This window comes from Cellulomonas avistercoris (assembly GCF_014836445.1).
Taxonomy (GTDB): Bacteria; Actinomycetota; Actinomycetes; order Actinomycetales; family Cellulomonadaceae; genus Cellulomonas; species Cellulomonas avistercoris.
In genome coordinates this window covers 11,927-69,597 of record NZ_JACSQV010000002.1, presented here as the reverse complement: position 1 = coordinate 69,597, position 57,671 = coordinate 11,927, and the positions used below count along the sequence as shown (strand labels likewise).

The following is a 57,671-nucleotide window of genomic DNA, read 5'->3' as shown; positions in this document are numbered from 1 at the left end:
AGGTGGACCTCTCGGGCGGGTGGTGGACATGCCGGCTCGCGGGGGGCTCGCCTCCTGCTGTGCCGGCTCCGGTGCAGGGCTCGAAGGGGGATCGATGATCGATCGGCGCACCACACGACGGAGTGACGGGACACGAGGGGCGCAGGCCGCGCGGCGGTGGGCGGCACGCGCCACGGGAGCAGGTCTGGCGGTCGCGCTCGCGGCCGTGGGCCTCGGCGTCCCGGCGCAGGCAGCGGCGGCGGAGACGTACGACGTCGAGATCAGCGTGACGGGCAAGGGCACGGTGACCGGCGCCGGCAGCTACGAGGCCGGGGAGACGGTCGAGCTGACGGCGGCGCCGGCGAAGGACCAGGTGTGGGGCGGCTGGACGTCGGCCGACCTCGGCTGGATCGGCGCGCGTGTCGGCTCCTTCACGATGCCGGCGCAGGACGTCGAGCTGACGACCGAGTTCCGCAAGCAGATCGCGTCGCTGAAGAACGTCTACAAGGACTACTTCGACGTGGGCAACATCTACTCGCACCCGGGCACGTACGAGGCGGGGTCGCCCAACTCGGCGACCATCGACCGGCACTACGGCGTCATGACGGCCGAGAACAACATGAAGCCGGACCAGCTGCTGCCCAACGACAACATCGACCCCGAGACCGGTGAGTTCACCTTCAAATTCGATCAGGCGGACGCCTTCGTCGACCAGACGCTCGCGCGCGGCATGAAGGTGCACGGGCACGTCCTCGTCTGGCACGGGCAGTCGCCGCCGCGCATCAACAGCGGCACGACGGGCGGCACGCGCGCGCAGGCCAAGGCCAACATGGAGCGGTACATCCAGGAGGTGCTGACGCACTTCCAGGGCCGCACCGTCTCGTGGGACGTCGTCAACGAGGCGTTCGTCGACGGGCTCGCGGAGTTCGACCCCGCGACGCAGGACTGGCGCGACTTCCTGCGCGGCGGCCCCAACGGCGGCTGGTCCAACTGGTACAGCGCGTACGCCAACGGCGCGGACACGGCCGCGGGCGAGCACGCCGCGGACTTCCTTTACGACGCGTTCGTGTACGCCCGCACGTACGGTCCGGAGACGCAGCTGGAGTACAACGACTTCAACGTCTTCCAGTCCGAGGGCAAGGCGCAGGCCATCATCGCGATGGCCACGGACCTCAACGAGCGGTACGCCGCCGAGCACCCCGAGGACCCGCGGCCGCTGGTCGAGGCGATCGGCATGCAGTCGCACAACTACATCAACCAGACGCCGGCGTTCGCCTGCTCGGACCGCACGCGGCTGCGTCAGCTGGTGAAGGACTCCGCGGCGGAGTGGCAGCCGGGGGCCTGCAGCAACGAGGCGTCGGTCGAGCGGTCGATCCAGCTGATCGTCGAGGCGGGCTTCTCGGTGAGCATCAGCGAGCTGGACCTGCAGGTCTGGGAGGCGTGGAACGGTCAGCCCGAGGGCGACGACCGCACCGCGTACCGCGACCTGAACGACCCGTCGGTGAGCGGCCGGATCTCCCGCGAGGGGTTCACCTACTGGGAGGGGAAGATCACCAACCGGGCCGAGCTGGAGAGGATCCAGGCCCAGCGGTTCGCGGAGTACTTCGCGGTCTACAAGAAGTACTCGACGGACATCAACCGGGTGACGTTCTGGGGCCTGACGGACCAGCTCAGCTGGCGGTCCACCCACAACCCGCTGATCTTCAACAGCGACTTCTCGGAGAAGCTGGGCGCGGTCGCGGTGGCCGACCCCGAGCGGTGGCTCGGCCTGCGCAAGCCGATCGTCGACACCTCGAAGCTCGAGGAGGCGCTCGCCCAGGCCAAGGCGCTCGACCTGCGCGGCCGTGACTACAGCGGCGTCAGCATCGCCAAGGTCAAGGCGGCCATCGGTCGCGTCGTCGCGGTCCTGTCCTCGGGCGGACCGCAGGCGAAGGTCAACGCGGCGACCGCCGCGCTGCTCGACGCCGTCGCCGCGCTCGAGAAGAAGCCGAGCCCGCCCAGGTCGTGACGACCGAGGCGGTGGACGGCCCGCGCGGGTCCAGGGCGGACGCTCCTGGACCCGCGCGGCCCGCGGCGTGCTGCGCTGCGTCGCAGGCCATCGCGTGCAGGCACCGGCCCCTCGGGAGAGGATGGGCACTTCCGTGACCTGAGGGGCGTGCGAGTGGGCGGCAACGCGACATCGATGTACCGCAACGCGGCTCTGCTGTCCCTGGCGGCAGTGACCCCCGACCGCGTGACGACGTCCGCGGAGCTCGACGGGCGTCTGCGGCCCGTCCTGGAGCGGCTGCGCCTGCCGACAGGGCTGCTGCAGCGCATCGCGGGCGTCCACGAGCGCCGCAACTGGGCGCAGGGGCAGAGCTTCGACGCCGCGACCGTCGAGGCGGGGGAGAAGGCGCTCGCCGAGGCGGGCGTCGACCGCGGGCGCATCGGCCTGATCATCAACACGTCGGTCACGCGCCCGCACCTCGAGCCGTCCGTCGCGGTCCGGATGCACCACGGGCTGGGGCTGCCGTCGTCGGCCGTGAACTTCGACATCGCGAACGCGTGCCTCGGCTTCGTCAACGGCATGAGCCTCGCGGCCCAGCTCATCGACGCGGGGCAGATCGAGTACGCGCTGGTCGTCGACGGCGAGGACGCCGACGAGATCCAGCACCACACCGTCGAGCGGCTGTGCCGGCCGGAGACGACCCGGGCCGACTTCATGCGCGAGTTCCCGAGCCTGACGCTCGGCTCCGGCGCGGTCGCCGCCCTGCTGGGACGCGCCGACGCGCACCCCTCGGGGCACCGGCTCGTCATGGGCGTCACGCGCGCCGCCACGCAGTTCAACGACCTGTGCGTCGGCGGCGTCAACGGCATGTACACCGACGCCAAGGCGCTGCTGCGCGGCGGCATGCAGCTCGTCATGGCCGCGTGGCAGGAGGCGCGCCAGCACGTCGACTGGTCGGACATGGACCGGTACGTCATGCACCAGGTGTCCGACGTCCACACCGCCGCCATCATCAAGGCCGCCAAGCTCGACCGTGACCGCGTGCCGCTGACCTACCCGCGGTTCGGGAACGTCGGCCCGGCGTCCATCCCCATCACGCTCGCGCACGAGGCGCCGAGCCTGTCGCCGGGGGACCGCGTCCTGCTCATGGGCGTGGGCTCCGGCATCAACACGGCCATGATGGAGCTCGCCTGGTGACAGGTGCCACGACGGGGCACGCCGACCGGCTGCCCCCGCCCACGACCGCGCCCGCCGGGCTCCCCCCGGTCGACCTGCCCGGCCTGGACGCCGGCTGGTCGCGCCTCGTCACGGTCCCCGAGACCCCGCTGCTCGGGGCGCACGGACGGGCCGACGAGCCCCACGGCGTCGAGCGCACGTGGCACGTCCTCGACACGGGACCGGCGCTCGCCGCACGCGGTGTCACCCCGGTCGGGACCCTGCTGTGCGTGCACGGCAACCCGACGTGGTCGTACCTGTGGCGGGACCTGCTCGCCGCGACCCTCGCCGCCGCGGACGACGCCCCCGGTGATGCCTGGCGCGTCGTGGCCGTCGACCAGCTCGACATGGGCTTCTCCGAGCGCACCGGTACGCACCGGACCCTGCGCCGCCGCGTGCGGGACCTCGCCGACCTCACCGACACCCTCGGCCTCGACGGCCCGGTCGTCACGGTCGGGCACGACTGGGGCGGCGTCGTCTCGCTCGGCTGGGCCGTCGACCACCCCGACGCGCTCGCTGGCGTCGTGCTGCTCAACACCGCGGTGCACCAGCCCGCCGACCGGCCGATCCCGCTGCCGCTGCGCCTCGCGCTGGGTGCGCTCGGCCCCGCGACCGTCGTGACGCCCGCGTTCCTGCGCACGACGCTCGCGCTCGCGCACCCGCCGCTGCCCGACGACGTCAAGGACGCCTACCGCGCGCCGTACGGCACCGCGGAGCGTCGCTCGGGCATCGGTGCGTTCGTCGCCGACATCCCCGCCGGGCCCGACCACCCGAGCGCAGGCGAGCTCGACCGCGTCGCCGACGGCGTCCGCGGCCTCGACGTCCCCGCGCTCGTGTTCTGGGGCCCGCGGGACCCGGTCTTCGGCGACCCGCACCTCGCCGACCTGCTGTCGCGCCTGCCGCAGGCGCAGGTGCACCGCTTCGAGGGCGCGGGGCACCTCGTCGCCGAGGACGTCGACACCGCGGGCGCCGTGCTGACGTGGCTCGCGGACCGGCAGCCGGCCGACGCGGGGAGCGTGCGGGGCACAGGCACGGGCACGGCGAACGGCACAGCGCCGGCGTCGCGGCGCCCGCCCCTGTGGCGCCGCCTCGACGACCTCGCCGACGACGGCTCGACGGCCCTCGTCGAGATGGCGCCGTCGACCGGCGACGGCGTGCGGACCGTGACGTGGCGGCTGCTCGCGCGGCGCGTGCGCGAGCTCGCGGCCGGGCTGCACGCGGCCGGCGTCCGGCGCGGTGACCGCGTCTCGCTGCTCGTCCCGCCCGGTGCCGACCTCACGGCGACGCTCTACGCGTGCCTGCGCATCGGGGTTGTCGTGGTCGTCGCCGACGCCGGGCTCGGCGCGCGCGGGCTCACGCGTGCGGTGCGGGGCGCGCAGCCCGCGGTGGTCGTGGGGGAGCGTCGCGGCCTCGTCGCGGCGCGCGCGCTCGGGTGGCCCGGGCGGCGCGTGTCGACGACGACGCTGCCGCGCGCGACCGCCGCGGCCCTCGGCGTCGAGCTGAGCCTGCCCGACCTCGTGGACCTCGGCGCCGGGGCTGCCCTGCCGCCCGAGCCGGCCCCGGACGATGTCGCGGCCATCCTGTTCACGTCCGGGTCCACCGGCCCCGCCAAGGGCGTCGCGTACACGCACGAGCAGCTCGCGGCGATGCGCGACGCGCTCGCCGACCAGTACGGGCTGGGCGTCGGGACGGGCCTGGTCGCCGGCTTCGCACCGTTCGCGCTGCTCGGGCCCGCGCTGGGCTGCCGCTCGGTGACGCCCGACATGGACGTCACCGCGCCCCGCACCCTGACGGCCCGGGCCGTGGCCGCCGCGGTCGCCGCCGCGCCGGCCGCCCTCGACGGCGCGACCGCGGTGTTCCTGTCGCCCGCGGCCGTCGCCAACGTCGTCGCGACGTCGGACGACCTGACGGACGACGACCATCGCGCGCTCGCGCGCGTGGGGCTCCTGCTCTCGGCGGGGGCACCCGTGGGCGAGGGGCTGCTCGCGGCGATCGGGGACCTGCTGCCCGCGGCCGTGCCGCACACGCCGTACGGCATGACGGAGGGGCTGCTGCTCACCGACGTGACGCTCGAGGAGATCCGTGCGGCCGGGGACGGCGGCGCGGCGGGCGGCGTGTGCGTCGGGCGGCCCGCTCCCGCGGCGACGGTCCGGATCAGCGCGCTCGACGCCGACGGCCGCGCGACCGGGCCGCTCGCGGCGACGCCCGGCGTGACGGGGGAGATCGTGGTCGCGGCGCCGCACGTCAAGGACCACTACGACCGGCTGTGGCTGACGGACCGCGAGAGCCGGCGGGGGACGCCGGACGGCGACGGCGGCGCACGGGCGGACGTCGACGGCGACGTCGCACCGGGCGCCCGGTGGCACCGGACCGGCGACGTCGGGCGGCTCGACGCCGAGGGTCGGGTGTGGGTCGAGGGTCGCCTCGCGCACGTCGTCGTCACCGCCGACGGGCCCGTCACGCCCGTCGGTCCCGAGCAGCGTGCGCAGTCCGTGCCCGGCGTCGCGCGTGCGGGCGTCGTCGGCGTCGGGCCGCGCGGCACGCAGCAGCTGGTCGTCGTGGTCGAGACGGACCCGGGTGCGCGTCGGCCGTCGCTCGCGACGCCCGAGCTGACGGCGGACGTGCGCGCGGCGGTGGGGCGGGACGCCGCGGCCGTGCTCGTCGTCCCCGACCTGCCGACGGACGTCCGTCACAACTCCAAGATCGACCGCGCGCGGCTCGCGCGCTGGGCCGAGGGCGTCCTCGCGGGCGGCCGGGTGGGACCGCCGTGAGGGTCCTCGTCACGGGTGCGTCCGGGCTCCTGGGCCGGACCACCGCCGCGCACGTCCGCGACGCGGGGCACGACGTCCGCACGTTCCAGCGCCGGCCCAGCGGGGTCGACGGCGTGCACGACGTCCTCGGCTCGCTCACCGAGCGCGACGACGTGGACCGTGCCGTGCGGGGCGTCGACGCGGTCGTGCACCTCGCGGCGAAGGTGTCGCTCACCGGCGACCCGGCCGACTTCCGGCGCGTCAACGTCGACGGCACGCGCACGCTCCTCGACGCCGCCGCCCGGCACGGCGTGACCGACGTGGTCCACGTGTCCTCGCCGTCGGTCGCGCACACCGGCACCGCGATCGTCGGCCGGGACGCCTCCCCGGCGGACCCGCAGCGCGCGCGCGGCGAGTACGCGCGCACCAAGGCCGAGGCCGAGCTCCTCGCGCTCGGCGCCGACGGGCCGCTGCGGGTCGTCGCCGTCCGCCCGCACCTCGTCTGGGGGCCGGGCGACGAGCAGCTCGTCGCGCGGATCGTCGAGCGGGCCCGCGCCGGGCGGCTGCCGCTGCTGGGCCACGGCGCGGCCCTCATCGACACGACCTACCTCGACAACGCGGCGTCGGCGCTGGTCGCGGCCCTGCACCGGCTCGCCGACGACGACGGCGCCGTGCGCGGACAGGCGTACGTCGTGACGAACGGCGAGCCGCGGACGGTCGCGGAGATGCTCGCCGGCATCTGCGCCGCCGCGGGCGTCCCCGCGCCCACGCGCCGCGTCCCGGCCCCGGTGGCGAGGACGGCGGGCGGTGCGGTCGAGGCCGCCTGGGCGCGGCTGCCGCTGCGCAGCGCCGACGGCGAGCCACCCATGACGCGGTTCCTCGCCGAGCAGCTGTCGACCGCCCACTGGTTCGACCAGCGCCGGACGCGCACCGACCTGCGGTGGCGCCCCGAGGTCTCCCTCGACGAGGGGCTGCGCCGCCTGGCGGCGTCGTACGGTGCAGACCGGGAGCAGGCCGACGCATCGGACGGGCCGCGGCGCGGCGCGCGCACCGGACGCGACGGTGACGCCCCCCGCGGGAGTGCTCGGCGGTAGGATTCGCGTCAGTCGGTGATGGAGCTAGGCCAGGACCGTGCCCCGTGAGCGTTCACGGCGGCGTCCGGCCGCGTGGCACCACCGACGTCAGCACGGACCCGTAGGTGGCGCGCACGGGGGAAGCAGCGCTGCTGCACGGCGCGCTCGCCCCGAGGAGCCCTCGTCCCGGCGGCACGGGGCGCTGCCCTGGCGTGACCGGTCCTGGTTGGCGGTGGCACGGCGTGCTGCACCGCGGTCGCGGTGCGCACAGGCGCGAAGGAGGAGATGTGGCACGAGCAGGCCAGCGCGGCTCCGGTCGGGCACGCGGCGACGCCGGCACGCAGCGTCGCCGTCCTGCGCGCCCCGCGGAGCAGGGCATCGTCCCGGTGCTCGCGGGTCTCGCGCGTGAGGTCGACGCCGCGGTGAAGCGGCCGCCGACACGTGCGACGGTGCGCACGAAGTTCCAGGTCGTGGCGCTGCTGGTGCGCGAGGAGCGCGCCCGCGTCATGGCCGACACCACGCTGTCCCAGGCGCGACGGACCGAGCAGCTCAAGCGGCTCGACGGGGTCGCGACCCAGCTGGCCAAGACCGCGGCCCGGGACACCTCGCTGCTCGAGCTGCTCGCCGACGACGCCCGGGTCTCCGACGCCGCCCGCGCCTACCGCGCGACGGTCATGCGCGCCGGCGGTCTGGAGCCGCCCGAGGAGCCCGAGCCCGCCGCCCCGCCCGCACCGGTGCCCGGTGCCGAGAAGCGCGTCGTGCCGCGGTCGGTCATCTCCCATCAGCGCGCGAACCCGTTCCTCGCGCCCGACTTCGAGGCCGCCGCCCAGCGGATCGTGGCGCGCCCCCGGCGGCTCGCCGGCTGGGAACTGCTCGAGCCGCTCTTCCGGTCCTTCGAGGACGCGACGCCCGGCGCGCCGGCGTGCATGAAGCTGCCCGAGCCGCGCCACGTGCCGACGCCCCCCGGCCGCGAGCTCATGCCGCACCAGGCGCAGGTCGTCGCGGCGGCCGTGCGCGGTCACCGCACGTTCCTGCTCGCCGACGAGCCGGGCCTCGGCAAGACCGCGCAGGCGCTGCTCGCCGCGCAGGCCGCCGACGCGTTCCCGCTGCTGGTCGTCGTCCCCAACGTCGTCAAGACCAACTGGGCGCACGAGGTCGGCCTGTGGACGCCGCTGCGCCGGGCCACCGTCGTCCACGGTGACGGCGACGACGTCGACGCGTTCGCGGACGTCGTCATCGTCAACTACGACATCCTCGACCGGCACGTCGGCTGGCTCGGCGACCACGGCTTCCGCGGGATGGTCGTCGACGAGGCGCACTTCATCAAGAACACCGGCTCGCAGCGCTCCAAGCACGTCCTGGCGCTGTCCGAGCGGATCCGTGAGCGCATGGCCCGGCCGCTGCTGATGGCGCTCACCGGCACGCCGCTCATCAACGACATCGAGGACTTCCGCGCGATCTGGCAGTTCCTCGGCTGGATCGACGAGACCAAGCCGCTGGGTGCGCTGATGACGGCGCTCGAGGACACCGGCCTGACCCCGGCGGACCGCGGCTTCTCCGCTGCCGCGCGGGCCGCCGTGATCGACATGGGCATCGTGCGCCGCCGCAAGGCCGACGTGGTCGCCGACATCCCCGCGCGCCGGGTGGCGGACCTGCCGGTCGAGCTCGACGGCGCCGTCGGCCGCTCGATCCGCGCCGCCGAGGCCGTCCTCGCGCAGCGCCTGGTCAGCCGGTACCGCGCGGCCCTGGAGGCGCGCGGGGGAGACCTAGCCGTCGACGGCATCGACCTCGACCTGGCCCGCCGGGTCGCCGCGTCCGAGCTCAAGGACGCGAGCTCCAAGACGGGTGGCGAGAACGTCTTCACGATGGTCCGCCGGATCGGTCAGGCCAAGGCCGGGCTCGCCGCGGACTTCGCGGCACAGCTCGCGCGCAACGTCGGCAAGGTCGTGTTCTTCGCCAAGCACATCGACGTCATGGACGTGGCCGAGCAGACGTTCGCCGACCGTGGCATCCGCTACGCCTCGATCCGCGGCGACCAGACGCCCCGGGCCCGGGCCAAGAACGTCGCCGCGTTCGTCGACGACCCCGAGGTGTCGATCGTCGTGTGCTCGCTGACGGCCGCGGGCGTGGGCCTCAACCTGCAGGTCGCGTCCAACCTGGTCCTCGCCGAGCTGTCCTGGACCTTCGCCGAGCAGACGCAGGCCATCGACCGCATCCACCGGATCGGTCAGGACGAGCCCGTCACCGCGTGGCGCATCGTCGCCGCCCAGACCATCGACTCGCGGATCGCCGAGCTCATCGACAGCAAGTCGGGCCTGGCCGCCCGCGCGCTGGACGGCGCCGGTGAGGACGAGGACGGGTCCTCGAGCGACGTGCAGGTCGAGGCGCTGGTCGGGATGCTGAAGGACGCGCTCGCCGCGGACGACGTGATCTGACGGGCCGAGCGCCCGTCACTCGCAGGCGACGCCGTCGCCGTCCCGGTCGAGCTTGCGTGCGTACCCGGGCTGGCCGACGAGCAGCGGCGCGGCGCCCGCAGCACGGACGGCGTCGCAGTTCTGGTAGAAGACGCTCCCGCCACCCGAGCCACCCGAGCCACCCGACGCGGCGGAGCCCCCGGACCCGCCGGACGCCGGCGCGGAGGCCGCCGACGCGGCGCGCGCAGCCTGGCGCGCGGCGTCCGCCTCACGGGCCTCCTCGGCGCGGCGGGCCTCGTCGGCCTGCCGCGCGGCCTCCTCGGCGACGCGACGCGCCTCCTCCTCCGCGGCGACCCGCTCGGCCTCGATGCGCTGCTCCTCGGTGGCACGCAGCGCGTCCGTCGTCACCTGGGCGGCGGTGACGCGCTCGTGCTGGCGTGCCGTGCGTTCGCGCAGGTCCACCAGCACGTCCTCGTCGTAGCGGGACGTCGGACCGGACGTCCGGTCGCCGTCGAGCAGGGCGAGCAGCGCGCCACCTGTCGTCGCGGCGGTCGCGAGCCGCGTGCGGTGCCGGTCGACCTCCTCGAGGCCGACGCCCGTGGCGAGTCCCGCGGAGGCGACGACGGTGTTCTCCGTGTCGTCCTCGAGGGCAGCGACCTGACCGGGCAAGGTGCAGTCGACCTCGGCGTCGTGCAGCCCGGCACCGGCCGCCCGCGCGGCCTGCTCCGCCTCGTGCACGGGCGGGTAGAACTTCTCGTTCGGCTCCACCACGACCGCGTGGCCCATGCCGCGCCGCGCGATCTCGGCGTTGACGAGCAGGTCACCGGTGAACACGCCCGCGAGCAGCCGGTCGTACCGGTCGTGCAGCTCGACGTCGGTCTCCAGGCGCACCTCGGTGCCCACGGGCAGCAGCTCGCGCAGGACGTCCGCCGCGTCCTCGCCGAGGCACTCGACGGGCTCGTCCGGGTCGACGGACTCGGGTGCGTCCACGTTGAGGAGCCGCACGCGGACCTCGGTGCCGTCCCGCTCGACGTCGACGGTGTCCCCGTCGACCACCTCGACGACCGTCGCGGTGTCGGAGGGTCCGCCGCCGCAGGCCGTGAGCGTGAGGGCCGCCAGGACGACGGCGAGCAGGGCGGTGGCGGGACGCGCGAGGGCGCGGGCAGGGTGCACGCACGGGGATCGACCCGCCACCGGGTGCGCTTGACCCGGTGCGCGTGCGTTCACCCGGGCGCCTACCGCTCGACGACCCCCTGCGAGCGTCCCTCCAGCACGGCGTGCAGCGCGCCCGTCACGACCATGGCCACGGTCGGCAGCCACGCGGCCGCGTCGGGGAACGCCAGCAGCGTCCCGACCGCGGCGAGGTACACGTTGGTCAGTCCCGAGGTGGTGCGGATGCCGCGCAGCGCGACGTCCGCGGCGCGGGCGACCCGGCCGCGTCCGTCCGTGACGAGGGTCGCGCCGTCGCGGATGGCCCCGGCGTGGCCGAGCATGCCGAAGCCGAGCACCGCGAGCATCGCGACGAGCCCGGCCGCGCGCGGCACCGAGCCGTCGAGCGCGGCCAGGGCGGCGGGCACCGCCAGCAGCACGCCCAGCGTCATCGCGACGAGGTCGCCCGGCGGCACGCGCCGCAGGTCGAAGCCGCCGGCGGCCGACCGGACCCCCGCGCGGTTCGCGAGCGCCCACAGACCCAGCGGGAGCAGCACCATCCACAGCAGCGCGTAGTCGCGGACCATCGTCGCCGCGACGAGGCCGAGGCCGGCGCCCACGACGAGCGCGACCGTCTGCTGCGCGACCCGACGGGCGTGGTGACGGACGGGGGAGGCGGTCAGGGGTGGTGCAGGCACCCGGTGAGGTTAGGCGACCGTGCGAACCCTCGCCGCCGCCCGCGCCGGGGTCCCGTCCTCACGGATGCTCGCGGTCGGCCCGCTGCCGGTCCCCGAACCACCGCGTCAGGTGCGGCGCGAGGTCGTCCTGGCCGGCGCCGACCCACGCCACGTGCCCGTCGGGGCGCAGCAGCAGGCCGGGTGCGTCGACCTCGTCGCTGCCGTCGACGACGTGGTCCACGCGGTCGGACCAGCCGGCGACGGACAGCGCGCCGGTCCGGTCGAGCAGCAGCCCGCGCCCCGCGTGCAGCAGCGGGTACAGCCGCCTGCGGCCCAGCCGGACATCGCGCTGGCGCCGACCGACCGGCTCGGGCCCGCCGAGGTCGTAGCGGATCGCGAGCCCGGCGACGCGCTCGGCGAGCACCCGCCGCACGTCCGGCAGCGCCATGAGGTCGGTGAGGACCCGGCGCACGGCCTGCGGCCCCGGCTCGGGCAGCAGCAGCTCGCTCTGCGCGCGCGTGAGCGTCAGGACGTCCTCGGCGACGGGCCGCCGCTCGGCGCCGTACGTGTCGAGCAGGCCGTCGGGCGCCCAGCCGCGGACCTGCGCCGCGAGCCGCCAGCCGAGCGCGAACGCGTCCTGGATGCCGAGGTTCAGCCCCTGCCCGCCCAGCGGCGGGTGGACGTGCGCCGCGTCGCCGGCCAGCAGCACGCGGCCCTGCCGGTAGCGGTCGGCGACCCGCGTCGCGTCCGTGAAGCGCGTGAGCGAGCGCGGGGCGTGGACGCCGAAGTCCGTACCCGCGTACGCGCGCAGCTGCGTGCGCAGCTCGTCCAGGCTCGGCGGGACCGAGCGGTCCTCGGTGACGCCCGCCGCGGGGACGACGGCGCGGTGCAGCCCGTCGCCCGCGGGCCCGATGCCGAACCCCTTGTGCCGGGCGCGCACGTCGGCGGCGATGCGCGCGAGCTCGTCCGGCGGCGTCGTGACGTGCACCTCGCCGAGGATCCACTCGGTGCGTGCCGGCTCGCCGGGGAACCCGATGCCGACCGAGCGCCGCACGAGGCTGCGCCCCCCGTCGCACCCGACGACCCACGCGGCGCGGAGGCGCTCACCGCCCGTGAGGGTGACGTCCACGCCGTCGTCGTCCTGCGCGACGTCGGCGACCTCGCACCCGCGCCGGACCCGCGCACCGAGGCCGACGGCGTGCTCGAGCAGCAGCCGGTCGGTGACGGGCTGCGGGATGCCGAGCACGTAGCCGTGGGCCGTGTCGAGGTCGGGTGGTGCGGGGGCGTCGATCGCGGCGAAGTGCCCCACGCCCCCGGGGTACTGCTGCCCATGGGCGAGGAACCGGTCCAGCAGCCCGCGCTGGTCCAGCACCTCGATGCTGCGCGGGTGCAGGCCCAGGGAGCGCACGGCAGGGTTCGCCTCGGCGTCCCGGTCCAGGACCAGCACGTCGACACCGTGCAGCCGCAGCTCGGCCGCCAGCATCGCGCCCGTCGGACCGGCACCGCTGATGATCACGTCGGACATGCCCACCCCTGTCGTCGGCGGCCGGGTGGCCGCGACCGACCATCCTGGGTGCCGACCGGGGGCTTGCGGCAAGCCCCGGGTCGGGTCGTAACCTGGACACGGCGGGCGGGGTCACCAGCCGCGCGTGCCCGTCCCGCCCTTGAAGGGTCCGACGACGCGGCTCGTGCGCCAGCCGCCGTAGAAGTCGCCGTCCTGCGGCTGGACGAGCTCGCCGTCGACGGTGCACGTCAGCCCGTCGGGGTAGAGCGCGACGTGGCCGACCAGGGCCTCGTAGCCGGGCGCCGGGTCCGGGTACCCCCACGCGGCGCGCCGCAGCACGACGCGCCCGCCGCGCTCGTCGACGCCGACCACGTCGCTGTACGTGGCGCGGCCCTTGAACTCGCAGAAGGTCGTCGGGCCGTCGGCGGGCACGAGCGCGCCGGGGGTCACGTCGGCGAGCGGCAGGTAGTACGTCGGCGGGTGCGACGTCTCCAGGACGCGCAGCGCCCGGCGCGTGTCGGCGACGACCGTCGTGCCCAGCCGGACGACGACACGCTCGGGGCTCGGCACGACCGCCGGCGGGCGCGGGTAGTCCCAGACGGACTCCTGACCGGGCGCCGGCGTCGTGGCCGGGCGCCCGCCCGGTGGTGCTGTGCGCGGCCGCCAGGCGCCGCCGGCCTCGGGTTCCATGCCCCCAGTGTCCGCCGCGGTGGGGCGCGGCGGCCACCCGCATTCGCCGCACCGGCCGGACGTCCCGCACCATGGACCCGTGGAGACGCGCGCACGGGCACGGGCAGGGCTGGCGGCTGCCGCGCTGGTGTGCGCGGTGACCGTGACGGGCTGCGTCGCCGCCGCGCCCGCGGAGCCCGAGGTCGTCGTCGTCCGCACGCCCGTCGTGGCCGACAAGTCCGCGGTCCCCGCGCCGGCACCGCTCGGAGCGGTCGACCTGGCGTCGCTGCCCGTCGTCGAGCCGCGCAACGTCGTCCCCGGCCTGCCCGGCACCGACGGTCTCGAGCAGCGTCGCAACGACGACCCCGCCCTCGGCACCTGGCAGACCGCGACCGTCGTGCGCGACACGGCCGGGTACGACGCGGTGCACGGGCGGCCCGTGGCCACGGTCCCCGCGGTGACGCTCGACGTGCCGACGGTGCTGCCCGTCATCGACCAGCGCGGCGGCTGGCTGCGCGTCCTCGTCGCGACGCGCAGCGCGCTGCCGAGCCAGGACGTGTCCCAGGTCAACGGGCGCAGCGTGTGGATCCGCGCGCAGGACACGACGCCCTCGGGCACGGACTGGCGGCTGCACCTGGACCTGGCGGCGCTGAGCCTGACCGTCGACGACGGCACGACGACCAGCACCGTGCCGGTCAAGGCCGTGGGCGCACCGGGGTCCCCGACGCCCGCGGTGCCGCAGTTCGTCGTCGGGTCGCAGTGGGAGCAGCCGGGCACGTACACGCCGCGCGTCCTGCTGCTGTCCAGCCAGAGCGAGACGATCGACGTCTACGACAAGGCGACGGGGACGTCGGCGACCGCGATCCACACCAGCCCGATCGCACGCACCGGCGCCATCTCCAACGGGTGCGTGCGCGTGAGCGAGGAGGTCCTGGACCTGCTGTGGGGCAAGGTCCCGCCGGGGACGGTGTTGACGGTCGCCTGACCGGGTGGTCCCGGTCGCGCCTCAGCCCTTGCGCGTGGCCGCCGCGATCGCGTCCGCCGCACGGATCAGCCCGATGTGGCTGAACGCCTGCGGGAAGTTGCCGATGAGCCGGCCCGCGCCCGCGTCGTACTCCTCGCTCAGCAGGCCCACGTCGTTGGCGTACCCGAGGAGCTGGTCCATGAGGGCCCGTGCCTCGGCCAGTCGCCCGCTGTGCGCGTAGTGCTCGACGAGCCAGAAGTTGCAGATGAGGAACGGGTGCTCGTCCCCGGCGATGCCGTCCATGCCGTTGTCGGTGCGGTAGCGGTGCACCAGACCGTGCGCGTCGACGAGCTCGGACTCGATGCGCGCGACCGTGCCGAGCATGCGGGGGTCGTCGTGCGCGATGAATCCGGTGTGCGGCAGCTGCAGCAGCGACGCGTCCACCCGGGTGCCGTCGTACACCTGCGTGAAGCTGTTGAGCGAGGGCTCGAACCCGCGCTGCTCGATCTCGTCGCGCAGCCGGTCGCGGATCTCGCGCCACCGCTCCACCGGTCCGTCGAGACCGTGCGGGTGCTCGACCGCGGTGATGCCCCGGTCGAAGGCGGCCCACATCATGACGCGCCCGTGCGTGAAGTGGTGCAGCTCGCCGCGCATCTCCCAGATGCCGTTGTCCTTGCGGTCGAGGTTGCGCTCGCAGAACCGCAGCAGGCTCTTCTGCAGGCCCCAGGAGTACTCGTCCTCCTCGACCCCCGCGTCCCGCAGCAGCCCGAGCGCGATCATCACCTCGCCCACCACGTCGGCCTGGTACTGGTCAGCCGCGCCGTTGCCGATGCGCACCGGGCGCGACCCCTCGTAGCCGGTGAGGTGACCGAGCACCTTCTCGGTGAGCTCCCGCTCGCCGCCGATCCCGTACATGATCTGGATCTTCTCGGCGTCACCCGCCACGGCGCGCAGCAGCCAGTCACGCCACAGCACAGCCGCGTGCGCGCTCCCGTGCGCCACCGCGACCTCGATCGTCAGGGCCGCGTCCCGCAGCCACACGTACCGGTAGTCCCAGTTGCGGCTGCCGCCCAGGCTCTCGGGCAGGGACGCGGTCGGTGCCGCGACGACCCCGCCCGTCCTGCCGTGGGTCAGGGCACGCAGCACGAGCATCGAGCGCAGGACCTGCGGGTCGTACTCGGTGTCCACGTCCCGGGCCGCCGACCAGTCCGTCCAGTACTTGATCGTCGCCGCCAGCGCGTGGTCGACCGACGCCGGCTCCGGCCGGTCCTCGTACGACGGGAACGCGGACAGGTCCCAGTCGAGGGTCTCGCGGGCCTCCATGCGGAACCGGCCCGTGAGCCGGGGCGCACGCCGTCCGGCCTCGCCGTCGGCCGGGACGTCGACCGCCTCGGGCTGCTCCGCGGCCCCGTCCGGCAGCCCCTCGGCACCCGCGTGCGCCCACGTCAGCAGAGGCCCGACCAGCATGAGCCCGTCCGGGCCCGCGAGCGACAGCAGCGCGGGCGCACCGGCGTGGTCCACGACGCGCACCCACGGCGTCGCCCGCGCGTAGTCGAACCGCAGCCGCAGGTCGTGCTCGATCTCGGCCTCTCCCTCGAGGCACTGGACGCGCCGCACGAGGTCCGCGCGGTCCGCGGCGATCGGCAGGAAGTCCGTGACCCGCACGCGCGCGGTCGGGGTCCGCCACGTGGTCTCCAGGACGAACGTGTGCGGGATGTACCGGCGCTCGACGACCTCGCCGTCCACGACGGACAGCCGCCAGCGCCCGTCGTCGGGGCCGCCGAGCAACGCAGAGAACACCGCGGGTGAGTCGTAGCGCGGGAGGCACAACCAGTCGATGCTCCCGTCCCGTGACACCAGCGGACCGGTGCACAGGTCGGAGAGCAGCGCGTAGTCCTCCAGCGGAGTGCTCATCCCTGCCTGTCTACCCCGTCCGGCGGTGCTCGGCGACGCGACGTACCGTGCGTGTGCCACGAAGGAGGTGACGCGCGTGCCGGTCGAGCCCACCGACGCCCGCCGTCGGCTGCGTGCGCTCGAGCACGGGACGACGCCCGAGGACGCCCTCGCGCTGTTCGACGCCCCGCCCGCCGTGGGCGTCATGGACGTGCGCGGCGACCCGCGGCCGTACGTCCTCGTCCTGCAGCGGCACGCCGGCTGAGGCGTCAGTCGGCGTCCGAGCCCTCCTCGGGGTCCTCGGCGGCCGAGCCGGCCGACGGGGGGTCGACGTCCGCCGCACTCGGCCCCGGGCCGGTGTCGACCGGCTGTCGCTGCTGGTCGTGGTCGTGGTCGTGGCCGTGCGGCGTCCCGGGGGACGCAGGACCGGGGTTCTCGCTCATGGCTGCTCCTCTCGCACCGGCGACCGCGACGCCGTCGCCTCCGTCGAGCATCCCCATCCGACCGCCGTCGCGCACGTCGGGGTGCGGGTCGCGGGCAGGGGTCGTGACCTGCGCACACACGCACGGCGCGTGGAGGGGCTGAGCCGGCGGTGGCCACCAGCGGGTGAGCGCCTCACCCTCTCCGCCCGAAATATCGCCCTTCTCCCGAACGGCGTCCTTCTCCGATCCGGGCGTACTGTCGGAATCGCGCCGCCTGCGGCGTTGTGCCAGTGCGACCGGGGGGACGCCATGGAGAACGGTTCGCGACGGCTGCGCCGCATCGGTGCGGTGCTCGGTTCGGTGGTGCTCCTGCTCAGTCTCACCGGTGTGACGACGGCACAGGGGAGCGGTCCCGGGGTCGCCCCGATGGCCGTCCCGACGCCCACCGGGAACGACGCGGTCATCACCGTCCGCGTCGGCGGGGACCGGGTGGGCACCACCGGCGTGACCGGGCTCGCGGGCGTCACGCTCCGGCTCTACGACGGCACCACGTCGCCCACCACGCCCGTCGCGGCGGACTGGGCCACCTGCGTCTCCGACGCGGACGGGGACTGCAGCTTCGTCGTCCCCGACACCCAGACCGGTCTGCGCTCGTGCACCTTCCTCGCCGGGGCCAACTGCGACCGCCGGTTCTGGGTGGTGCAGACCGGCGTGCCGGAGGGGTTCACCCAGAACTCTGTCCTGCGCACGGGCAGCGGCAACGGCACCGGCTCGGAGCTGACGGCGTACCAGTTCCGCACCGGGGAGTTCCTGCGCGCGGGCAACACCTACACGTCCCAGTCCGACTTCATGGTCGGGACCGGCGGCACCAACCGCAGCGCGTCGGGCGGCACGTGGCAGCAGTCGCGCGTCAACCCCGCGCCGCTGCAGCAGTGCGGGCTCAACGTCGCGCTCGTCCTGGACCTCTCGGGGTCCGTGACCCCCTCCCAGCTGGTCGACCTCAAGGCCGCGGCCGACACGTTCGTCGACTCGCTCGTCGGCACCCCGTCGCAGATGGCGCTGTTCTCGTTCTCCTCGGTGACCCCGGCCTCGGGCGCCACGCGGAACTATCCCGGCCTCACCGAGGTGTCGACGCAGGCGGGCGCGGACACGTTCAAGTCGCGCTACGAGTCGTGGACGTCCGGCGGCGGCACCAACTGGGACCGCGGGCTCGCGGCAGCGGCCGAGGCCGCCGGGACGTACGACCTCACGGTGGTCATCACCGACGGCGACCCCACGTACTACTCGCAGCCCGCGCAGGGACCGGGCAACTACACGCGCCTGCGCGAGATGGAGAACGGGATCTTCTCCGCCAACGAGCTGAAGGCCGAGGGCAGCCGCGTCCTGGCCGTGGGTGTGGGCGCCGGTGTCGCCGACGCCGCCACGGCCCGCAACCTGGCGGCGATCTCCGGCCCCACCGCGTACGACGGGACCAACCCGCTCACCGCCGACTACTACCAGGTCGCCGACTACGCGATCGTCGGGCAGGCCCTGCGCCAGCTCGCGCTCGGCGAGTGCGCGGGGTCGCTGTCCGTGGTCAAGCAGCTGGTCGGGCCGGAGGGTGACGTCGCGAGCGCGACACCGGGCGGCGCCGGGTGGACGTTCGACGCGTCGACCGCCACGGCAGGGGTCTCGTTGGAGACGACCACCGCCACGACCGACACGACGAGCGCCGTGAGCTTCCCGCTGACGTACGAGGGCGGTGTGACGTCCGGCACGGTCGAGATCCAGGAAGAGCCGCGGACGGGCACGACGCTGTTCCCGGTGGGTGGAGCCAACGCGGTCTGCACCGACCTGGACACGGGGGAGACGCTCACCGTCACGAACGCCGGTGACGTCGGGTTCACCGTCGACGTGGCGAGCACCGAGGCCGTGAGCTGCATCGTCTACAACCAGGAGGCGGCGTCCGCGTCCGTCACGGTCGACAAGGAGTGGGTCGTCAACGGCGCCGCGCCCGTCGCGCAGGGCAACCAGCCGTCCGGCCTGACCTCCCAGCTCACGCTCACGGGTCCGCAGGGTGCCGGTCCGACGCCGCAGGACTGGCACGTGACGCGTACCGGGTACGTCTCGGGCGACTCGGTCACGTTCAACGAGGAGATCACCCTCGTGGCCCCCGACGTGGACCCGGACCTGTGCGAGGTGGCCGCGGCTCAGGTCGTCGCGGTCGACGGCCAGCCGGTCACGCCGGCCGACCTGCCCGAGACGGGTTACCAGGCGACGCTGCACGATGGCGACAACACCTACACGGTCCGCAACACCATCGAGTGCGAGTCCCGCCTGACGCTCGCGAAGTCGGTGGAGGGCAGTGCCGACCCGGGCCTGTGGACGCTGTCCGCCCTCCCCGCCCCGGACGAGCCCGCGGGGCAGCTGCCCGGCCCGAGCGGCCAGGCCGGCACCGCGGTGGTGACCGACCAGGTCGTCACGCCCGACGTGGCCTACCAGCTCGCGGAGTCCGGTGGGACGCCGACGTACGTGCAGGACGACCAGCGCTCCGACCTCGAGTCCTTCCCGTCGTCGACCGGCTCGTGGAACTGCATCCGCATCGCCGCCGACGGCACCCAAGTCCCCGGCTTCGCCGACGGCCTCAACGGTGGTGTCGTGGTGCCGCTCGCCACGCGCGTGAGCTGCACCGCGACCAACCGCACGGCGCAGCTCGTGCTCGCCAAGGAGGTCGTCAACGACGACGGCGGGACGGCCGTGGCAGCCGACTTCACGCTGCGCGCCGTGCCGAGCGGCACCCCGCCCGTCGAGGGGCTCCCCGACGTCGAGGTCCCCGGGGCGTCCGTGGCGGACGCGCAGCTCAACGAGGTCCGGCCGGACTACACGTACACCCTGAGCGAGACCGGCCCCGAGGGGTACAGGCTCACCGAGATCAGCTGCACCGTCGACGGCACGAGCGAGGTCGTCACCGAGATCACGGTGGGCGCCGGGCAGTCGGTCCTGTGCGTGTTCACCAACGCGGACGACCCGGCGCAGCTCACGCTGCGCAAGGTGGTCGACGCCGGGAGCACCGGGGCGACGCAGACACCCGCGGACTGGACCCTGACGGCCACGCCGCAGCAGATCGCCGGCCAGGACCCCGTCTCGGGGAACGGCGCCGACGGCGTCACGGGCGTCGAGGTGCTGCCGGGCGGGTACGCCCTGTCCGAGTCCGCGGTGCCCGGGTTCGCAGCGGGGACGTGGACCTGCACGACCGCCGACGGTACGACGGTCCCGGTGTCCGACGACGTGGTGACGCTCGCGAACGGCGCCGACGTCACGTGCAGCATCACGAACACCGCGCAGCAGCCGACGCTCACGCTGGTCAAGCAGGTCGTCAACGACGCGGGCGGCACGGCGACGGTCGCGGACTGGACGCTCACGGCCGACGGCCCGACCGCCGGTGTGACGGGCGTGACCGGTGACGCCGCCGTCACCGACGCACCGGTCGCGGTCGGCAGCTACGCGCTCTCCGAGGCCGGGCCTGCCGGGTACGCGGCGGGGGACTGGGCGTGCGCCACCGACGAGACCGCCGTGCCCGTCACCGACGGGGCCGTGGCGGTCGGCGTGGGTCAGGACGTGACGTGCACGATCGTCAACGAGGACTCCCCGGCGCTGCTGACGCTGCGCAAGGTGGTCGACGCGGGGGCGACCGGGGCGACGCAGACCCCGGCGAACTGGACGCTGACGGCGACCCCGCAGGGGATCGAGGGTCAGGACCCGGTGTCCGGCGACGGCGCCGACGGCGTGACCGCCGTCGAGGTGTTCGCGGGCGGGTACGCGCTCTCCGAGTCGGTGGTCGCGGGGTTCGCGGCCGGTGACTGGTCGTGCGCGACGGCCGACGGGACCGCGGTGACGGTCGCTGACGACGTGGTGACCCTGGCGAACGGGGCCGACGTCACGTGCACGATCACCAACACGGCCCAGCCCTCGACGCTGACGCTGGTGAAGCAGGTCGTCAACGACAACGGCGGGACAGCGGCGGCGACCGACTGGACGCTGACCGCCACGGGCCCGACGACGGGCGTGACGGGTGTGACCGGCGACCCGGCGGTCACCGGTGCACAGGTCGCCGTGGGCAGCTACGCCCTGACGGAGGCCGGACCGGCCGGCTACACGGCCGGGGCCTGGGAGTGTGCGGCCGACGACACGGAGGTGCCCGTCGCCGACGGCGCGGTCACCGTCGCGCTCGGCCAGGACGTGACCTGCACGATCGTCAACGACGACCAGCCGGCGCTGCTCACGCTGCGCAAGGTGGTCGACGCCGGCACGACCGGGGCGACGCAGACTCCGGCGGACTGGACGCTGACGGCGACCCCGCAGGGCATCACGGGTCAGGACCCGGTGTCCGGCGACGGTGCCGACGGCGTGACCGCCGTCGAGGTGTTCGCGGGCGGGTACGCGCTCACGGAGTCGACGGTCGCCGGGTTCACGGCGGGCACGTGGACCTGCGCGACGGCCGACGGCACGCCCGTCACCGTCACGGCGGGGGTCGTGGACCTGGCCAACGGCACGGACGTGACCTGCACGATCACCAACACGGCCCAGCAGTCGACGCTGACGCTCGTCAAGCAGGTCGTGAACGACGACGGCGGGACCGCCGCCGTGACCGACTGGACGCTGACGGCCGCCGGGCCGACGGCCGGGGTGACCGGTGTGACCGGTGACGCGGCGGTCACCGACGCGCCGGTCGCGGTCGGCGACTACACCCTGACCGAGGCAGGCCCCGCCGGGTACACCGCCGGGGACTGGGCGTGCGCGACGGACGAGGCGGCACTGCCGGTCAGCGGCGGCGTGGTCACGATCGGCGTCGGTCAGGACGCCACGTGCACGATCGTCAACGACGACCAGCCCGGGACGCTCACGCTGGTCAAGGAGGTCGTCAACGACCAGGGCGGCACGGCCGAGGCCACCGACTGGACGCTGACGGCCGACGGCCCGACGCCCCTGTCCGGCGCGAGCGGCAGCACGCAGGTGACCGGCGTGGACGTGGACGCGGGCGACTACGCCCTGTCGGAGACCGGCGGCCCGGCGGGCTACGCGGCCGGCGCCTGGAGCTGCGAGGGCGGCACCCTGACCGGCAGCACGGTCACCGTGCCCAACGGCGGGGCAGTCACCTGCACCATCGTCAACGACGACCAGGCCGCGCTGCTCACGCTGCGCAAGGTGGTCGACGCGGGTGCGACCGGGGCGACGCAGACCCCGGCGGACTGGACGCTGACGGCGACCCCGCAGGGCATCGAGGGTCAGGACCCGGTGTCCGGCGACGGCGCCGACGGCGTGACCGCCGTCGAGGTGTTCGCCGGCGGCTACGGGCTCACGGAGTCGACCGTGCCGGGGTTCACGGCGGGCGCCTGGTCCTGTGCGACCGCGGACGGCACCACGGTCCCGGTCGCCGACGACGCGGTGACGCTCGCGAACGGTGCCGACGTCACCTGCAGCATCACGAACACCGCGCAGCAGCCGACGCTCACGCTGGTCAAGCAGGTCGTCAACGCCGCAGGCGGGACGGCGGTCGCGACCGACTGGACGCTGACCGCCACGGGCCCGACGGCCGGCGTCACCGGGGTGACCGGTGCGCCCGCGGTGACCGACGTGCCGGTCGCGATCGGCGGCTACACGCTCTCGGAGGCGGGGCCGGCCGGCTACCTGGCCGGGGACTGGGTGTGCGCCACCGACGAGACCACCGTGCCCGTCACCGATGACGTGGTGACCGTCGCGCTCGGTCAGGACGTGACGTGCACGATCGTCAACGAGGACTCCCCGGCGGTGCTGACGCTGCGCAAGGTGGTCGACGCGGGGACGACCGGGGCGACGCAGACGCCCGCGGACTGGACGCTGACGGCGACCCCGCAGGGGATCGAGGGTCAGGACCCGGTGTCCGGCGACGGCGAGGACGGCGTCACGGGCGTCGAGGTCTTCGCCGGCGGCTACGCGCTGTCGGAGTCGACGGTCGCGGGGTTCGCGGCGGGTGACTGGTCGTGCGCGACGGCCGACGGCACCGCCGTCACGGTCACGGACGACGTGGTGACGTTGGCCAACGGCGCCGACGTGACCTGCACGATCACCAACACGGCCCAGCAGTCCACGCTGACGCTTGTCAAGCAGGTCGTGAACGACGACGGCGGCACCGCAGCAGCGACCGACTGGACCCTGACGGCGAGCGGTCCGACCGCGGGCGTGACCGGGACGACGGGCGACCCGGCGGTGACCGGCGCGGCCGTCGCCGTCGGGGACTACACGCTGAGCGAGTCGGCCCTCGCCGGCTACGAGGGCGGGTCGTGGGCGTGCGAGGCGGCCGGGTCGAGCGTCCCGGTGACCGACGGCGTGGTGACGGTGGGCCTCGACCAGGACGTCACCTGCACGATCGTGAACGACGACCTGCCCGGCCTGCTGACGCTGATCAAGGTGGTCGTCAACGAGTACGGCGGTACGGCCGACGCCTCGCAGTGGACGCTGCGGGCCGACGGCCCGACCCCGGTCTCGGGAGCCACCCGCACCACGCAGGTCACGGACGTCCCGGTGTCCGCCGGTGCCTACGCGCTGTCGGAGCTGGGCGGGCCCGCGGGCTACGTCGGCGAGCCGTGGACGTGCGCGGGTGGTGAGCTGACGGGCAGCACCGTCACGATCGCGAACGGCGCGGTCGTGAGGTGCACGATCGTCAACGACGACACCCCGGCGCTGCTGACGCTGCGCAAGGTGGTCGACGCGGGGACGACCGGTGCGACGCAGACGCCCGCGGACTGGACGCTGACGGCGACCCCGCAGGGCATCGAGGGTCAGGACCCGGTGTCCGGCGACGGCGCCGAGGGCGTGACCCAGGAGGCGGTCTTCGCGGGCGGGTACGCGCTGTCGGAGTCGACGGTGGCCGGGTTCGCGGCGGGTGACTGGTCGTGCGCGACGGCCGACGGCACCGCCGTCACGGTCGCGGACGACGTGGTGACCCTGGCGAACGGGGCCGACGTCACGTGCACGATCACCAACACGGCCGAGCAGTCCACGCTGACGCTCGTCAAGGAGGTCGTCAACGCCGCCGGCGGGACGGCGGTCGCGACCGACTGGACGCTGACGGCGGCCGGTCCGACGGCCGGCGTCACCGGGGTGACCGGTGCGCCCGCCGTGACCGACGTGCCGGTCGCGATCGGTGGCTACACGCTCTCGGAGGCGGGGCCGGCCGGTTACCTGGCCGGGGACTGGGTGTGCGCCACCGACGAGGCCACGGTGCCCGTGGCCGATGACGTGGTGACGGTCGCGCTCGGTCAGGACGTGACGTGCACGATCGTCAACGAGGACTCCCCGGCGGTGCTCACGCTGCGCAAGGTGGTCGACGCGGGGGCGACCGGTGCGACGCAGACGCCGGCGGACTGGACGCTGACGGCGACCCCGCAGGGCATCGAGGGTCAGGACCCGGTGTCCGGCGACGGTGAGGACGGCGTGACGGGCGTCGAGGTCTTCGCCGGCGGGTACGCGCTCTCGGAGTCGACGGTCGCGGGGTTCGCGGCGGGTGACTGGTCGTGCATGACGGCTGACGGCACCGCCGTCGCGGTCACGGACGACGTGGTGACCCTGGCCAACGGGGCCGACGTGACCTGCACGATCACCAACACGGCCCAGCAGCCCACGCTCACGCTCGTCAAGCAGGTCGTCAACGACAACGGCGGGACCGCGGCGGCGACCGACTGGACCCTGACCGCCAGCGGACCGACGACGGGCGTCACCGGTGTGACCGGCGATCCGGCGGTCACCGGTGCGCCGGTCGCCGTCGGGGACTACACGCTCAGCGAGACCGGACTGGGCGGTTACGCGGGCGGGCCGTACGAGTGCGAGGCGGGCGGGGCGAGCGTCCCGGTGACCGACGGCGTGGTGACGGTGGGCCTCGACCAGGACGTCACGTGCACGGTCGTCAACGACGACCAGCCCGCGACGCTCACGCTGGTCAAGCGCGTCGTCAACGACCACGGCGGCACGGCCGAACCCGGCGAGTGGACGCTGACGGCCGACGGCCCCACGGCGCTCACCGGGCCCAGCGGCAGCACGGACGTCACGGGCGTCCAGGTCGACGCGGGCGACTACGCGCTCTCGGAGGACGACGGCCCGGGCGGCTACACCGCCGGCGGGTGGACCTGCGAGGGCGGGACGCTCACCGGCGACACGGTCGCGGTGAGCAACGGCGACGACGTCACGTGCACCGTCGTCAACACGTTCGACGCCCCCCGTCTGACCCTCGTCAAGGTCGTCGTCAACGAGGAGGGCGGCACCGCGGTCCCCGAGGACTGGACGCTGCGGGCCGACGGGCCCGAGTCGGTCAATGGCGCGACGCGGACCGAGACGGTGACCGAGGTCCCGGTCGCCCCGGGCCGGTACACGCTGTCCGAGGCCGACGGCCCCGAGGGGTACAGCTCCGAGGGCTGGGTGTGCGAGGACGCCGGCGGGCCCGTCCCGGTCGAGGGCGACGTCGTCGAGCTCGCGGTGGGCGACGTGACGACGTGCACGGTCACGAACACCGACCGCAGCGCCCCGGCCACGTTCACGGTCGTCAAGGACAGCGACCCGCCGCGGGGCGAGCAGGTGGGGCCCGGGCAGACCATCACCTACACGGTCGTGGCCACCGTCCTGACCGGCGACGCCGTCGACATCGAGCCGATCGTCGACGACCTGTCCGGCGTGCTCGGCTCCGCCGTCCTCGACGAGGGCAGCATCACGGCCAGCACGGGGACCGCCACGCCGTCGGGGACCAGCCTGACGTGGGACGTCGGCACGCTCGTGGGCGTGCAGACGCTGACGTACCGGGTGCGGGTCGCCGACGACGTCAACGGGGAGGCGCTGACGAACGTCGTCACCGCACCGGGGGCGGAGCCGTGCGTCGAACCGCCCGCGGACGTCGCGCCCGCGGTGCTGGCCGACGCCACGGCCGCCGACGTCGTCCTCGTGGCCGCGCCGATCACGACGCTCGCGGTCGCCGACGAGGAGGAGTGCCGGACCACGACCCACCCGACACCCACGCGGCCGGTACCGCCGCCGCAGCGTGACACGTCCGGCGGCGGGTGGCTCGCGGTCACCGGCGGGTCCGACCTGGGCCTCGGCGCGGCGGCGCTCGCGCTGCTCGCGGTCGGCGGAGCGCTGGTCGTCGGTGCACGCCAGCGCGCCGGTGCCGGGCGGAAGGTCCGCGTCCCCCGGGGGTGATGCCCGGGTGTCGCCAGGACGGTGACCCCTCGCTGCACGCCGCGCCCCCCCGCGTCCGACGTCCGGATGCGCGGGGGCGCAGGCCTGCACGGACTGGGACGACGCCCGAGGACGCCGAGGCGTGCGAGAGGACCTCCTACCCGCGGGACGGGCCGGCTGACGGGCCGCAAGGCGCTGGTCACCGGCGGTGACTCCGGCATCGGCGCGGCGGTCGCCATCGCGTTCGCGCGCGAGGGCGCGGACGTCGCGATCGTGTACCTGCCGGCCGAGGAGGAGGACGCGCGGGACGTCGAGCGGATCATCACCGAGAGCGGCCGCACGGCCGCGCTGCTGCCGGGCGACCTGACGGACCCCGAGTTCTGCGCCGGGGTGGTCGACCGGGCCGTGGACGCGCTGGGCGGCCTGGACATCCTGGTGAACAACGCGGGCAAGCAGATCGCGACCGAGAGCATCGAGGAGATCACCGACGAGCAGCTCGAGTCGACGTACCAGGCGAACATCCTGGCGATGTTTCGGCTGGTCAAGGCGTCGCTCAAGCACCTGCAGCCGGGCTCGGCGATCATCAACACGACGTCCGTGCAGGCGTACCAGCCGTCGCCGACGCTGCTGGACTACGCGTCGACGAAGGCCGCGATCAACAACTTCACCAAGGGCCTGGCGCAGCAGCTCGCGCCGCGGGGCATCCGCGTCAACGCGGTCGCCCCCGGGCCCATCTGGACCCCGTTGCAGCCGTCGGGCGGTCAGATGCCCGAGCAGCTGCCGGAGTTCGGCCAGTCGGTCCCGCTGGGTCGCGCCGGGCAGCCGACCGAGCTCGCGCCCGCTTACGTCTTCCTGGCGTCGCCGGAGTCGAGCTACGTCCTGGGCGAGACGCTCAACGTCAACGGCGGCTCCCCGACCCCGTGACCCCCCCGCACCGCGGGGCGTGCGGCACGCAGTGCGTGAGGGGTTGCCGGGGGGGCGCGCCGCCACCCCCCCACGTCGTGCGGGCCGCGCGGGGCGCAGCGGTTGCGGTGCGTCCGCGCCCGCCGCACGCTGGCCGGACCACGAACCGCAGGAGGCACCCCGTGAGCGAGACCGACGACGGCCGCACCGGCAGCAGCACCGACGCCGAGGACCTGTCCGACGACGGCGTCGGCGGCACGACGACCGACGAGCCGAGCTCGTTCGAGCCGGAGGAGGACCCTGACGCCGCGGAGGCGTGACGCGGTCGCGCGCGACACGCACGGCACGCCCGACACTCCCGGCACGCCGGACGACGGCGACGCGCTCGGCACCTACCGCTCGATGCGCGACTTCACGCGCACGGCCGAGCCCGCGGGTGCGGCCCCGGAGCCGTCCGACGGCCCCGAGCGTCGCTTCGTGGTCCAGCGCCACCGTGCCCGCCGGCTGCACTACGACGTGCGGTTCGAGATCGACGGCGTCCTGGTCAGCTGGGCCGTGCCGAAGGGCCCGACCCTCGACCCCGCCGCGCGCCGCATGGCGGTGCACGTCGAGGACCACCCGCTGGAGTACGAGGCGTTCGAGGGCGTGATCCCGCACGGGCAGTACGGCGGCGGGGACGTGATCGTGTGGGACCGCGGCACGTGGCGCCCGTACAAGACCGACGACCCGGCGGCCGAGGTCCGCGGCGGGCAGCTGCACGCCGAGCTCTCCGGTGAGCGGCTGCGGGGCAAGTTCCTGCTCGTGCGCCGCGACGACGGGCGCTCCGGCAAGGAGCAGTGGCTCATGTTCCACAAGCGCGACGAGCACGCCGTCGACGGCTGGGACGCCGAGGACCACCCGACGTCCGTGGTGTCCGGGCGCACCAACGACGAGGTCGCGGCGGCGCCCGACCGCCTGTGGCGCTCCGGTGTCCCGGCCGACCGCGCGGAGGTCGAGACGCACCCGGCCGTGCCGGACGTCGCGGGCCCGTCGGACGACGAGCTCGCCGCGCTGGACGACCTGGGCGCGTCGGGCACGTGGGAGGTCTTCGGTCGCCGGCTGCGCGTCACGAACCTCGACAAGGAGCTCTTCCCGGGCCGCGACGACGAGCCGCCGGTGACCAAGCGCGAGCTGCTGCGGTACGCCGCGCGCATCGCCCCCGTCGCGCTGCCGTACCTGGCGGGCCGCCCCCTCAACATGCACCGGTTCCCGCAGGGCGCGGCGACGCGCGGGTTCTGGCACAAGCAGCTCCCCGACCACGCGCCCGACTGGGTGCCCCGCTGGGACCGGCCTGACGCGGACCCCGGCGAGTCGACCACGTACCTCGTCGTCGACGAGCCGGCCGCGCTCGTGTGGGCCGCGAACTTCGGCGCCCTCGAGTGGCACGCGTGGACGTCCCGGACCAGCGCACCCGACCTGCCGACCTACGCGCTGATCGACCTCGATCCCGGTACCGCGACCGCCTGGGAGGACGTCCTGCTGCTCGCCCGGCTGCACCGCGACGCGTTCGCGCACGTCGGCGTGCAGGCGTTCCCCAAGCTCACGGGCCGGCGCGGCATCCAGGTGTGGGTGCCGGTCGCCGTCGGGCCGTCGTTCGACGAGACGCGCGCGTGGGTCGAGCGGCTCTCGCGCACCGTCGGCAAGGTCGTCCCCGACCTGGTGAGCTGGCGCTGGGAGGTGCGCGAGCGCGGCGGGCAGGCCCGCCTGGACTACACGCAGAACGCGATCAACAAGACGCTCGTGGCGCCGTACAGCCCGCGCGCCGCCGCGGGTGCGCCGGTCTCCGCGCCGATCACGTGGGACGAGCTCGACGAGCCGTGGCTGCGTCCCGACGCGTTCACGGTCCGCACGGTCCTGGAACGGGTCGCCGAGCGCGGCGACCCGTTCCACGGCGTGCTCGCGGGCGACCAGGTGCTCCCGCCCCTGCGCTGACGGCGCGGGACGGCGAGGGGGGTCAGGGCTCCGAGCGGTGGCGCCGCGACGCCGCCTCCCGCAGCGCCCGCCCCTGCTCGACGTCCTTCTCGAGCTTGTCGCGGCGCTTGTCGCTCGCGCTGGTGTCCCGCGGCGGCAGCTGGATGCTGCGCTCGGCCTCGATGCCGGCCTGCAGCTGGCGCCCGCGCTCGAGCTCGGCGTCGAGCTCGGCGCCGAACAGCAGGGCCAGGTTGGTCAGCCACAGCCACAGCAGCAGGACGATGACGCCCGCGAGCGACCCGTACGTCTCGTCGTAGCTGGCGAACCGCGAGACGTACAGCCCGAGGCCGGCCGTCGCGAGCACCCACACCACGAGCGCGAGCAGCGCGCCGAGGCTCAGCCACCGGAACCTCGGCTGCCGCACGTTGGGCGTCCAGTGGTACAGCACGGCGATCGCGACCACGACGAGGACGACCACGACGGGCCACTTGACGACCTGCCACACGTCGACCACGGTCCCGCTCAGGCCGATCGCCTCACCGACGCTCTCCGCGACGGGCCCCGAGAGGACCAGCAGCGCCACGACCACGACCGCGATCACGACGAGCGCGGCGGTCAGCAGCAGCAGCACGGGCCGCAGCTTCCAGATCGGACGGCCCTCGTCGACCTCGTAGACGCGGTTCATGCCGCGGCTGAACGCGGCCACGTACCCCGACGCGGACCACAGCGCGACGACGAGACCGACGACGAGCGCGAGGCCGGCCGCGGGGGCGTCGCTGAGGTTCTCGAGCACGGGGCGGATGCCCTCGACCTGCTCACCCGCGCCGGCGCCCTCGCCCAGCTCGACGATGCCGTCGATGACGTCGTCCGGCCGGTCGACGAGGGAGAGCAGCGAGACGATCGCGAGCAGCGCGGGCGCGAGCGCGAGCACCGCGTAGTAGGTCAGCGCGGCCGCGAGGTCGGTGCACTGGTCACCGAGGAACTCCCGCACCGTCGTGCGCAGCACGTACACCCAGGACCGGCGGTGCAGCTGGGTGGGGGAGTCCGGCTTGCGCGGGTCGTCGGGGGCGGGGGCGTCGCTCTTGTGGGCGGCGGCGCCGGGGGCGTCGTCCGCCGGAGCGGGGGTCGTGCGGGTCATGAGCCCTCCCGGTCGGATCGGTCGTCCGCTCCGTGCCAGCATGCGGCGGATCCACCTCGCCCGCACGGCGCAGCGACCGGGCCGGCCGTCGCGCGGCTCGCTTGACCCGCTGCTTTAACGTTCATATGGTGCGGGGGCCGACCGTGCAGCGACACCGTCCGGCTCGACACCGCCCGGCTCTCGACGAGGAGAAGTCATGCACGTCAGCACGTCCACGCCCACGGTGGACGGCGCACCCTCGACCGGGCGCCGGCTGCACCACGTGTGGAACCAGTGCGTCGGCGCGGGCCGTGCCAACGAGGCGCTCCGGGCCGACTGGCAGGCGCACTTCCGGGAGGCCGTCGACGTGCTCGGCGCGCGGTACGTGCGCTTCCACGGCCTCTTCCACGACGACATGTTCGTGTACCGCGGCAACGACGGCGGGGGCGGCGGCTTCGGCCCGCCCACGCCGCTCGCGGAGCCCGTCCACACGTTCAGCTACGTCGACAAGGTCTTCGACTTCATCCTGGGGACGGGCGCGAAGCCCTTCGTCGAGCTCGGCTTCATGCCGCGCGACCTGGCCACGCAGACCGAGACGCTGTTCTGGTGGAAGGCGCACTGCAGCCCGCCCAACGACATGGGGCGCTGGGCCGACCTCGTCGCGGCGAGCGTGCGGCACTGGATCGAGCGGTACGGCATCGACGAGGTGCTGCAGTGGCGGTTCGAGGTGTGGAACGAGCCGAACCTCGTGCCGCTGTTCTGGACCGGCACGCGCACGCAGTACTTCGAGCTCTACGAGGCGAGCGTCCGGGCGATCAAGGCCATCGACGAGCGCCTGCTCGTCGGCGGCCCGTCCACCAGCGTGTTCGTCCCCGACGACCGCTACGCGGGCGAGTACGAGGACAGCAGCAGGTCGATCGCCACCGGCCAGGCCGAGGACCCCGACGCGCTCGACTGGCGTCCCGTGTGGGTCGAGGAGTTCATCGCCTGGTGCCACGAGCGCGACCTGCCCGTCGACTTCTTCACCGCGCACCTGTACCCGACCGACTACGCGGCCACGCCCAGCGGCGGCGCCAAGGAGATCAGCCGGTACGTCGACGCGACGTACGACGACCTCACGCTGCTCCAGCGCATCGTCGCGGACAGTCCCTACGCGGGCGCCGAGATCCACATCACCGAGTGGTCGACGTCGCCGTCGAGCCGCGACCGCAGCCACGACACGCTGTTCGCCGCCACGTACATCACGCGCGCCTACCTGCGCTGCGCGTCGCTCGCGGACTCCATCTCGTACTGGACCTTCACCGACGTCTTCGAGGAGGGCGGCGCGGGCCTCGGGCCGTTCCACGGCGGCTTCGGGCTCGTCAACGAGCAGGGCCTGCACAAGCCGACGTTTCACGCGTTCTCGATGCTCGCGCAGCTCGGCGACGAGGTCCTGGCCGACCTGCCGCACGGCGTCCTGACGCGGGACAGCGCGACCGGGCGGGTCGCCGGCGTGCTGCACCACTACCCCGACGAGATGGGCGGACGCTCCGTCCGCGCGCAGCACACGTACGCGGCCGCACGCGGCCTGGCCGACGTGGGCACGCCCCGACGGGTCACGCACACCGTCGCGGGGCTGCCCGCCGGGGCCACGTTCGACCTCGTCCAGCTCGACTGGGAGCACGGCAACGTCGCCGAGGCGTGGCACGCCATGGGGCAGCCGATCAACCTCACGCTGCCGCAGACGGCCGCGCTGCGCGACGCGGCGGACGACCTGCTGCGTCGCACGCTGACCGCGTCGGACGACGGCGTCCTGGAGATCGACCTCGACCTGCCGCCGTGGGCGGTCGTGGGGATCGTCCAGGCGGGGCCGCGTCCGGCGGCCTGAACCGCGGCCGCGCCCGTCCTCCTCGGCGTCCTCGACGGGCGCGGCCGCTGCACCACCCGCCGGGCGACGGGCACCTCGCGGCGCCCGGCGGCGTTCAGACGTCCCCGGCCTCGTGCACGCAGATCGCGATGTGGGTGCGGTTCTCGGCCGGCATCTTCTCCAGGATGCGGCTGATGTGCGTCTTGACGGTCGCGACCGTGATGAACAGCTCCGACGCGATCTCGGCGTTGGACAGCCCGCGGCCGATGGCCCGGGCGACGTCCCGCTCGCGGTCCGTGAGCTGGTCGAGGCACTCGCGCGCGGCCGTGCGCCGCTCGTCGCGCGGGCGCTGCGTGACCGACGCGATGAGGCGGTCGGTGACCGAGGGCGACAGGGTCGTGCGCCCCGCGCCCGCGTCGAGCACGTGCCGCACGATCTCGGCGGGCGGGGTGTCCTTGAGCAGGAAGCCCGCTGCGCCCAGGCGCAGGGCACCCAGCACCATCTCGTCGGTGTCGAAGGTCGTGAGGATGACGACGCGCGCGTCGGGCTGCGTCGCGAGGAGCTGCTCGGTCGCGGCGAGCCCGTCCAGGCGCGGCATGCGGATGTCCATCAGCACGACGTCGGGGGACGTGCGTCGTACGACGTCGAGCGCGTCCACCCCGTCGGAGGCCTCCCCGACGACCTCGATGGCCGGCTCGGCCCCCAGGATGAGCCGCAGGCCGACGCGCACGAGCGTCTCGTCGTCGACCAGCACCACCCGCACCGTCGGTCGCACGGCCTGTCCCGCCGCGTGCTGCGCCGTCGTCGTCGTCATGTCTGTCCCTCCGTCGCGGCCGCCCAGGGCAGCCAGGCCTGCACGATGAACGTCCCGTCGGCCCGCCGGCGCGCGTCGAGCTCCCCACCCGTGAGCCGCAGCCGCTCCGACAGGCCCGTCAGGCCCCACCCGGACGTCGGCAGCCGGGTGGCCGGCTCCTGCTCCGGCACGGGGTTGGTCACCTCGAGGGCGATGCGCTCGCCCGGCGCGCCGTGCAGGCGCAGGTGCACGGGTGCGCCCGGCGCGTGCTTGCGGGCGTTGGTCAGCGTCTCCTGCACCACGCGGTACAGGTGCCGGCTGGTCGAGACGGGCAGGCGCGCGAGGTCGTCCTCACCGACGCGGTCGAGCACGAACGTCACGGGCGAGCCCGCCGCGCGCGTCCCCTCGATCAGCTCGCCCACCTGCGCGAACGTCGGCTGCGGGCGCGAGCTCTCGTCCGCGGCGCTGGTGTCGCGCAGCAGGCCCAGGACCTCGCGCAGCTCGCCGAGGGCCTCGTGGGCGTTCTCCCGCACGACGGCGGCGGTCTCGCGGACCTGCTCCGGGTCGAGCCCGGCGCGGTACTCCAGGGCACCGGAGTGCAGCGCGACGAGCGACAGGCGGTGGGCCAGCACGTCGTGCATCTCGCGGGCGATGCGGTTGCGCTCGGCCGCGCGGGCGCTGTCGCCGCGCGCGTCGGACTCGCGACGCGCGATGGCGGCCTGCTCGCGCAGCGACGCGACGAGCGCGCGCCGGCCACCGATGAACATGCCGGTGACGACGACGAGCGCGCTGAACACCAGCTGCGCGGCGATCGCCCACAGGCTCTGCCCCGGCAGGGCCTCGGTCGGCACCACCCACTGGCTGAACGCCCGCTCGCTGACGAGCCCCGCCCCGCACCACAGCGCGTAGACGGCGCCGATCTCCAGCCACCGGCGCCGCGTCGCGAGGGACACCACGGCCAGGACCACGAGACCCGCGGAGAACAGCGAGAACGACCCGAGCACCACCAGGACGCCCGTGATCACCAGCGGTGCGCGCCGTCGCAGGACGTACAGCGGCGCGCACACCAGCAGGCACAGGAGGTCGACGAAGACCCAGGCCGCCGCGGTCGGCGGGACGTCGAGCTCGGCCATCCCCGACATGCCGACGCCGTAGACGACGAGCCCCGACGAGCCGCCGACGACCAGCGCCAGCAGCAGCCGCCAGGTGTGCGCCCACGTGCGCCGCGCCCGGCTGGGCGAGGGCGGCGCGGTGGGGTCCGTCGAGGTCACGTGGCGATGCTAGGTCGCGGCGCGGCGGCGCCGGATCGGTCGCGCGGACGACTCGCCGGACCGTGCCGAGGGTCACCCCGTGCTGGTCAGCGGCCCCAGCCGGGGTCGAACGTGAACGCGTCACCCGCGAACGGCGCGAGCGCGGGCGGCGCCGGGAACGGCAGCGTCCACGTCGGCGCCGCCTCCTCACCGACCGCGTTGAGGTCGTCCTGCTTCACGACGACCCGCGTCGGGCTCACCTCGACGAGCCGGACCCGCACCACCGTGCCGTCGTCGTGCGTGAGCTGCCACAGCTCCGCGAGCCAGTGCAGACCGTGGGCCTCGAGCGCGTCCTCGGCGTCCGTCCAGTCCAGCGGGCCCGTGAGGTCACGCCCGAGCCGGTCGACGGCGACGAACCCCTCACCCGCCGGGCGCACCCAGCCCAGCAGCTCGCGGTCACCGCTGCGGCGGTGCTCGACCCAGGTCTCGTCCGGCATCCGGCGATCGTAGGCGCGCGGTGCGGGCCGGGGGGAGGGGAATCCCGAGCGCTCGGCCGCGCGACCGATGTGCCGCGGGTGACGACCGGTCAGGATGGTGCGGTGAGCAGCGCGCACGTCGTCGTCGACCCGTACGAGGTGCCGGGCGTCTACGCCTACCACCGGCTGGGGCGCACCCGGCCGGGGTCGCGCTGGTGGCGGCCCCTGCTCGTCGGGGTGGTGGCCGGCGCGCTCTTCGTCGTCCTGCTGGCCGTGGGCGGTGTGCTCGTCGCCGTCGCGGCGCTGGCGTCCGGTCCGGGCGGGCTCGACGCCCTGGCGGGCCTCGACGTGCTCGACCTGAGCGACCCCCTCGCCTTCACGGTCGGGATGCTCACGATCATCGCGATGCTGCCCGCGGTGGTCGTCGCGACGCGGCTCCTGGGCGCGCGGCCCACCGGCCTGCTCGCCTCCGTCGCCGGGCGCGTCCGCTGGGGCTGGGCCCTGCGCTGCCTCGCGCTGTCCGCGGTGCTCGCGCTGGTCGTCCAGGGGGCCGACCTCGCGATCGCGGCGGCGCAGGGGACACCGTGGCAGCCGCGCGTCGACGACACGACGTGGGTGCTCCTCGGGCTCGTCCTGCTGCTGGTGCCCGCGCAGTGCGTGGCCGAGGAGGTCGTGTTCCGCGGGTACCTCGTCCAGACGCTGGGCGCCTGGGCGAGGCACCCCGCCGTCGCGATCGTGCTGCCCGTGCCGCTGTTCGTCGCAGGGCACACCTACGTCGGGCTGGCGATGGTCGACACCGCCGTCTGGGCGCTCGCGATGGGCTGGCTCGTGTGGCGTACGGGTGGTCTCGAGGCGGCGGCCGCGGCGCACGTGGTGAACAACCTCGTGGTGTTCGCACTGGGGTCGGTGGGCCTCGCCGACCTCGACCTGGTCGACATCGGCCCGGACGCGCTCGCGGTGTCCACGGCGTCGACGCTGGCCTACGTCGGGCTGGTCGAGGTGCTGGTCAGGCGCTCGCGCGTGGCCTCGGTGCGCGTGGTGACGGCGCCCGCGCCGACCGCCGTGGCCACCCCGGCGGCGGCCCCGTACGGGCCGTCGGGCGGGCCAGCGTGGTCGCTCCCGGACGCCCCCGCGCGGGACGTGCGCCCCGACGTCGGGGGACCTGCGTCACCGCGGCCGTGACAGGAGTACAGGTGACCCCTCTTCCGTGCGGGGAGACTGGTCCCTATCGTGAGGTCGTGCACCCCGTCAGTGAACGTATCCGCGAGTCCCGTGAGCGCTCCGGCCTGTCCCAGGCCGACCTCGCCCGCGCGGCGATGATGCACCCCAGCTACGTGTCGCACCTCGAGCGCGGGGTCCGGGGCCCGGGCGACGGCGCCCTCGAACGGCTCGCGCGCGCCCTGGGCGTCACGACGACGTACCTCGAGGAGGGCGACCGCTCGCCCGCGTACCTCGCGTCCGAGGCGTCCGTCGTCCGCGCGCGCCAGCTCGTACGTGCGGGCCGGGCCCGCGAGGCGGTGGCCGAGCTCGCGACGGTCCAGCTGGACGCCCTCGACGTCGACCAGAGCGCGCGGGTGCTCCTCGCGCGCGCGGAGGCGCTGGACCTGGCCGGGGACCTCGAGGCCTCGGCCGAGGTGCTCGCCGACACCACGCGCCGTCTCGTCGACGGGCACCGTCCCCAGGAGGCGGCGTACGCCGCGACGCGTCTGGTCATGGCGCTGACCGAGGAGGGCGACCTGCACGGCGCCGTGCACGCGGGCGAGGCCCACCTGTCGACGCTGCGCACGACCGCCGCCGAGACGGACGAGCTGTTCCGCCTCGAGTCGACCGTCGTCTGGGCCTACGTGGCGCGCGGCGACGTCACCTACGCGCGTGTGCGCGGCACCGACCTGCTCGGCCGCGCGCTGCAGCACGGGTCCGCGCGGGCCGTCTGGTCGGTGCACTGGAACCTGGCGTTCGTCGACGACGCGCTCGGGGACGCGGACGACGCGCTCGCCCACGTCCGCGCGGCGCTGGCCATCGCGGGCGGTCGGGAGGCGGAGCGCGACGTGCCACGTCTGCGCCTGGACCTGGCCCACTTCCTGCTGGCCGTCACGCCCGCCCGGCCCCGCGAGGCGCTGGCGGAGCTCGACGCCGCGGGCACGGCCCTGGAGGTCGGGGAGTCGCAGGTCGAGCTCGCGCGTGCGGCGACGATCCGCTCGCGTGCGCTGCTGCTGCTCGGCCAGAACCGTGCGGCCCTCGTCCACGCCGCCCGGGCGACGGAGATGCTCGCGTCGGGCGACCGCCGGGACGCCGCGCCCGCGCACGAGGCCCTGGGCGACGCGCTGCTCGCCGCGGGCGAGCGCTCGGCCGCCGTCAAGGCGTACCGGCAGGTCCAGGACCGGTTGGACCTCGTCCCGGCCGGCCGGCCGGCCGCGATCGCGTGGCGCCGCCTCGGCGACCGGCTGCGGGCCGCGGGCGAGGACCGCGCGAGCGTGGCCGAGGCGTACCGGCGGGCGCTCGACGCGGCCGGCGTGGGCTCCGCGCGGCTCTGAGCCGTCGAGCTCGAGGCCCGGACCAGGGCCTCGCCGCGACACGCCCGGGCGACCGTATTCCTGGGAGCGTCTACACGGTTTATGGCTGAGTCATTGCGGTCACGACACACCCCTGTGGAACATGCGGGGTGCCGGACAGTCCGGCACGTCTCTCCTAAGGGGTTCCATCATGAAGAAGCTCACCGTCGCCGCCGTCACCGTCCTCGTCGCCCTCTCCGGCATGGTCGGCGCATCCGCCACCGTCGCCGGCTCGGTCAGCGTCAACTCCCCCTGCTGCAAGTACATCTGAGGGGGAGCGTCCTCACCGTGCGCGCGCGGCTCGCGTCGCCGGTCCGTGGCCCCGCGGGGCTCTCGGACCGGCGCCACGGCGGCCGCCGCTCAGCCGGAGCGGCCGGGCTCGCCGCGCAGGAGCAGGACCGACTCGACGGTGTCGATGCGGATGCACGGCGCGGCCCCGGACGGCCCGACGAACACCACGTTGCCGGAGAGCAGGCACGACAGCGGGCCGACGTACTCACCGCCGGAGGTCGTGCGGACGGCCACCTCGCACCCGTCGAGGTGGCTGAGGTAGGCGCGCACGCCGGCGAGCGCGGGATCCACCGGGTCCATCGGCCGAACCTATCCCGCGGGTCGCGTGCGCCGCGTCGCCCGTACCGGTGGCCCGTCGCGCCGGTTCACGTCGTCAGCACCAGGGCCCCGGTGCCTGCTGCGACGGTGAGCGGCGCGACCACGAGGCCCAGGACGACGTAGCGGCCCCACGGCACGTCGACCCCGGCCCGCACGAGCGCGCGGTGCCAGAGCAGCGTCGCGAGCGACGCCCACGGCGTGATCAATGGGCCGGCGTTCACGCCCACGAGGAGCGCGACGAGGAGGCGGGGGTCGTGCGCCGCGGCCGGTTCGAGCACCAGGTACGCGGGCAGGTTGTTCAGGGTGTTGGCCGCGATCAGGCCCGTCGCGGCGACCCCCACGGGGCCGCGTCCGGCGAGGTCCTGCTCGAGCACGGCACGCAGCCCGGCCTCCTGCACGGCCTCGGCCGCGAGGAAGAGGCCGGACGCGAGCACGAGGAGCGGCCAGGGCACCAGGGCGGGGGTCAGCGTGCCGGGCCGCCGCCGGGCGGTGACGACCAGCAGGGCGAGCGCGGCGAGGACCGCGGGCACCCACACGGGTGCCCCGCTGACGAGGGCGACCAGCAGCGCGCCGACGACCCAGGCGCTCCGGCGCAGCAGCACGGGGTCCTCGACGGGCTCGGGCGCGCCGACCTCGTAGGTGCCGCGCAGCCGCCGGCGGTGCACGAGCGCGACGACCGCCACGGGCACGGCGACGCACGCCAGCGCGGGCGCCCACGTGAGCGCGACGAACTCGCGGACCCCGCCGACGTGGTGGGCGGCGAGCAGGTTGGTGAGGTTCGAGACCGGCAGCAGCATCGACCCGGTGTTCGCGACCCACACGGTGACCAGGGCGAACGGCCGGGGGTCGAGCCGGGCGTGCACCACGACGGCGAGCACCACGGGCGTGAGCAGCACGGCCGTCGTGTCGAGCGACAGGAACACCGTGCACAGCACCGCGAGCACGACGACCCCGCCCCACAGCAGCGCGGTGCGTCCGTGCGCCCGCCGGGCGACGGCCGCACCCACCGCGCGGAAGAGCCCGGCCCCGGCTGCCAGCTCGGTGACCACCGTCATCGCGACGACGAACGTGAGCACGGGCCAGACGCGAGCCGCCAGCGCGAGGGCCGCGGGCACGGGCAGGACGCCCGCGAGCAGCGCCAGCAGACCGGCGGCCAGCAGGACGGACCCGACGGCGAGGGTGCGCGTCACCCGGCCCGTCGGCGGCGCAGGGCCTCCCGGAGGGGAGGCACGGGCGTCCCGGCGTCGCGGAGGTCGGCGCGCGCACGGCGTCGGCTGCGCAGCAGGCCGACGACGCCCACGAGCCACGGCGCCAGCAGGACCGCGAACGCGATCCGGTACGCGTCCAGCGAGTAGGTCGTGGCTCCCGGCGGCGAGACGAGCTGGAGGACGACGCCGACGGCGAGGACGCCGAGGATCGTCGACGTGAAGCCGCCGGTGTTGACGAACCCGGTGGCGGTGCCGAGGCGCTCGAGCGGGGAGAACGTGCGCGCGAGGTCGATGCCGATGAGCGACACGGGCCCGCCGGCGCCGATCACGACGCAGAACACGACGAGCTGCGCGAACGGGCGGGGCGTGTCCGGGACGAGCAGCCAGACCCACGCCACGAGCGTCGCGCCCGCCGACGCCAGCACGACCGACGAGCGTCGCAGCGGGTGGCGCGACGTCCACCTGCCGACGAGCGGGCCGCTGAGCATGGCGGACAGCGTCATCACGGACAGCAGCGCGCTCACCTCGCCGAGGGTGCGCTGCTGGGCCGTGAGGAGGAACGGCGTGCCCCAGAGCATCGCCACGACGTTGAACGAGAACGGGGACAGGAAGTGCGCCCAGAACCCCAGGCGCGTCCCGGCGGGCAGGGCGGCCGCGCGCACGGCCTGCCCGAACCGTTCGCGTGCCGCGCGCTCCGCGGGCGGTGCGGGTCGGGGGCCCAGCCCGACGGCCGCGGCGACGGTCACGGCGGCCCCGACGACCGCGAGGGCGCCGAAGGTCGCGCCCCAGCCGCGTGCGGCCAGGAGCCACAGCACGACGGTGGCCGACACGATCTGTCCGGACTGGCCCACGAGCCCGGTGACCTGCACCATGACCGGGACCTGCCGGGCGGGGAAGTGCTGCGCGATGAGCCGGCACGCGCTGATGAAGATGGCGGCGTCGCCGCCGCCGATGAGCGCACGGGCGACGAGCGCCGTCGGGACGTCGTCGGCGAGCGCGAGCAGGCCCTGGCCGAGCGCCATGACGCCGGCACCCGTCGTGATGAGCGCCCGGACCCCGAACCTGTCGAGCAGCTGCCCCGCGGGGATCTGGAGGGCTGCGTAGACGGTGAGCTGGAGCACCGAGAACATCGCCAGACCGGTCGCGCCGAGGGCGAACCGGTCGATCGCCGCGTCCCCGGCGACCCCGAGCGCCGTGCGGTGCACGACGGCGACGAGGTACGTGAGGGCCGCGACGGCCCATACCGCCATCGCGCTGCGGTGCCCTCGCATCCGCCCCTCCGTCCGTCGTCCCGCACCAGCGTAGGCGGCGTGTCGGGATGCTCCCGGATGGTCCGGGGCTCGGTCGCGGGCGGTCCGCGGTCCGGCGGAAGTTCTGTGAACTTTCACCTTCCCGGGGTGGCCTGGACAGTTGACCAACACTCGGAGATGGCGCATAGTTGAACCCGACGGTGCGTATCGCCTGCCCCCTGCGCGGTGCGCACCGTCTCAGCTTCCGAAGCGACGGGATGGGCCCCAGCGGCCCGTCCCGTCGCTCGTTCCCGGGACCGGACGAGGCCCCCGCGGACCCGTCCGCGGACCGCGGCGCGGCCCTGCGCCACTCGTCCGGACGCAACCCGCGCGAGCACGGCGTGGCCGCCCGGCGATCGGCCTGCCGCGCGGTTACCGTGCCAAGATGACCGCTCCTGTGCGCACCCCCACCACGGGGACCCCCCCGGCCGGCTCGACGCCGCCCGCCGAGGGTGACGTCGCCACGGCCGGGCGGACCGATGCGGCGGACGGCCCCCCGGTGACGCTCGTCGAGCCCCCGCCGCCAGCCGAGGTCCTCGAGGGCGCCGTCGCGACGTGGCGTGCCGCGCTCGTCGAGGCCGCGGGCGCCTCGACGCTCGCCGACGTCGACCAGCTCGGCGACGCCGCGCTCGACCTGTCGGCCGCGCACCCGTCGGGGATGGCCCAGCTCTTCGCCGGTCGCCCCACGCGCCTGTCGAACCTCGTGCGCGAGCCCGGGGCGCTGTCGAGCGCCCGTCGCCGGGCGCGTGCCGTCAGCGCGCGCGCCGCCGGGTACACCCAGCGCTACGGCATCGCGTCCACGTCCCTGGCCATCGGGGTCGCGACCTGGACCGACCGGTCGAGCGCGGACCTGGCGTCCGACGACGTCGGCGCGCTCGCCCACGTCACGCGCCACCCCCGCACGGCCGCCGGCCGCACGTCGGCCCTCGACGGGCAGGACGCCGCGGTGCGGACCGTGCGCGCGCCCGTCCTCCTGCGACCCGTGGGCCTGCGTGCCCGGGGGACCGGCGAGGGGGACTACGAGCTCGAGCTCGAGCCGTCCATCGAGGTCAACCCCGTGCTGGCGCGCGCGCTGCGCGGGCACGGCGCGCTGCTCGACCCCGCAGCGGTCGCACGCGGCACGTTCACCGGCGCGGGCTTCGACCCCCGGGGTGCGCTGCAGCGGCTCGCGTCCCTGGGCGAGGCCGTGCTCGAGGACTTCTCGCTGGTCGAGCGCGTCGTGGTCGGCACGTTCGTCCACCCCGGTCAGGTCATCGTCGACGACCTCGACCAGCTTGCCGGCACGCTCGAGCATCACGACCTCGTCCGGGCGCTCGCCGGGCTGGACGACGCCCGCGCGGCCCTGCAGGTGCCGCTGCCCACGCCGGTCGCCGGCGACCGTGACCCCGCGCTCGAGCGGGGCGTCGGTGACCTCGACCCCGCGCAGCAGCACGTCCTCGACGTCGTCGCCACGCGCGCCGACGTGTTCGTCGACGCGCCCACGGGGTCCGACGTCACCGGGACGCTGGCCGCGATCGTCGCCGACGCCGCGGCCGAGGGCCGCACCGTGCTCTACGTGCCCGGCCACCGCCGCGCCGCGGTGTCCCTCGTCGAGCGCCTGCAGCGCCTCGGGCTGGGGGAGGTCGTGCTCGACGTCGAGCCGCACGCCGGGTGGCGCGCCACCGCCGCGCGCCGCCTCCTCGGTGCGATGACCCTCGAGCCGCCCGTCGTCGACACCGACGCCGTGCAGGCCGTGCGGGTGCCGCTCGTCGAGCACCGCGAGCGCCTGCGGGGCTACGTCGACGCGCTGCACGAGCGCCGCGAGCCGTGGGGCGCGTCGGCGTACGACGCGCTGCAGGAGCTCGCGCGGCTCACCGCGACCCGCCCCACGCCGGCCACCACGGTCCGCCTGCGCCCCGACGTCGCGCACGCGCTCGACCCCGAGCGGCGCACGCGGCTCGCGCAGGACCTGGTCCACGCCGGTGAGCTCGGCGCGTTCTCGCTGCGGCCGCAGGACACGCCCTGGTACGGGGCCGACCTGCGCACCGCCGCCGACGCGCAGGTGGTGCGCCGCCGCCTCGACCGGCTCCTCGACGTCAGCCTGCCGCTGCTCGTCGAGCGCGTCGCGCAGGTCGCGGGCGAGACGGGCCTGACGCACGCGACGACCCTCGACCAGTGGGCCGAGCAGCTGCGCATGCTCGACGGCGTCCGCGCGTCCCTCGACGTCTTCCAGCCGATGGTCTTCGAGCGCACCGCCGCCGACCTGGTCGCCGCGACCGCGACCAAGCAGTGGCGCGAGGAGCGCGGGATCGCGATGGGGTACTGGGTGCGCCGGCGCCTGCGCAAGCAGGCGAAGGACATGCTGCGGCCCGGGCGTCCCGTCGCCGACCTGCACGGTGCGCTCATCGAGGTGCAGGAGCGCCGCGAGGTGTGGCAGGCGCACTGCCCCGCCGGCGGCTGGCCGCGGCTGCCCGACAGCCTCGAGGTCATCGAGGACGAGCACGCGGCGGTCCGGCAGGACGTCGAGGGCGTCGCCCAGGTCCTCGCGACGACGCCGCTGGGTGGGCGCCTGACGACCACGCCGTTCGACGAGCTGCGCGAGCGGCTCACGCGGCTGCGTTCCGGTGCGGCCGCGCTCGACACGCTGCCCGAGCGCACCCAGCTGCTGCACGGTCTGCGCGCCGCCGGTCTGGGCGAGCTCGTCGACGACCTCGCGGCGCGACGCACCGACCCCCGGCAGGCGCCCGCCGAGCTGGACCTGGCCTGGTGGAGCACCGTCTTCGAGCACGTCCTGGCCGCCGACCCCGCGCTCGTGGGGTACGACGGCTCGGCGCTCGGGGAGCTGTCCGCGCGGTACGCGGCGCTCGACCGCCGGCACGTCGTCAGCCGGACGGCACCCGTGCTCGCGGCGGCGATCGGCCGCATCGCGGCCGCCGTACGCGCGCACCGGGACCAGGCCGAAGGGCTGTTCGCCGAGCTCGTCGAGGAGCGCATGACCTCGCTGCGCGACACCGTCGCGCGCTACCCCGACCTCGCGCGCCGGCTGCGCCCCGTGCTCGTCGCCGGTCCCATGCTCGTCTCGCAGGTGCTGCCCGCGACCCGCACGGTCGATCTCGTGGTCATCGACGCGGCCGCGCACCTGCCCATCGAGGCCGCCGTGCCCGCGATCGCGCGCGGCCGTCAGGTCGTCGTCGTCGGGGACGCGCGCTGCGCGTCGGGCAGCGCGGTCCGCGAGCTCGCCGCGGTCCTGCCGTCGGTCGCGCTGCACGCCGACGCCTCGCGGCGCGACCCGTACCTCACGCGCTTCCTCGCCGAGCACGGCTACGAGGGCGTGCTGGTCCCGACGCCCCTGCCGGACTCGCGGCCCCTGGTCACCCTCGAGACGGTCGACGGCACGGGCATGCCGGACCCCGCCTCGAGCATGGTCGACTCGACGTCCGCCGAGGTCGAGCGGGTCCTCGAGCTCGTCGTCGAGCACGTGCTGCAGCACCCGGGCGAGTCGCTCGCGGTCGTCACGCTCACGCCGCGGCACGCGGACGCGGTGCGCGAGACCGTCATGGCGGAGGTGCGCGACAACCCGGCGCTGGCCGTGTTCTTCGACGCCGGCCGCGCCGACCCGTTCGTCGTGGTCGACGTCACCAACGTCGGTGGCCTGCGGCGCGACGCCGTCATCCTGTCCGTCGGCCTGGGCCGCACGCCGCACCGCCGGGTGCTGCACACGTTCGGTCCCGTCAGCCGCCCCGGCGGCGACGCGCTGCTGCTCGACGCGCTCGGCTCGACGCGGCACCGGCTGACCGTCGTCACGTGCTTCGGCGGGGACGACCTCGACCCCGACCGGCTGCGCGGCCCCGGCCCGAGGCTGCTGGCCGACGTCCTGCGCTTCGCCGCCGAGCGCGGCGCCCAGGGTGCCGGGCACGGCGCGAAGGAGCGGCCCACGGGTGGTGCCGACCCCGACCGCCTCGTCCTCGACCTGGCCGAGCGGCTCTGGCGGCACGGCCTGCTCGTCGACGTCGACCACGGCGTCCCCGGCGGCGCGCGCATCCCGCTCGTCGTGGGTCACCCCGACCTGCCGGACGAGATGCTCGTGGCGGTCCTCACCGACGACGACACCTACGTCGGCGAGCCGAGCGTGCGCGTGCGCGACCGCCTCGTCGGCGACCGGCTCGCGCGCCTCGGCTGGTCCGTCGTGCGGGTGTGGTCCGCGGCCGCGTTCCTCGACCCGCAGGCGGAGGTCGACCGCATCCGGCGCGCCGTGCACGCGGCGCTCGTGGAGCGGCTGCCAGATGCGGCGGAGCCGCTGCCGGTCGCGGTGCCCACTGCGCCGGAGGCGCTCGACGACCAGCAGAGCCGCCCCGTGCGCCCCTACGTGACGCACCCGACGACCGGGTCGCTGCCCGTCGTCCGGCCCGCGACGGGCGCGACGCCCGTGGTGCCGGCGACCGGCGCGACGCCCGTGGTGCCGGCGACCGGTGCGACGCCCGTGGTGCCGGCGACCGGTGCGACGCCCGTGGTGCGGCCGGCGACGGGTGCGACGCCGATCGTGCGGACGCCCACCGGTGTCATGCCGGTGGTGGGGTCGGGGGCCGTGCCCGCGACCGCGACGCCCGCCCCGCAGGCCCCGGTGACGGGTGTCGTGGCGCAGACCGAGGCGTTCATGGACACGCCGCCGGCGGGGGAGCAGCTCGCGCTCGCCGTGCCGACGCTGCCGCGTCCCGACGTGCGGGCGGGCCTGCCGATCAACGCGTACAGCGACGACCAGCTCGACGACCTCGTGCGCTGGCTGCGGTCGGACGGCGCCCAGCGCACGCGCGACCAGCTCGCCGACGCGCTCCGCGCCGAGCTCGGCGTGACACGGCGCAGCCACCGCGTCGACTCGGCCGTGCGTGCGGCCGTCACCCGCGCCTTCAGCTAGTCCGCCGCCGGTGCGCGACCGACCGGCGACAGGGGAGGGCGGGCGGTCGCGCACCGTCCCCCGGCGCGGTGCCGGTGCGTGCGGTGCGAGGATCGGGACATGAGCAGCGCACCTCGCCGTCCGCGCCGGGCCGTGCGACCTTCCGGGACCGTCGGCACCGACGAGTCGGTGCTGCACGCCCACCTGCCGGCGTTCCCGTCCGCCACGGGACCGGCCCGCGAGGGTGCGGCTGCGGCGCACCGGGCGCCGGCGGACGCACCCGACGCCGACGCCCCGGACGCCGACGTCCCGGACGCCGTGGCGTCCGGAGCCGTCACCGACGCGACCGGCGGTCCGGGGGCGACGGGGACCGGTGTCACCGTCGACGACCTGTGGCGCGCGACGCGGTCCGCCGACGACTCCGACCACGGCTGGGGTCGTGAGGAGTCGTCGTCGAACGACGAACGGCTGCGGCGCGAGAAGCCCCCGCACTGGTAGCCGTGGTCCGCCGGATCGGCGTGGTCCGGACGTTCGCGTCCCGACGGTCAGGCGCGGAGCCTCAGGTTTTGACGGTCTGCGGGACGGTCAGGCGCGGACCGTCAGATGCGGACGGTCAAGCGCCCGGCGGGATGCTGGGCGGACCGCCTGCAGGCCCGGCGGGTGACGGCGGCGGGGGCGGCGGCGTGCCCGGGTCGCCGGGTGCGCCGGTCGTGTCGTTCGCGATCGCCGGGCTGAGCCGCTGCGCGAGCAGGTCGCGGATCTCCTGCAGCAGCAGGAGGTCCTCGGCCGGTGCGGCCGGCTCGTCCTCCTGGCCCTTCTTGCGCCGTGCCGCGAGCGCGTTGAGCGGCAGGACGATGAGGAAGTAGATCGCCGCGGCCGTGATGAGGAACTGGATGATCGCGTTGAGGATGACCCCGACCATGATCGGCTGGGCCGTGTCCGCGATGTCGCCGTTCCACGTGTAGGGCCCGATGTTCCACAGGTTGTCGAGGTTGGGCTTGCCGAAGATCCACCCGACGACCGGGCTGATGAGCCCGTTCTGCAGGGCGTCGACGACCTGCGTGAACGCCGCACCGACGACCACACCGACGGCCAGCTCGACCGCGTTTCCGCGGGAGATGAAGTCCTTGAAACCCTGGAACACCTTCGCAACGCCCTTGACCTGGGGATTCTCGCCGACGGATCGCAACCGGTGACCCGCCCCGCGCAGTCCGTCACGCCTGTTCTCGGACATTCGACCCCTCCTGGACCTGCGGCGGTTTTCCGGCATTCCTCTCCGATCATGGCACGACGACCGCGACGAGGCGGGACGCGACCGACGCCTGCGCGATGCGCACCGCCTCCTCGGGGGTCACCGCGACGAGCACCGGTGGTCCGTCGTCCGCCGGCGCAGCGCCCAGCAGGCCGCCCGACGGGGTGCCGGCGCCGGGCGCGGGGCGGACCAGCGCCCGGCGGGCCACCGTCTCACCGGGGCCGCCCTCGAGGCGTGCCGCCACCAGGTCGAGGTGCAGGCCCGGCTCCAGCAGCTCCGCCACGGCGGGGTCGTCGAGCCGGACGGCGACCACCACGGTGCCGGTGGGGCCGGCGAGCCCGGTGCCGGCCAGCAGCGTGGGGGCGAGCGGGAGGCGAGCGGGCAGGTCGACGGCGGCGACGCTCCCGTGCGCGTCGTCGGGCGACCGGAACGCGCCGTCCGGCGCGGCGTCCGCGGGCACGTCGGCGACGACGAGGTCACCCGCCGCCAGGACGGCACCCGCACCCACGTCGTGCGCGAGCACGACCACGGGGAGCGTGGCGGCGGCCGGCGGGCGCAGCGCCTCGACCGTCGCAGCCGTGGCCACGCCCAGGCACACCGCCGCGAGCAGGAACCGGAACCGCCAGAGCGCCGACCGTGCCCGCGCGCGGGCGGCGCCGCGCACGTGCGGCAGCGGTGGGGGCAGCGGACGCTCGTCGGTCGCGCGCCGGGGCGGTGCGCTCGCGGGTGTCAGGAGGGCCATGGCGCGACGCTAGGTGCGCACGGCCCGCGGCGGGCCTGCCTCCTCCCTGCCGGGGGAGGAGGGTGCCGGGTGCGGGGCCTGTGGTCGGCTCGCGCCGGTCCGGGGCGTGCCCGACGGGCCCCGCCGCGGGTGGGGTCAGGCGGAGGCGGCGGAGCTGGACGTCGTCGCGGGGGCCGGCGAGCTCGTCGAGCCCGTGGAGGACGGTGCCGGAGTGCTGCTCGACGTGGACGTCGACGCGTCGGAGGACGACGACGAGGACGACGACGTGTCCGTCGAGGTGCCCGACGTGCCCGACCCGCTCGACCTGCCGGACGTGGTGCTGCCCGTGCGAGCGTCGTTGCGGTAGAAGCCGGAGCCCTTGAAGACGACCCCGACGCTCGAGAACACCTTGCGCAGGCGCCCCTCGCACGCGGGGCAGACGGTCAACGCGTCGTCGGTGAACGACTGCTGCACCTCGAAGGCGTGGTCGCAGGCCGTGCAGCGGTAGGCATAGGTGGGCAAGGTGACTCCCGATCGTCGTCGCCGGGCGTCCCCGGCCGTGCTCGAAGGTTTCCCCGAGGGTGCCGCTGCACCGGCGGCGGCGGGTGTCCACCCGTCCCGGCCGGTGGCGTCCTGGACGCCGCTCGGCCTGCCGTCGGGTCACCGAGCTCGTCCGTCCGGTCGCGCCCGCGTCGCGGGCGCTGCTGGCACTCTCAGGATCCGAGTGCCAACTCTAGCGCCACCGTCAAGCGTCCTCGCGGGTAGCCTTTCGACCGTGCCCCGTCGCCATCGCCTGCGAGCCGCGCTCGTCGTCCTCGCCGTCGTCGTCGTCCTCGCGCTGGTGGTCACGTCCCTCGTCAGCGCGCTCGTCGTCCGCCGCCCCCTGCCCGACGTCCAGGGCACCCAGGCGCTCGCCGGGCTCGAGGCCGAGGTGGAGGTCACGCGCGACGCCCGCGGGGTCCCGACGATCGTCGCCGAGACGCCGTACGACCTGTTCCTCGCGCAGGGCTACGTGTCCGCGCAGGAGCGGTTCTTCCAGATGGACTACCGCCGCCACGTCAGCGCGGGCCGGCTCGCGGAGCTCGTCGGGGACGACGAGAGCGCGATCGAGGCGGACCGCGTGATCCGCACGCTCGGCTGGCGCCGCGTCGCCGAGCAGGAGTGGGACCTGCTGTCGCAGGACACCCGTGACCACCTGCAGGCCTACGCCGACGGCGTCAACGCCTACCTCGAGGACCGGGACCCGGGCTCCATCGGGATGGAGTACACCGTGCTGGGCCTGCGCGTCCCGCAGCGGGCGCCCGAGGCGTGGGACCCGATCGACTCGCTCGCGTGGCTCAAGGCCATGGCCTGGGACCTGCGCGCCAACTACGACCGTGAGCTCTCGCGCGCCCAGACCTATCGGTTCGTGCAGGACGTCGCGCGCGTCGAGGAGCTCTTCCCGCCGTACCCGCAGGACCGCAACCTGCCGATCGTCACCTCCGCCGACGTCGCCGCCGGGACGTCCCCCGCGGCCTCGACGACGCAGCTGGACCTGACCGACGCGGGTCTGCAGGGCGCGCTGGAGTCGGCCGAGCGCGCGCTCGCGGCCGTCCCGCACCTCGTCGGCGACGGCGACGGCGTCGGGTCGAACTCGTGGGCCGTCGCCGGGGAGCACACCGTGTCCGGCAAGCCGCTCCTCGCCAACGACCCCCACATGGGGATCTCGGCGCCGGGGGTCTGGTCCCAGGTCGGGCTGCGCTGCGCCGAGGTGACGGACGCGTGCCCGTTCGACGCCACGGGGTTCTCGCTCGCGGGGCTGCCCGGTGTCGTCATCGGCCACAACGGGTCGCTCGCGTGGGGCCTGACGAACATGGGTGCCGACGTCACCGACTTCTTCCTCGAGCGCGTCGAGGACGGCGAGGTCATCGTCGACGGGCAGCGGGTGCCGCTCGACGTGCGGACCGAGACGATCGAGGTCGCGGGCGGTGACGACGTCGACATCGACGTGCGCAGCACGCGGCACGGACCCCTCGTCTCGGACGTCCTCGACCTGCCCGACGTGGAGCGCGCGCCCGTCCCGGACGACGCCCCGGGCCTGCGGTTCGAGGTCGCGCTGTCGTGGACGGCGCTGACGCCGGGCCGCACGGGCGACGCGATCTTCGCGCTCATGACCGCGCAGGACGCCACGGACGTCGCGGCGGCCGCGGTCCTGCTGGAGGTGCCCGCGCAGAACATCGTGTTCGCCACGACCGACGGGCACATCGGGTACCAGGCGCCCGGCAGGGTCCCGCTGCGCGGTGCCGTCGCCGGCCCCGTCCCGTCGGACGGCACATGGCCGCGTCCCGGGTGGGACTCGCGCTACGACTGGCAGGGCTGGGTCGACCCGGCGGACATGCCGCGCGTCCTGGACCCCGTCGAGGGCTTCGTCGTCGCGGCGAACCAGGCGGTGACCCCGCTCGGCGTCGGGCCGTTCCTCGCGGAGGACACCGACTACGGGTACCGCAGCCAGCGCGTCCGCGACCTGCTCGCGGCACGCATCGCGACGGGCGAGCCCCTGGACGTCGCGAGCACGGCCGAGCTGCAGACGGACGCGCACAGCCCTTACGCGCAGGTGCTCGTCCCGGCCCTCCTGCAGGTCCGCGTCGAGGACCCGTTCGACCGTGCCGGCCAGCAGCTGCTGCGCGACTGGGACCAGATGATGGACGTCGACTCGGCGGCCGCCATGTACTTCGCCGCCGTGTGGGCGGACGTGCTCGAGCTGACCTTCGCGGACGACCTGCCCGAGGGGCACGCGCCGACCGGCGACTCGCGGTGGCTCGAGGTCGTCCGCGGGATGCTGGACGACCCGACGTCCCCCTGGTGGGACGACCGGTCGACGCCCGGCGTCGTCGAGGGCCGCGACGACGTCCTCGCCCGGGCGCTGGTGTCCGCGCGGCGCCAGCTCACCGCCCAGATCAGCAGCCGCACCGAGGACTGGGAGTGGGGCCAGCTGCACACCGCGGCGCCCACGCACCCCGTGCTCGGCGGCGACGGCGTGCCGGGGATGCTGCACCGCCTGGTGAACCCGGCGCCGCAGCGCGTCGGCGGCGGCTCGTCGATCGTCTCCGCGACGAGCTGGGACGCGGCCACGGGCTCGTACGGCGTGACGTCGGCGCCGTCGATGCGCATGGTCGTCGACCTCGGTGACCTCGACTCCTCGACCTGGGTCAACCTCACCGGCACCTCCGGGCACCCGGCGAGCGCGCACTACGCCGACCAGCTCGAGGCGTGGGCGCAGGGCCGGCAGTTCCCGTGGCCGTACTCCGCGGCCGCCGTGCGTGCCGACGCGGTGGACAGCCAGATGCTGGTGCCGCCGGGGGACTGATCCCGGGCGGTCCTGCGGGTCAGGCCTGCGGGGCGTCGGGCGTCTCGACGTGGCGCCACCCGTCGGGGGTCGCGAGCGCGGTCACAGGGACGTCGTGCGCCTCGCGCGGGACCTCCGCGAGGATCTCGTCCTCGTGGACGAGGGCGATGACCGGCGCGCCGGGGCGGACGTGCGCGAGCACGCGGTCGTACCAGCCGCCGCCCTGGCCCAGCCGCCCGCCGCGCGCGTCGACGGCGAGCGCCGGGACGAGCACGACGTCGGCCTCCCCGAGGGCCGCCGAACCCAGGGGGGCGCCGCTCGGCTCGGGGGGACGGCCCGGGGCGCGCTCGCGCATGTCGTCGGCACCGGCGTACTCGGCCCAGTCGCGCTGCAGGCCCGTGCCGAGCACCGGGACCAGCAGCCGGACGCCGCGTGCGGCGAGCGCCGCGATGAGCGGCCCCGTGCCCGGCTCGCCAGGACGCGAGGCGTACACGCTCACGCAGCCGGCCGCGGCCACCTCGGGGATCGTGAGCACCACCTCGGCCAGCCGGTCCGCCGCCTCGGCGCGGCGCCGCATCGACCGGTGCGCGCGGCGCGCCCGGACCTGACGCCGTAGCCGGTCCTTCTCCTCCGCCGTGTCCCGGGGCCGCGACCGGTGGGCCGCCGCGTCCTCGTGGGCGTGCCAAGGGGGCTGGGCGACGGCGCTCATGGCACCAGTGTCGCAAAGACGGGCGCCGGCCGGGGGGACGGAGCCCGGGGCGTCGTGACGGCGGCCGGGTCGGGGGCGCGGCGCGCGCGGGTGCGCGGCGTCGCAGCGGGCACAATGCGGCCATGAGATCGGTCCAGGAGCACCTCGCCGCCGTGCTCGCCGCCGCGGGTCCGGTCCCGCCGCTCGACGTCGTCCTGCACGACGCCGCGGGCTGCATCCTGGCCGCGGACGTCGTCGCGCCGGTCGACGTGCCGGCGGTGGCGGTCGCGTCGCGCGACGGGTACGCGGTCGCGGCGCACGACACGACCGCGGGGGGCGCCCACGGCCCGAGCCTGCCGGTGGCGCACGACCTGCACGCCGGCAGCCCCGCGGGTCTGCGCCACGTGCCCGGGACGGCCGTGCGCGTCGCGTCGGGCGCGCCGCTGCCGCTGGGCGCCGACGCGGTCGTGCCCGTCGAGGAGACCGACCGGGGCCAGGCGCGCGTCGCGTTCCAGCGGGCGGCGACCCCCGGGCAGCACGTGCGGCGCGCGGGCGACGACGTGCGCGCGGGCGGCATCGTGCTGACGGCCGGCACCCGGCTCGGCGCCCGGCAGATCGCCCTCGCCGCGGCCATGGGCCGAGGCCGCCTGACCGTCCACCCGACCCCGCGCGTCGTGCTGCTGTCCGTGGGCGACGAGCTGGTCGAGCCGACCACGTCGGCCCGTCCCGGCACGGTCTTCGAGGTCGACGGGCACGCGCTCGAGGCCGCCGTGCACGACGCGGGTGCCACCCCGGTGCGCGTCGGGGTGGTCCCCGACGACCACGCGGCGCTGCGCGAGGCGCTCGAGGACCAGCTCGTGCGCGCGGACCTCGTCGTGCTCACCGGCGGGCTGTCGGAGCTCACGCACGACACCGTCAAGGACGTCCTGGCGCCCCTGGGCACCGTGCGGCTGGACCAGGTCGCCATGACCCCCGGCCTGCGGCAGGGGTTCGGGATCGTCGGCGCCCTGGGGCTCGACCTGGTGGACGAGGGCGGGCGCACCGTCCCGCTGTTCGCGCTGCAGGGGCACCCGGTCGCCGCGCAGGTGTCCTTCGAGGTCTTCGTGCGTCCGGCGCTGCGTGCCATGGCCGGGTACACCGAGCTGTTCCGGCCGTCGGTCGCGGCGGCGGCCACCCACGGCTGGGCGTCCCCCGCGGGCCTGCGGCAGTTCGTCCCCGCGACCGTGCTGGGGTCACCGGAGGAGGGGTACCGCGCGACCCCGCTCGGGGACCCGTCGGCGCCGTCGACCACGGCGCTCGCGCACGCCAACGCCCTGGCGGTGGTCGGCGAGACGGACCTCGCGGTGCGTCCGGGCGACGTCGTGCACTGCCTGGTGCTGGAGGGATGAGGATGGCCGTCGGGTGGCCCGCCCAGCTCGTCGACGGCGACGTACGGCTGCGGCCGCTGCGTCGTCGGGACGCGGACGCGTGGATGACGCTGCGCGGACGCAACCTGGGCTGGCTGGAACCGTGGGACGCGACCAGCCCCGAGCCGGTGCGGGGCCCGCGGCCGACGTTCGGGCAGTTCGTGCGGGCGCTGTCGGCGCAGGCGCGCGAGGGCACGGCGCTGCCGTTCGCGGTCCAGCGCGACCGTGAGCTCGTGGGCCAGCTCACGGTCTCCTCGATCCAGTACGGGTCGCTGCGGTCGGCGGCCATCGGGTACTGGGTGTCGCAGCACGTCGCGGGGCAGGGGATCACGCCCACGGCCGTGGCGCTGGCCACGGACCACTGCTTCGGGGTGCTGGGTCTGCACCGCGTCGAGGTGAACATCCGCCCCGAGAACACGCCGTCGCTGCGCGTCGTCGAGAAGCTGGGGTTCCGCGACGAGGGCCTGCGCGAGCGCTACCTGCACATCCAGGGGCGGTGGTGCGACCACCGGACGTTCGCGCTGACGGTCGAGGACGTGCCCGAGGGGCTGGTCGAGCGCTGGCACCGCCGACGCGGCACCGCCTGAGCCGCAGCGCCCGGACCCTCCCCTCGGGGGATGTCCACGCGACACGCCGCGCCGTTGCGGCGTCGTGGCCGTCGCGCCCCCTACCGTCGTGACGTGAATGGACTCGCAGGCCTCGTGGCGCTCGCGCTCGTGGGTCTGTGGGCGGCGTATCTGGTGCCGCACCACCTGCGGCACCGTCAACGGTTGCTGGAGGCTCGGACCGACGACCGGTTCTCCGCGGGTCTGCGCGTCGTCGCGGTGGCGAGCAGCACGCGCCGCCGGCTGGGACGCCGGGCCGCGGCGGCCGGGATGTGGGGACCGAGCACGACGGCACTGCTGACCCCGGGGACGGGGGTGCCGGCCGCGTACGCCGGCACGCTGACAGGAGGCACCACCGTGGACCGACCGCACGCCACACCCGAGCGCATCTCCGCCGAGGCCGCGCGCCGCCTGGCGCAGGCCCGCGCCGCCCGGGCGGCCTCCGCTGCCCGGCGGGGCGCCGCCGCGCGTCGTCGTGGGCTCCTCGCCGCCGTCCTGGTCGCGGCCTCGGTCGCGGGCTGGGTCGTCACGGGCGTCGTGCCGGCGGCGACGTGGCTGCTGGGCGCCGTGCCGACCGTGCTGCTCGCGACCGTCGTCGTGCTCGGACGCCGCGCGGTGATCGCCGGGCACGTGGCCGACGCCGAGTGGGTCGCGACCATCCACCGCGAGGAGCGTCTCGCGGCGAGCCCGCGGACCGGTGCCACCCCGGTGGTGCGACCGCGCACGGGGGCGACCCCGGCGGTGCGGCCCGACGCGGAGCCCGGTGTGCCGGTCCCGCTCGTCACGGGGCACGCCGTGCGGCCGTCGGACGCGCACACGGAGGTCTTCGAGCGGATCGTCGAGGACCGCGGCGAGTCCACGGGCCCGGCGCGGCACGCGACCGGGCAGGTGCCCGTCGTGCGCGCCCCGGCCGGCCCCACGGCGCAGGACGACGCGCAGGACGCGACCGCGCAGGACGAGCGTGACGCCGAGTGGTCGCCCGTGCGCGTCCCGCGTCCCACCTACGCGATGAAGGCGCCCGCGCCGCGCCGCACGCCGGCGCCGCTCGCGGAGCCGGACGCCGAGGCCTCGACGGTGCGCCGCCCCGCGGACGCGCCGAGCGACGAGGTGGCACCGGCCGCCCGCGAGTCGCAGTCGACGGCGTCCGAGCCGTCGGTCGAGACGACCGGGAGCATCGACCTCAACGCGGTGCTCGCGCGGCGGCGCGCCGCCGGGCAGTAGTGGTCCGACTCGCGCACCGCAACGCCGCCGGCGCGTGGCTCGCGGGTTTCGTGGCGGGGCGTCGGTGATGCTAGTGTGATCCCCGCTTCAAGGGGCTGTGGCGCAGTTGGTAGCGCGTCTCGTTCGCAATGAGAAGGTCAGGGGTTCGAATCCCCTCAGCTCCACCCTGTGATGTCGCAGGACATCGGCAACAGGCCGGACCCCCAGGGGTCCGGCCTGATGCGTTGTCGGGGAGTGCCCGGGCGACGGCGACCGTCACGTGAACACCGGTCGACGACCCGCCCGATGTGACCGGATTCACCAGCCCGGGTGACGTGATCGCTCCTACAGTCGACGCATGAACGGACTCGAGCTCGCCCAGCAGAAGATGCGTGACGGTGGCGTCGCCGCCACCGCCGTCGACGTGTTCACCAGGTTCTACGGGCTCCTCGAGTCCGGCAGCACCGGGCTCGTCCCGGAGGCCGACGTCGACCCGCTGACCGACGTCCCGCACCTCGAGGACCTCGAGGTCGACGACGCCGCCGCGGCCGAGGCCCTCGCGCTCACGGCGGTCATCAAGCTCAACGGCGGGCTCGGCACGTCGATGGGCATGGACCGTGCCAAGTCGCTCCTGCCCGTGCGCGGCGGCCGTACGTTCCTCGACGTCATCGCCGACCAGGTGCTCGCGGCCCGGGCCGCGACGGGTGCCCGGCTGCCGCTGGTCCTCATGAACTCGTTCCGCACGCGCGACGACTCCCTCGCCGCGCTCGCCGCCCACCCGGAGCTGGCCGTCGACGGCGTGCCGCTCGACTTCCTGCAGAACCGCGAGCCCAAGCTCCTGGTCGACGGTCTGACGCCCGTGACGTGGGACGCCGACCCGACGCTCGAGTGGTGCCCGCCGGGCCACGGCGACCTCTACACGGCCCTCTACGCGTCGGGCGTCCTCGACGCGCTGCTCGCCGCGGGCTTCCGGTACGCGTCCGTCTCCAACTCCGACAACCTCGGCGCCACGCCCGACGCGCGCGTCGCCGGCTGGTTCGCGGCCACCCGTGCGCCGTTCGCGGCCGAGGTGGCGCTGCGCACGCCCGCCGACCGCAAGGGCGGCCACCTCGTCGTGCGCCGCGAGGACCGGCGGATCGTGCTGCGCGAGACGGCGCAGACGGCCCCCGAGGACGCCGCCGCGGCCGCGGACATCGAGACGCACCGCTACTTCAACACCAACAACCTCTGGCTGGACCTCGAGGCGGTCGCCGCCGAGCTGGCCCGCACCGGCGGCGTCCTGGACCTGCCGCTGATCCGCAACGAGAAGAACGTCGACCCGACCGACAAGACGTCGCCGAAGGTCGTGCAGATCGAGTCCGCGATGGGCGCCGCGATCGAGGTCTTCGACGGCGCCGCGGTCCTCGGCGTCGGGCGCGAGCGCTTCCTGCCCGTCAAGACGACCAACGACCTGCTGGTGCTGCGCTCCGACGTGTACGAGGAGGACGACGCGCACCGCCTCGTGGCCGTGGCCGAGGCGCCGTTCGTCGACCTCGACCCCGCGCACTACGCGCTGGTCGGCGAGTTCGACGCCCGCGTGCCGCACGTCCCGTCGCTGCGGGGCGCCACCTCGCTCAAGGTCCGGGGCGACTGGACGTTCGGGCAGGGCGTGCGGGTCGCCGGCGACGCCGAGCTCGTCGGTGACGGCGGGACCGTGCCGGACGGCGCGACGCTCGACGCGCAGGTCGCGCACGTCTGACGGACATGCCGAGGGCCGGCCCCCCGCGGCGTGCGCCGCGGTGCCGGCCCTGCGAGCGTGGGGTCAGCGGCGCTTGCCGGCGTAACCCGCGTAGAGCGCCACGAACAGCGCAGCCAGGGCGACCTGGATGACGATCTCGAGCACGTCAGGGCCCTCGGTGGTGTCCCAGCCGGCGAGCGAGGCGATCCACGTACCGATGAGCGCTGCGACGATCCCGATGAGGATCGTCGCGATGATCGAGATCTTCTGGCGACCGCGCACGACCAGCCGGCCCAGTGCGCCGATGATCGCGCCGACGACGATGGCGCTGATGATTCCGCCGAAACCCATGTGCACTCCTCAGAGGTCAGGACCGATGCCCGGTCTGAGAGGAAACTAGGGCAGTCCCGGCATCCTCGCCTGTCGAGCGGGGACACGGCCTGCCCGGGGCAACGGATCCACCCATTTCGACCACCTCGCCGCGCCCCCGGCGGGTAGGTTCGGCTGCGGGGGGCCGTCCGTCGTCGTGAGGAGTCCCGTGTCCGACGTCCCAGGGGTCGTGCCCGCACCGCTCGTCGTCGAGCCGTCGTCGCAGGCGCCGTTCGTCATCACGCGCTCGACCGTCGTCGTGGTCGACGCCGACGAGGACCTGCTGCCGCTGGCCGTGCTGACGGCCGACCTGCTGGGCCGCGTGAGCGGGCGCGCCGTCGAGATCCGGCACGCCGAGCTCGGCACCGCCGGTGTCGTCCGCATGCGGCTCGTCGAGGACCTGCCGCCCGGCACGGAGCCGTACCGGGTGGTCGTGGGGGCCGGCCGGGTGCTGCTCGAGGCACGGACCACCGACGGGCTCGTGCACGCGGTCGTCACGCTGCGCCAGCTGCTGCGCGAGCGGCCCGACGGCGGCGTCGAGGTCGAGGCCGTGCGCATCGAGGACGCCCCGCGCTACCCGTGGCGGGGTCTGTCGCTCGACGTGGCGCGGCACTTCGTCGCCGTGCCGGACCTCAAGGTGGTCATCGGGCTGATGGGCCACTACAAGCTCAACGTGCTCCACCTGCACCTCACGGACGACCAGGCGTGGCGCATCGACCTGCCGTCGCGACCGGAGCTGGTGCGACGCTCGAGCGCGCACTCCGTGGGCGGCGACCCGGGCGGGTACTACTCGGCGGCCGACTGGGACGAGATCCTGGCGTACGCCCGGGCACGCGCGATCCGCGTGGTGCCGGAGATCGACGTCCCCGGGCACGTCAACGCGGCGCTGCACGCGTACGGCGAGCTCACGCCGGACGGGCGACCTGCCGAGGAGTACCTCGGCACCGAGGTCGGGTTCTCGCGGCTGCACGACGACCTGCCGGCGACGCACGCCTTCCTCGTCGACGTCTTCGGCGACCTCGCCGACATGACCCCCGGTGAGTACCTGCACATCGGCGGCGACGAGGTCCTGACGATGGCCGACGACGAGTACGCGCGCCTCGTGCGCTCGGCGTCCGCCGCCGTGACGGCGCACGGCAGGCGCGTGGTCGGCTGGCAGGAGGTCGCGTCGGTGCCCGACCTGCCCGCCGGCACGGTCGTGCAGTACTGGGACACGCGCGTCGACCCCGCGCCCTTCGTCGCCGCGGCCGAGGCGGGCGCACGGATCCTGCTGTCGCCCGCGTCGAAGGTGTACCTCGACATGAGGTACGAGCCGGGCTTCCCGCTCGGGCTGGAGTGGGCCGGGACGATCGACCTGCGCCAGGCCTACGACTGGGAGCCGGACGCACTCGTCGCCGGGCTGCCGCCCGAGGCCGTCATCGGCGTCGAGGCCGCGCTCTGGACGGAGACGCTGCGCACGCTCGACGACCTCACGACCATGCTCCTGCCGCGCCTCGCGGCCGTCGCGGAGGTCGCGTGGAGCGCCCCCGCACGCCGGGACTTCGACGACTTCACGCTGCGGCTGCGCCACCACGGGCGGCACTGGGACCGGATCGGCCTGGCGTGGCACCGCACGCCGGACGGGGGGGGGGGGGGGGGGGGGGGGGGCG

At 75.2% G+C, this 57,671-nt stretch carries 40 protein-coding genes, 1 tRNA gene and 1 pseudogene; 24 read left to right on the top strand and 18 right to left on the bottom strand.

Going from position 1 to position 57,671, the window contains the following annotated elements:
* Positions 1 to 94: 94 nt before the first annotated feature.
* The 5 genes from H9657_RS02610 to H9657_RS02590 all read left to right on the top strand — a co-directional run bounded on the left by H9657_RS02610 (position 95) and on the right by H9657_RS02590 (position 9,439).
* A complete protein-coding gene (locus tag H9657_RS02610; protein ID WP_191780072.1) occupies positions 95 to 1,987 on the top strand; it encodes an endo-1,4-beta-xylanase in 1,893 nt (630 codons plus the stop codon).
* A 147-nt stretch (positions 1,988 to 2,134) separates the two neighbouring features.
* The gene (locus H9657_RS02605; protein ID WP_318241239.1) at positions 2,135 to 3,163 is read left to right on the top strand and encodes a 3-oxoacyl-ACP synthase III; all 1,029 of its coding nucleotides are present in this window, start codon (positions 2,135 to 2,137) and stop codon (positions 3,161 to 3,163) included.
* A complete protein-coding gene (locus tag H9657_RS02600) occupies positions 3,160 to 5,952 on the top strand; it encodes an alpha/beta fold hydrolase (protein WP_318241238.1) in 2,793 nt (930 codons plus the stop codon). Before H9657_RS02605 ends, H9657_RS02600 begins: the two co-directional genes overlap by 4 nt.
* On the top strand, positions 5,949 to 7,025 hold the full coding sequence (locus tag H9657_RS02595; RefSeq protein ID WP_191780068.1) for an NAD-dependent epimerase/dehydratase family protein: 1,077 nt from the start codon (positions 5,949 to 5,951) through the stop codon (positions 7,023 to 7,025). The genes H9657_RS02600 and H9657_RS02595 overlap by 4 nt, the downstream gene beginning before the upstream one ends.
* A gap of 266 nt (positions 7,026 to 7,291) precedes the next feature.
* Positions 7,292 to 9,439, top strand: a complete 2,148-nt coding sequence (locus H9657_RS02590; RefSeq protein ID WP_191780066.1) for a DEAD/DEAH box helicase — start codon at positions 7,292 to 7,294, stop codon at positions 9,437 to 9,439.
* 15 nt (positions 9,440 to 9,454) lie between these two features.
* On the opposite strand, the gene H9657_RS02585 is transcribed toward H9657_RS02590, so the two are convergent.
* The 4 genes from H9657_RS02585 to H9657_RS02570 all read right to left on the bottom strand — a co-directional run bounded on the left by H9657_RS02585 (position 9,455) and on the right by H9657_RS02570 (position 13,438).
* The gene (locus H9657_RS02585; protein WP_318241237.1) at positions 9,455 to 10,591 is read right to left on the bottom strand and encodes a thermonuclease family protein; all 1,137 of its coding nucleotides are present in this window, start codon (positions 10,589 to 10,591) and stop codon (positions 9,455 to 9,457) included.
* Positions 10,592 to 10,653: 62 nt separating this feature from the next.
* Positions 10,654 to 11,265 carry a hypothetical protein gene (locus H9657_RS02580; RefSeq protein ID WP_191780064.1) on the bottom strand — a complete coding sequence of 204 codons (612 nt, stop codon included), beginning with the start codon at positions 11,263 to 11,265 and terminating at the stop codon, positions 10,654 to 10,656.
* Between the two features lie 58 nt (positions 11,266 to 11,323).
* Complete coding sequence (locus H9657_RS02575) at positions 11,324 to 12,769, bottom strand: FAD-dependent monooxygenase (protein WP_191780062.1); 1,446 nt, start codon at positions 12,767 to 12,769, stop codon at positions 11,324 to 11,326.
* Between the two features lie 111 nt (positions 12,770 to 12,880).
* Entirely contained in the window at positions 12,881 to 13,438 is a 558-nt protein-coding gene (locus H9657_RS02570; RefSeq protein WP_191780060.1) for a DUF427 domain-containing protein, read from the bottom strand.
* Positions 13,439 to 13,517: 79 nt separating this feature from the next.
* Between H9657_RS02570 and H9657_RS02565 the strand changes: the two genes are divergently transcribed.
* Complete coding sequence (locus H9657_RS02565) at positions 13,518 to 14,402, top strand: L,D-transpeptidase (RefSeq protein ID WP_191780058.1); 885 nt, start codon at positions 13,518 to 13,520, stop codon at positions 14,400 to 14,402.
* A gap of 21 nt (positions 14,403 to 14,423) precedes the next feature.
* Here the strand turns inward: H9657_RS02565 and H9657_RS02560 are convergent, their stop codons facing one another.
* A complete protein-coding gene (locus H9657_RS02560) occupies positions 14,424 to 16,295 on the bottom strand; it encodes a glycoside hydrolase family 15 protein (protein ID WP_191780056.1) in 1,872 nt (623 codons plus the stop codon).
* A gap of 76 nt (positions 16,296 to 16,371) precedes the next feature.
* Here H9657_RS02560 and H9657_RS02555 point away from each other — a divergent pair, with 76 nt between their 5' ends.
* The gene (locus tag H9657_RS02555) at positions 16,372 to 16,539 is read left to right on the top strand and encodes a hypothetical protein (RefSeq protein WP_191780054.1); all 168 of its coding nucleotides are present in this window, start codon (positions 16,372 to 16,374) and stop codon (positions 16,537 to 16,539) included.
* 4 nt (positions 16,540 to 16,543) lie between these two features.
* On the opposite strand, the gene H9657_RS02550 is transcribed toward H9657_RS02555, so the two are convergent.
* Positions 16,544 to 16,717 carry a hypothetical protein gene (locus tag H9657_RS02550; RefSeq protein ID WP_191780052.1) on the bottom strand — a complete coding sequence of 58 codons (174 nt, stop codon included), beginning with the start codon at positions 16,715 to 16,717 and terminating at the stop codon, positions 16,544 to 16,546.
* A 288-nt stretch (positions 16,718 to 17,005) separates the two neighbouring features.
* Between H9657_RS02550 and H9657_RS02545 the strand changes: the two genes are divergently transcribed.
* From H9657_RS02545 to ligD, 4 genes are all read left to right on the top strand, one after another.
* On the top strand, positions 17,006 to 25,897 hold the full coding sequence (locus tag H9657_RS02545; protein ID WP_191780050.1) for a prealbumin-like fold domain-containing protein: 8,892 nt from the start codon (positions 17,006 to 17,008) through the stop codon (positions 25,895 to 25,897).
* Positions 25,898 to 25,963: 66 nt separating this feature from the next.
* The gene (locus H9657_RS02540; protein WP_191780048.1) at positions 25,964 to 26,800 is read left to right on the top strand and encodes an SDR family oxidoreductase; all 837 of its coding nucleotides are present in this window, start codon (positions 25,964 to 25,966) and stop codon (positions 26,798 to 26,800) included.
* A 161-nt stretch (positions 26,801 to 26,961) separates the two neighbouring features.
* Positions 26,962 to 27,099 (top strand): hypothetical protein, encoded by a 138-nt coding sequence (locus tag H9657_RS02535; protein WP_191780046.1) that lies wholly within the window; start codon positions 26,962 to 26,964, stop codon positions 27,097 to 27,099.
* Entirely contained in the window at positions 27,080 to 28,750 is a 1,671-nt protein-coding gene (ligD, locus tag H9657_RS02530) for a non-homologous end-joining DNA ligase LigD (protein ID WP_263598861.1), read from the top strand. The genes H9657_RS02535 and ligD overlap by 20 nt, the downstream gene beginning before the upstream one ends.
* Positions 28,751 to 28,772: 22 nt before the next feature.
* Here the strand turns inward: ligD and H9657_RS02525 are convergent, their stop codons facing one another.
* Complete coding sequence (locus H9657_RS02525; protein WP_191780042.1) at positions 28,773 to 29,867, bottom strand: YihY/virulence factor BrkB family protein; 1,095 nt, start codon at positions 29,865 to 29,867, stop codon at positions 28,773 to 28,775.
* Positions 29,868 to 30,063: 196 nt separating this feature from the next.
* Here H9657_RS02525 and H9657_RS02520 point away from each other — a divergent pair, with 196 nt between their 5' ends.
* Complete coding sequence (locus H9657_RS02520) at positions 30,064 to 31,713, top strand: GH39 family glycosyl hydrolase (RefSeq protein ID WP_191780040.1); 1,650 nt, start codon at positions 30,064 to 30,066, stop codon at positions 31,711 to 31,713.
* A gap of 94 nt (positions 31,714 to 31,807) precedes the next feature.
* On the opposite strand, the gene H9657_RS02515 is transcribed toward H9657_RS02520, so the two are convergent.
* The 3 genes from H9657_RS02515 to H9657_RS02505 all read right to left on the bottom strand — a co-directional run bounded on the left by H9657_RS02515 (position 31,808) and on the right by H9657_RS02505 (position 34,232).
* Complete coding sequence (locus H9657_RS02515) at positions 31,808 to 32,506, bottom strand: response regulator (protein WP_191780038.1); 699 nt, start codon at positions 32,504 to 32,506, stop codon at positions 31,808 to 31,810.
* Complete coding sequence (locus H9657_RS19505; RefSeq protein WP_191780036.1) at positions 32,503 to 33,756, bottom strand: sensor histidine kinase; 1,254 nt, start codon at positions 33,754 to 33,756, stop codon at positions 32,503 to 32,505. The genes H9657_RS02515 and H9657_RS19505 overlap by 4 nt, the downstream gene beginning before the upstream one ends.
* Before the next feature lie 86 nt (positions 33,757 to 33,842).
* On the bottom strand, positions 33,843 to 34,232 hold the full coding sequence (locus H9657_RS02505; protein ID WP_191780034.1) for a hypothetical protein: 390 nt from the start codon (positions 34,230 to 34,232) through the stop codon (positions 33,843 to 33,845).
* 102 nt (positions 34,233 to 34,334) lie between these two features.
* Here H9657_RS02505 and H9657_RS19500 point away from each other — a divergent pair, with 102 nt between their 5' ends.
* Both H9657_RS19500 and H9657_RS02495 read left to right on the top strand, forming a co-directional pair.
* Positions 34,335 to 35,393 carry a CPBP family intramembrane glutamic endopeptidase gene (locus tag H9657_RS19500; RefSeq protein ID WP_191780033.1) on the top strand — a complete coding sequence of 353 codons (1,059 nt, stop codon included), beginning with the start codon at positions 34,335 to 34,337 and terminating at the stop codon, positions 35,391 to 35,393.
* A gap of 56 nt (positions 35,394 to 35,449) precedes the next feature.
* Entirely contained in the window at positions 35,450 to 36,745 is a 1,296-nt protein-coding gene (locus H9657_RS02495; protein ID WP_318241236.1) for a helix-turn-helix transcriptional regulator, read from the top strand.
* Positions 36,746 to 37,123: 378 nt separating this feature from the next.
* On the opposite strand, the gene H9657_RS02490 is transcribed toward H9657_RS02495, so the two are convergent.
* The 3 genes from H9657_RS02490 to H9657_RS02480 all read right to left on the bottom strand — a co-directional run bounded on the left by H9657_RS02490 (position 37,124) and on the right by H9657_RS02480 (position 39,851).
* On the bottom strand, positions 37,124 to 37,354 hold the full coding sequence (locus tag H9657_RS02490) for a hypothetical protein (protein WP_191780029.1): 231 nt from the start codon (positions 37,352 to 37,354) through the stop codon (positions 37,124 to 37,126).
* Positions 37,355 to 37,419: 65 nt separating this feature from the next.
* Positions 37,420 to 38,562: an SLC13 family permease gene (locus H9657_RS02485; RefSeq protein ID WP_191780027.1), complete on the bottom strand. Its 1,143-nt coding sequence runs from the start codon at positions 38,560 to 38,562 to the stop codon at positions 37,420 to 37,422.
* On the bottom strand, positions 38,559 to 39,851 hold the full coding sequence (locus H9657_RS02480; RefSeq protein ID WP_191780024.1) for an MFS transporter: 1,293 nt from the start codon (positions 39,849 to 39,851) through the stop codon (positions 38,559 to 38,561). The genes H9657_RS02485 and H9657_RS02480 overlap by 4 nt, the downstream gene beginning before the upstream one ends.
* A gap of 403 nt (positions 39,852 to 40,254) precedes the next feature.
* On the opposite strand from H9657_RS02480, the gene H9657_RS02475 reads away from it, so the two are divergent.
* A complete protein-coding gene (locus H9657_RS02475; protein WP_191780022.1) occupies positions 40,255 to 44,760 on the top strand; it encodes a hypothetical protein in 4,506 nt (1,501 codons plus the stop codon).
* Between the two features lie 99 nt (positions 44,761 to 44,859).
* Positions 44,860 to 45,237, top strand: a complete 378-nt coding sequence (locus H9657_RS02470) for a hypothetical protein (protein WP_191780020.1) — start codon at positions 44,860 to 44,862, stop codon at positions 45,235 to 45,237.
* Positions 45,238 to 45,352: 115 nt separating this feature from the next.
* On the opposite strand, the gene mscL is transcribed toward H9657_RS02470, so the two are convergent.
* Both mscL and H9657_RS02460 read right to left on the bottom strand, forming a co-directional pair.
* Complete coding sequence (gene mscL / locus H9657_RS02465) at positions 45,353 to 45,883, bottom strand: large conductance mechanosensitive channel protein MscL (RefSeq protein ID WP_318241235.1); 531 nt, start codon at positions 45,881 to 45,883, stop codon at positions 45,353 to 45,355.
* Positions 45,884 to 46,019: 136 nt separating this feature from the next.
* Positions 46,020 to 46,733 (bottom strand): SAF domain-containing protein, encoded by a 714-nt coding sequence (locus H9657_RS02460; RefSeq protein ID WP_191780016.1) that lies wholly within the window; start codon positions 46,731 to 46,733, stop codon positions 46,020 to 46,022.
* 106 nt (positions 46,734 to 46,839) lie between these two features.
* On the opposite strand from H9657_RS02460, the gene H9657_RS19495 reads away from it, so the two are divergent.
* Positions 46,840 to 47,079: a hypothetical protein gene (locus H9657_RS19495; protein ID WP_318241289.1), complete on the top strand. Its 240-nt coding sequence runs from the start codon at positions 46,840 to 46,842 to the stop codon at positions 47,077 to 47,079.
* 14 nt (positions 47,080 to 47,093) lie between these two features.
* On the opposite strand, the pseudogene H9657_RS19490 reads toward H9657_RS19495, so the two are convergent.
* Positions 47,094 to 47,234: pseudogene (locus tag H9657_RS19490) on the bottom strand (FmdB family zinc ribbon protein); the annotation flags it as partial.
* 253 nt (positions 47,235 to 47,487) lie between these two features.
* Here H9657_RS19490 and H9657_RS02450 point away from each other — a divergent pair.
* Positions 47,488 to 50,058, top strand: coding sequence for a penicillin acylase family protein (locus H9657_RS02450; protein WP_191780012.1), 2,571 nt, complete (start codon positions 47,488 to 47,490; stop codon positions 50,056 to 50,058).
* A gap of 19 nt (positions 50,059 to 50,077) precedes the next feature.
* On the opposite strand, the gene H9657_RS02445 is transcribed toward H9657_RS02450, so the two are convergent.
* A complete protein-coding gene (locus tag H9657_RS02445; protein ID WP_191780010.1) occupies positions 50,078 to 50,746 on the bottom strand; it encodes a 5-formyltetrahydrofolate cyclo-ligase in 669 nt (222 codons plus the stop codon).
* A gap of 122 nt (positions 50,747 to 50,868) precedes the next feature.
* Here H9657_RS02445 and H9657_RS02440 point away from each other — a divergent pair, with 122 nt between their 5' ends.
* The 5 genes from H9657_RS02440 to H9657_RS02420 all read left to right on the top strand — a co-directional run bounded on the left by H9657_RS02440 (position 50,869) and on the right by H9657_RS02420 (position 55,674).
* Positions 50,869 to 52,113 (top strand): molybdopterin molybdotransferase MoeA, encoded by a 1,245-nt coding sequence (locus H9657_RS02440; RefSeq protein ID WP_191780008.1) that lies wholly within the window; start codon positions 50,869 to 50,871, stop codon positions 52,111 to 52,113.
* Positions 52,114 to 52,115: 2 nt separating this feature from the next.
* Entirely contained in the window at positions 52,116 to 52,718 is a 603-nt protein-coding gene (locus H9657_RS02435; RefSeq protein WP_191780006.1) for a GNAT family N-acetyltransferase, read from the top strand.
* A gap of 93 nt (positions 52,719 to 52,811) precedes the next feature.
* On the top strand, positions 52,812 to 53,957 hold the full coding sequence (locus H9657_RS02430) for a hypothetical protein (protein ID WP_191780004.1): 1,146 nt from the start codon (positions 52,812 to 52,814) through the stop codon (positions 53,955 to 53,957).
* Between the two features lie 91 nt (positions 53,958 to 54,048).
* A tRNA-Ala gene (locus H9657_RS02425) sits at positions 54,049 to 54,121 on the top strand.
* Between the two features lie 173 nt (positions 54,122 to 54,294).
* Complete coding sequence (locus H9657_RS02420; protein WP_191780002.1) at positions 54,295 to 55,674, top strand: UTP--glucose-1-phosphate uridylyltransferase; 1,380 nt, start codon at positions 54,295 to 54,297, stop codon at positions 55,672 to 55,674.
* 63 nt (positions 55,675 to 55,737) lie between these two features.
* Here the strand turns inward: H9657_RS02420 and H9657_RS02415 are convergent, their stop codons facing one another.
* Positions 55,738 to 56,004: a GlsB/YeaQ/YmgE family stress response membrane protein gene (locus H9657_RS02415; protein WP_191780001.1), complete on the bottom strand. Its 267-nt coding sequence runs from the start codon at positions 56,002 to 56,004 to the stop codon at positions 55,738 to 55,740.
* 187 nt (positions 56,005 to 56,191) lie between these two features.
* On the opposite strand from H9657_RS02415, the gene H9657_RS02410 reads away from it, so the two are divergent.
* Positions 56,192 to 57,671 (top strand): family 20 glycosylhydrolase (locus tag H9657_RS02410; RefSeq protein ID WP_191780710.1); only part of this gene is annotated, 1,480 nt, incomplete at its 3' end.

Coding starts and splice junctions, on each gene's coding strand:
- H9657_RS02520 (WP_191780040.1), top strand. CDS start 30,064: ATGCACGTCAGCACGTCCACGCCCACGGTGGACGGCGCACCCTCGACC.
- H9657_RS02575 (WP_191780062.1), bottom strand. CDS start 12,769: ATGTCCGACGTGATCATCAGCGGTGCCGGTCCGACGGGCGCGATGCTG.
- H9657_RS02610 (WP_191780072.1), top strand. CDS start 95: ATGATCGATCGGCGCACCACACGACGGAGTGACGGGACACGAGGGGCG.
- H9657_RS02470 (WP_191780020.1), top strand. CDS start 44,860: ATGAGCAGCGCACCTCGCCGTCCGCGCCGGGCCGTGCGACCTTCCGGG.
- H9657_RS02540 (WP_191780048.1), top strand. CDS start 25,964: ATGCGCGGGGGCGCAGGCCTGCACGGACTGGGACGACGCCCGAGGACG.
- H9657_RS02445 (WP_191780010.1), bottom strand. CDS start 50,746: ATGAGCGCCGTCGCCCAGCCCCCTTGGCACGCCCACGAGGACGCGGCG.
- H9657_RS02490 (WP_191780029.1), bottom strand. CDS start 37,354: ATGGACCCGGTGGATCCCGCGCTCGCCGGCGTGCGCGCCTACCTCAGC.
- H9657_RS02515 (WP_191780038.1), bottom strand. CDS start 32,506: ATGACGACGACGACGGCGCAGCACGCGGCGGGACAGGCCGTGCGACCG.
- H9657_RS02440 (WP_191780008.1), top strand. CDS start 50,869: ATGAGATCGGTCCAGGAGCACCTCGCCGCCGTGCTCGCCGCCGCGGGT.
- H9657_RS02480 (WP_191780024.1), bottom strand. CDS start 39,851: ATGCGAGGGCACCGCAGCGCGATGGCGGTATGGGCCGTCGCGGCCCTC.
- H9657_RS02525 (WP_191780042.1), bottom strand. CDS start 29,867: ATGACCCGCACGACCCCCGCTCCGGCGGACGACGCCCCCGGCGCCGCC.
- H9657_RS02550 (WP_191780052.1), bottom strand. CDS start 16,717: ATGAGCGAGAACCCCGGTCCTGCGTCCCCCGGGACGCCGCACGGCCAC.
- H9657_RS02460 (WP_191780016.1), bottom strand. CDS start 46,733: ATGGCCCTCCTGACACCCGCGAGCGCACCGCCCCGGCGCGCGACCGAC.
- H9657_RS02570 (WP_191780060.1), bottom strand. CDS start 13,438: ATGGAACCCGAGGCCGGCGGCGCCTGGCGGCCGCGCACAGCACCACCG.
- H9657_RS02415 (WP_191780001.1), bottom strand. CDS start 56,004: ATGGGTTTCGGCGGAATCATCAGCGCCATCGTCGTCGGCGCGATCATC.
- H9657_RS02420 (WP_191780002.1), top strand. CDS start 54,295: ATGAACGGACTCGAGCTCGCCCAGCAGAAGATGCGTGACGGTGGCGTC.
- H9657_RS02560 (WP_191780056.1), bottom strand. CDS start 16,295: ATGAGCACTCCGCTGGAGGACTACGCGCTGCTCTCCGACCTGTGCACC.
- H9657_RS02545 (WP_191780050.1), top strand. CDS start 17,006: ATGGAGAACGGTTCGCGACGGCTGCGCCGCATCGGTGCGGTGCTCGGT.
- H9657_RS02435 (WP_191780006.1), top strand. CDS start 52,116: ATGGCCGTCGGGTGGCCCGCCCAGCTCGTCGACGGCGACGTACGGCTG.
- H9657_RS02505 (WP_191780034.1), bottom strand. CDS start 34,232: ATGCCGGACGAGACCTGGGTCGAGCACCGCCGCAGCGGTGACCGCGAG.
- H9657_RS02475 (WP_191780022.1), top strand. CDS start 40,255: ATGACCGCTCCTGTGCGCACCCCCACCACGGGGACCCCCCCGGCCGGC.